This window comes from Bacteroides togonis (assembly GCF_900130135.1).
Lineage (GTDB): Bacteria > Bacteroidota > Bacteroidia > Bacteroidales > Bacteroidaceae > Bacteroides > Bacteroides pullorum.
In genome coordinates, this window is the sequence record NZ_LT670820.1 from 1,099,815 (window position 1) to 1,154,262 (window position 54,448).

Below are 54,448 nucleotides of genomic sequence, written 5' to 3' on the forward strand. Positions count from 1 at the left end.
CCCAAAAGCTGTTGAGCTTCAGCCACTTCATGGCAGCCATCTTCATGGGACTCGCCGGCTACTATGGTATGACAAGCGGACAAGACGTGGAATTCGGACCGCTCTTCGGCCTCTATGCCCTGAGCGTAGCCTTCTATATGCCTACCCTGGCCCTTTCGAACTCCGTGGCCTATACGGCGCTGGACAAAGCGGGACTGGACACCATCAAGCATTTCCCCCCTATCCGTATCTTTGGAACCATCGGATTCATCTGCGCCATGTGGCTGGTAGACATCCTGGGCCTTCAGAACAACTACGGACAGTTCTTCACCTGCGCCATCATCGGCCTGGTGTACGGGTGCTACGCCCTGACCCTACCCGCCTGCCCCACGAGCAAGGGAGGACAGAGCAAATCGCTGGTCGAAGCACTGGGTCTGCGCGCCTTCACCCTGTTCAAGCAAAAGAAAATGGCTATCTTCTTCATCTTCTCCATGCTGCTGGGCGTGTCACTGCAAATCACAAACGGATTTGCTAACCCCTATATCAGCAGCTTCGGCAGCATACCTGAATATGCCGACACCTTCGGCGTACAGCATGCCAACATCCTGATCTCGCTGTCACAGGTATCCGAGACACTCTGTATCCTGCTGATACCGTTCTTCCTGAAGCGTTTCGGCATCAAGCGGGTGATGCTCATCGCCATGTTCGCATGGGTGCTGCGTTTCGGCCTGTTCGGCGCGGGCAATCCAGGCAGCGGTGTCTGGATGTTCCTGCTTTCGATGATTGTCTATGGAGTGGCCTTCGACTTCTTCAACATATCCGGCTCGCTGTTCGTCGACCGTGAGACGGACAAGGAAATCCGCTCGAGCGCACAGGGCCTGTTCATCATCATGACCAACGGACTGGGTGCTACCATCGGAACACTGGGCGCACAAGCGGTGGTGAACCACTTTGTGGACTTCAGCAGCGAATTGCCGCAGACGGGACAGTGGCAAGCAGCGTGGTTCACGTTTGCAGCCTATGCGCTGGTGGTGGCCGTTGTGTTTGCCTTCGTCTTCAAATACAAACACGAGCCGGAAAAGATGTAACGCCTGAAATAACAACCTGCCATGAGCCGAAACAAGATAGAACTGCAAGTACTGAGCCTCACCTACAGCCAGGAACAGGCAGGAGCTTATGCCCTGCTCCTGGGCGAAGTGGACGGTCCGCGCAAACTGCCTGTCATCATCGGCTCGGCAGAGGCGCAAGCCATCCTGCTCGAGATACGCGGCATTACTTCGCCACGTCCACTGACCTACCAGCTGTTTGCCTCTACCCTCGAGGCGTTGGGCGTACGCCTACTGCGCGTACTGATATATCGGGCAGAGAACGGGCTGTTCTATTCGTATCTCTACCTGCAGTCGGACCACTCCATCATCCGCATCGACTCACGCACGAGCGACGCCGTCGTCATGGCCATGCACCTGCACTGTCCGATCCTCATCTACGAAGACGTGCTGGATGCTGAGAAAATGGAACTGGACGCCGAGACACTGGAAACGGAATCAGAGACGACGAACAGCCAAGATGACCGGGCAGAGACAATAAGCCGCATGGAGGAGGCTCTGAAAGAAGCCATCGAAGCAGAAGAATACGAAAAAGCCGCCAACCTGCGCGACATGATAAACCAATTTAAAGAATCAAACCATCAGGACTGATGCACGTATTTTATACCCCCGACATACAGACACGGGCCGAACTGCCCGAAGAAGAAGCTGCACACGCCGTACGTGTGCTCCGCCTCGAAGCAGGCGACGAAGTGACCCTGACCGACGGCAAAGGATGTTTCTACCGCGCTGAAATAAGCGCAGCGTCCAACAAACGCTGCCTGGTGAACGTACTGGAAACCTTGCCCCAGGAACCATTGTGGCAAGGACACCTGCACCTGGCCATGGCGCCAACCAAGAATATGGACCGCACAGAGTGGCTGGCCGAAAAAGCAACGGAGATAGGCTTCGACGAACTGACGTTTCTCAACTGCCGCTTTTCCGAACGAAAGGTCATCAAGACCGAGCGTATCCAGAAGATACTGGTATCGGCCATCAAACAGTCGCTCAAAGCACGCCTGCCAAAGCTGAACGAAATGACGGACTTCAACAGGTTTATCCGACAGCCCTTCAGCGGACAGAAATTCATCGCCCACTGCTACGAAGGAGAAAAACCGCTGCTGAAAGACATCGTGCGCCGCGGCGAGGATGCGCTGGTACTTATCGGCCCTGAAGGGGACTTCAGCGAAGAGGAGGTGAAACTGGCTGTAGAACAAGGGTTCCAACCCATCAGCCTGGGACGTTCGCGCCTGCGCACAGAGACGGCAGCACTCGTGGCCTGCCACATCCTGAACCTCTGCAATCAAATCAATTGAAATAGTTTCAACCCACTAAATTACTTTGCAAATGAAAATTCGCTTGTTCAATCATTTGTGCGCCGGCTTAGTAGCCATTGTACTGGCCGCTTCGTGCTCATCGCCCGTCAAGTACACCAACGCCATTCCGGCAGAGTCTACCGAAATCGTCTCCATCGACCTGCAATCGCTGGCCGTCAAGGCAGGAGTAAATGACCCGCAAAACGCCGAAACCCTGCAGAAACTGAGCCAGACCCTGACGAGCGGTGTGAGCGCCGACGCCCAAAAGGCCTTGGAAACTATCCTCAAGAAGCCGTCGGAGTCGGGCATCGACTTCGCACAGCCTGTCTACATCTTCCATTCGTCGGAAACGAAACAGCAGGGATTCATCGCAGCTGTGGCCAATGCCGACAAGCTGAAAGACATGCTGCAAGCCACACAGAGCGAAACACAGATGGCTGACGTGGCCGAAAAAGACGGCTACAGCTTCAGTTACAACGACCAGGCCTTCGTAGCCTTCAACGCCAGCACACTGCTTGTGCTCCCCTCGGCCGACACGCCCGACATCGCACAGATGCATCAAAACGCCTCCAACCTGCTGAGCCAAAGCTCTGAACAGAGCATCAACAGCCAGGAAGCTTTCCGCCAGATGCAGGAAACAAAAGGCGACATCCGCGTGATGATGACCTCGAGCAGCCTCTTCAAGCTCCACCCAGACCCGATGCTGATGGCAATGGCCGACAGCATGAACCTGCAGAACATCAAGTACGTGGGTGGATTGTCGTTCGAACCCGGTCAGGTAGCCGTCAACGTGGGCTACACCTCGGACGATCCCAAGGCGCTGGAACTCCTTGAAAAGCAGCTGAAGGCCACACGTCCCATCCAGAATACCTTCGCGCCCTACTTTCCCCAGTCTACCCTGCTTTACTTCAGCCTGGGCCTCGACGGCAAGGAGCTGTACACCCACCTGGAAGAAAATCCGCAAGTCAAGAAATCACTTTCTGCCGAGAACATGGAACTGCTGAAGCAGCTGGTGTCTTCGTTTGAAAACGACTTCACGCTGGGCATCACTGGTGTAGACGCCCAGGGCAACCCCACGATACTGGCCTATGCCGAAACCAACAACGCCGACCTGCTGAACCAGCTGTACGAAGCCAGCAAGAAGCAGGGAGGTAACGACCTCACCAAGCTGGACAACGACGACTACATGCTCACCGACAAGGGCCTGAAGGTGTACATGGGCATGCGCGGCAAGCACCTCATCATGACCAACGACGAAGCCCTGTACAACAATGCAGGCAAGGAAAGCAAGCCCTCCCTGCTCGAGTCTTCCTTCGCCAAGGAAGTGCAGGGACAGCGCTTTGCCACCGTCATCAATACCGAAGCGGTCTTCGACCTGCCCATCGTCAAGCTGGCCACAGGCTTCCTCAGCCCTAAATACCGCGCCATGGTTACCGCTGCCGAGAACATCTCCTACCTGAGAATGAGCAGCGAAGGCAAGACGGGCCTCTTCGTGCTGCAACTGAAGGACCGCGAGACCAATGCACTGAAACAGATTGTGGACCAGGTGAAGACACTGGCCAACCTATAAATAAGGAGCCTACGCTCATGGAAACCATTCATCTGCAACACACTCTCCCGCAGGTCTTTGCAAACCGCGATGCCATCGTGTCCGACGTGTGGCATCGCGACCTCGTCTTCGAACGGGGCAAGCGCTACCTCATCGAGGCCGCATCGGGCACAGGCAAGTCGTCGCTGTGCAGCTACCTCTACGGCTACCGCAACGACTACGAGGGCATCATCTGCTTCGACAGGCAGAACATCCGCTCGCTCAAGGAAGCCGACTGGACACGCCTGCACCGCCACTCGCTCAGCATTCTTTTCCAAGAACTGCGCCTCTTCAGCGAGCTGACGGCCCTCGAAAACGTGCAGCTCAAGAACCGCCTGACGCGCTTCAAGAGCCGCAAGGAGATAGACGCCCTCTTCGACGCACTGGGCATCGGCGATAAAAAAGACCAAACGGCAGGTCTGCTCTCCTTCGGCCAGCAACAGCGTGTGGCCTTTATCCGCTGCCTGTGCCAACCCATGGACTTCCTGCTGCTGGACGAACCCGTCAGCCACCTCGACGAGGCCAATGCCGCCACGATGTCGGCCTTGCTCCACGAAGAGGCAGGCAAACAAGGAGCAGGCGTCATCGTGACCTCCATCGGCAAGCACCTCCCTACCGACTATAACTGTGTACTGAAACTATGAACAGACTCGTTTGGAAACTTCTCCGCCGCCACATCAGCGGCGCCCAGCTGGCGGGCTTCTTCCTTGCCAGCCTCTTCGGCATGAGCATCGTGCTGCTTGGTATCCAGTTCTATCGCGACGTGGCGCCCGTCTTTACGCAGGGCAACAGCTTCCTGAAGAAGGACTACCTTATCGCCACCCGCAAGATCAGCACGCTGGGCAACCTGACGGGACGGAGCAACACCTTCAGCCCTGCCGCCATTGACGACCTGCGGAACCAGCCCTTCACACGCAGCGTGGGAGCCTTCACGCCCTCGCTGTTCGACGTATCGGCCGGCTTGGGCATGCAGGAGGCAGGTATCCGCCTGTCTACAGAGATGTTCTTCGAGTCCGTGCCCGACGCCTATATCGACGTCAACCTCGACCGTTGGCACTTCGACCCGCAGAGCCACACCATCCCCATCATCATCCCCCGCAACTACCTCAACCTCTACAACTTCGGCTTCGCGCAGAGCCGAAGCCTGCCCAAGCTGTCCGAGGGGCTGATGAACCTCATCCAGATGGATATCCGCCTGAGCGGCAACGGGCTGACCGAACTGTTCAAGGGGCAGATTGTGGGCTTTTCCAACCGGCTGAACACCATCCTCGTGCCCCAAGCCTTCATGGAGTGGGCCAACAACCGCTATGCCCCCGGCCGTGAAGCGCAGCCCTCGCGCCTCATTGTCGAAGTAGACAACCCCACGGACACCTCCATCAACGATTACTTCAGCCGCAAAGGCTACGAAACAGAGGGCGACTCGCTCGACGCAGGGCGTGCCACCTACTTCCTCCGTCTCGTCACAGGCATTGTATTGGCCATCGGAGGCATCATCAGCCTGCTGGCCTTCTTCATCCTGATGCTCAGCATCTTCCTGCTGCTACAGAAGAACCGCGACAAGTTGCAGAACCTGTTGCTCATCGGCTATGCTCCCGCGCAAGTGGCCCTGCCCTACTGCGTGCTGACGGCCAGCCTCAACCTGGCCGTACTGTTGCTTTCGACGGGGTGTGTGGCATTGTTGCGCCAGGCCTACCTACCCTTCCTCGAAAAGCTTGTGCCCCAGCTCGAAGGCAGCTCCCTGCTGCCCACACTGCTGATAGGAGGCGTACTCTTCCTAGTTGTCTCGGCGCTCAACATGGTGGCTATCCGCCGCCAGCTGCCCAAGCTGCTCTCCAGACAAGCACGACGTTAATCCTCTGTTGACGATAAAAAAGCATTGTTTTCTTTCAAGGAAAGCAATGCTTTTCTACTGATAAAACACCGTTTTCCCCTCAAAAAAAACAATCCCCCACATCCTGCTCTACAACGTTTCTGAAAGGAAAAAACGAATTTATATAAAAAATTTCTCCCTACGAATAGGGGATTTCTACAAAGGTTGCGTTATACGAGTGAAAGTGGCCCGGCCGGACGCTCTCAGAGAAACAAATCAATAAGAGTATTCACACCTAAACGAATTAGAAATTATGAAAATCAAATTTATCGCATTATCTTTGTGTATGGTTGCAAGTGTAAATATCATCAAGGCGCAAGACACAGACAAGTCGTCCTATCAGCCCAACAATCGTCATGAATTCCGCATCGCCGTCAGCGACGGACTGACACTGACAGGGGTCGACATACTGGGCATGGGAATAGCCGATGCTATTACCGGCACCAAGCGGTCGGACGAAAAAAGCAGCATGGTCTACGGCATAGGCTACCGCTACGCCATCAACCGCTTCCGACTGGGAGGTGACTTGGGCTTCGCACATACCAGCAGCCTGCTGACTTTGCATGGAGAATCTACCGCTTCGATCAAGGAAAAGGAACTGAACTTCCTCGTGCTGCCCACTGCTGAATTTGTTTACTTCAAACGCAACCTTGTAGAACTTTACGGATCGGCCGCAGCAGGTGTAGATCTGGTGCGCCACACAGAGAAAGGACTGACCGAAGCCGGAAAGGCAGCCACCCGCAAAGCAGACCTGTCGACCAACTTCGCCTATCAGGTGAACCCCATCGCCATCCGCATCGGTAACGACCGCGTAGGAGGATTCATCGAAACCGGCCTGGGATACAAGGGATTCCTGACGGCAGGTGTCAGCCTGAGATTCTAACATCTTAACACGCATTGCAATGAGAACAGACAGGAAAGAACTTTTCAGAGTCAGATTCGAGCAACATTATCCGAGGCTATGTAGCATAGCCTACGGATATGTCTCGGATTACGACGAATCGGAGGACATCGTTCAAGAACTGTTCATCCACATCTGGGACAAGGGCAAGGACTGCCTGCCCGAACAGGAACTCACCGCCTATCTGACGACTGCCGTAAAGAACCGCTGCATCTCTTTCCTGCGTCGGAAAAAAGAGGACACCGTATCGATCGAGGACTATCCGCTGGCCGATCATCACCTGGCCGACGAAACAGCAGACAGCAGTGAAAACCGACGCTCACCCGAAGAAGTGCTGGAAGAAGCTCTCTCGACCCTGCCGCCCAAGTGTAAGGACGTTTTCCTGATGGCCAAGCTAAAGGGCATGAAGTATCGCGAGATAGCCAACGAACTGGGAATCTCGGAGAAGACCGTCGACAACCAGATGACAAAAGCCGTCAAGCTGCTACGCGCCTATGCGGCTGAAAATCCTTTCCTGATGACTGCCATCGGCGCCATTGTTTTATCCATCCTAGTAAATTGCAAGTGACCATGAAACAGAATGAAGACATTAACGATCTGCTGGCCCGTCACCTGGCCCACGAACATATCAGTGCCGAGCAACAGCAAGAACTGGAAGCATGGATAGCCGCCAACAGCGCTGAATATCGCCGCCTGAGGCGACTGACAGACGCCCTGCATCCACATGCGGACGAATCGAACTTCGACGCCCGCCGGGCCTGGATGAAGATCGCTCCCAAGCTGAAAGACAAGACGACGGAAACCCATCGTACACGACGGTTCATCACCTTCTGCTCCATTGCCGCCTCCTTGCTGCTCCTATTGGGAACGGCTACAGTCTACTTGTTCAGACAACCGGCCGTACGTTACGAGAACAATGGACAGACAGCCCGAAGCCTCCTACTGCCTGACAGCTCGGAAGTAATCCTTTATCCTCAAACTAAATTGAGTTTCCGATATGCACCCCACCACAGTGAACGACTGGCCAAACTGGAGGGAAAAGCATTCTTCCATGTGAAAAGGACCGATGGGAAACCTTTCCGCGTAACTACTGAAGAAGTGGAAGTAGAAGTGCTGGGCACCTCGTTTCTGATAGATGCCACACAGACGAAGCGTACAGGAGTCTTTGTGGAAAGCGGGCGAGTAAAAGTCAGCGCAGAAGACCACGACCTGGTGCTCCACGCCCATGAAAAGGCGGAACTCAGCGACGGAAACCTGCAAAAAGGCACCATCGACGATCCGGCTAGCTTCTTCAACCGAAAAAAAACAAAGATGGTATTCAACCAAACGCCCCTCAAAGACGTTATAAAAGAAGTGGAGAAACAGACCGGCATCCGTATTGAGCTGGGACGGGGCGTCGAAGAGAACACCGTCACTACCCGCATCGACCCCGACAATGCCGAGGGCATCGCGGCAGAACTGGCTTTCCTCTGCGGATGCAAGTGCGACACGCTGAAACGAGGAAAACTTTACCGGCTACGCTATGATTAGAAAAAAACGGGGCCTGCTGGCCCTGCTTATTACATTAGTTACCACCCTAACGTATGGCCAGAAGAGCCCTGACATACGGACGATAGCGGAAGAGCGGATCCGAGTGACCGCCTCTTCCGCTACCGTCTTGCAATGGTTTGACAAAATCGAGAAGGAAACGCAAATCACGTTGGCCTACAATCCTTCGCACATTGACCCTCGACATGCCTGCAGCAGGAGTGACTCTCGAAGGCCCCATCATCAAGGACAAACTATCCTACCTGGTGAGTGCACGACGCAGTTGGCTCGACTTTTTTGACAATCTGTTCTCTGAAGATAACCGTATGAACCATTCCACATATGATTACAATGCCAAGTTATCTTACAACCTGTCTCCCCAAAACACTCTCAGATTAATGGCCTATGGTGCACAAGACGGTTATCATCTGCCTTATGACGAAAGCGGCGACAAACAAACAATTCTACGATGGACCAACCAGGCCTATCAGGCATCATTCCACACTTCGTACGGTAAGCTGAATCAAACGAGTTCCGTGTCCTATACCTCGTATACCAATCGGGCCAATGCTTTCATCCTAGGCTTCGATACGGAAGGTTATGTACGTAGCGGCATCCATTCGCTCAATGCGGCTACCGAATTCTCTTTCAGTCCAGAAAATATATACAGCGCGCGCTGGGGCGCCAAATACACCCGTGAAGTCTATGAACTGGCTTCTCTAGACAACCTGACGCAGGCAAGACACGAACCTATCAACCAATTCTCCCTCTTCTACGACAACCTGATACGGATTACCCCTCAAATCACAACTCAGGTAGGCGTACACTTTGTAGGTTACATTCCCCAAAGCAGCCGTTCGTACTACAGCATACAACCCCGTTTTTCGCTCAAATACCAACCGGCCGAGCAAGAATTGATCTACCTTCACTTCTCACGAATGGAACAATTCTACCATTACCTGCGCTTCGACTACCTGGCTTTTCCAACAGACTTCCGCATGCCAAGTATCGACGGATTCAAGCCTCGCTCTTCGGAACATTACGAAGCAGGATGGAAACATTTTCTGAAGAACGGACAAATAGAGATATCGGCCTACTATAAGACACGAAGAAACGTAGTGGCCTTCAGCCCCCAGAATGCATCCGAAGGTAGCTCTGAGCTACTACTCCGTACACTGGTATCGCAACTGCCTGCCCTATGCTTCGGTGAGCTTCAAGTTCTGAAACAAGTTGCGGATTTGTAATTTGTTTAGTACCTTTGCCCTACATTAGAAACAAAAGCCTGCAGAATGCGTATGAAAACAGCGGATTGCCCTTCAGTATTACTGATATATACCGGCGGTACCATCGGCATGATCGAGAACCCTGAAACCGGAGCCTTGGAAAGCTTTAACTTCGACCAACTGCTGAAACACGTACCCGAACTGAAACGATTCAACTGCCATATCTCTACCTACCAGTTCAATCCACCTATCGATTCATCAGACATGGAACCCGAACTCTGGGCCAAGATCGTAAAAATCATCAGCAGCCATTACAATGATTATGACGGCTTCGTCATCCTGCATGGTACGGATACGATGGCCTATACAGCCTGTGCGCTGAGTTTCATGCTTGAAAATCTGTCGAAACCCGTCATTCTGACTGGCTCGCAACTACCTATCGGTATGCTGCGCACCGACGGCAAGGAGAACCTCATTACGGCTATTGAAATAGCAGCCGCACGCCGTCCTGACGGCACACCCATGGTACCCGAGGTCTGCATATTCTTTGAAAACGAACTGATGTGCGGTAACCGTACGACCAAAATCAATGCGGAAAATTTCAATGCCTTCCGTTCTTTCAACTATCCGCCACTAGCCAAAGTGGGCATCCACATCCGCTACGAAGAACACCTGATACGTCGCCCCGACCCTTCACGACCGATGAAGCCACACTACCTGTTTGATACCAATGTCGTAGTGCTGACTCTTTTCCCCGGTATTCGTGAAAGTATCGTCAGCTCCGTCCTCCACGTACCAGGTATCAAAGCCGTGGTACTCAAGACTTTCGGATCGGGCAATGCACCACAAAAAGAATGGTTGATCCGCCAACTCAAAGAAGCAAACGAACGAGGCATCGTCATCGTCAACATCACTCAATGTCAACGGGGAGTCGTCGAAATGCAACGCTACGGTACCGGTCTTCAACTGCTCCAAACAGGTGTTATCAGCGGTTACGACAGCACACCCGAATGTGCTGTCACCAAACTGATGTTTCTTCTGGGGCACGGCCTGAACCAACAGGAAATACGCCGTCTCATGGACTCAAATCTGGCAGGAGAAATCACAAAAGAATAATAAGCCCAACCTTACTGGAGCTATTGCCATTTACGCGAACGTAAAATAAGGTATGAAACCACTCCAGCAGCAATCATTACTCCCCAGGCCATCAGATATCCGTATTTCCAATCGAGCTCGGGCATAAACTTGAAATTCATGCCCCACACTCCTACCAAAAAAGTGAGCGGAATAAAAATAGTAGATACCACCGTAAGCCGTTTCATGATGTAATTCATGCGCATGTCACTGTTCGAAATATAGAGGTCCATCAGTGATGAAAGCGTTTCGCGACAACCTTCGACAAGCTGTACGGCATTGAGCAAGTGGTCGTTGACATCATTGAAAAAAGGACGGTTGGTCTCATTGATAAGCTCGGAGTCCGGATGCAAAATTTTAGAATATTGATCCTTCAACGGTACGACTGTCCGTTTTATTTCCATGTAGCGTTTCCGCAACATTTGCAATTGCATCCGAATGTTATAACTAGTCGTGGCAGCCAACAATTCGGTTTCAAGATCATCAAGTTGATCGCCTGTTTCAATAGCCAATGAAACATAATTTGAAACCAATTCGTTGAATAACACAGAAAAGAGATAATCGGACGAGCGTGTACGTATCTTCAAAACGTTTTCCTGCAAAGCCTTGACCGCATCATCGAAAAAAGAAGCTTCACCTTCAGTAAAGGTCAGCACCACATTCTCACCTTGTATCAGTCTGACAGACGTCTCGGTATCTTCATGAAAAATACGAGTTACTACAAAATTGAAATCACCGTTCTTCTCGATTTTGCTGGGATGGTCTACATTCAAGATGTCCTGCATCATCAAAAAGTTGATTTTGAAATAAGTACATATATTCCGGATATATTCGGTATCTTTCAATCCATGAACCCTTATCCACAATTTGTTTTCGGTAGGCGTATGTGACATGATTTCCTCAAAATCATTGCAAATGGTTTCACTAAAATGGTCGGATGAATAATTAAGCAAATGAACATGAGTATGTGTACAATTGTCACCATTGTAAGTAAGGCGTTCGGACAATAAATTGTTTTTCATCTTTATCTGGATAGTTTTAAGTTCCTCGGACAAAGTTATAAAAACTATCGGTTTCTTTGCATTGGTTTCAGATTCTTTTCCTAACTTTGCAATAGTTTTGTTCTGCCAGTTTCCAATTGCGAAGCTAGCGGATGAAAAGGGAATCGGGTGAAAGTCCCGAACAGTCCCGCTGCTGTGAGTTTCACATCTTGAGAGCATCAACACGCTCTATGCCACTGTTACTTCTGCCAAAGCGGAAAAAGACGGGAAGGCGATGTTCTCCGAAACGAGTCAGAAGACCTGCAAAACAAAAATCATGCTTGACGCTTGCGAGGATGAGCGTAAAGATCGTGTAGAAAGTAGTATACAACTACAGATTGACAGAAAGGAAATGAAACAAATTTGTCTTTTCCATCGGCGATGGGGAGGTTGGATTGTAGCGTTGTTGCTGTCTGGCGGAGCCATGGCTCAGGAAGCGAGCGACACGATTACGGACAGGATACACCAGATAGACCGTGTAACCGTCACTGCCCGACGTGTACCCAACAAGCTGACCTCGGCAGCACCCGTACAGAGCCTGTCGGGGCAGGACATCGAGCGTCTGGGTATTCAAGACATGGCCGATGCCGTACGCCGCTTTGCCGGAGCACAGGTGCGCGACTACGGCGGTATAGGTGGCCTAAAGACCGTTTCGGTCCGTAACATGGGAGCTGCACATACAGCGGTGAGTTATGATGGCGTGACAGTGAGTAACTGCCAAGCCGGGCAAATAGACATCGGACGGTTTTCACTGGACAACGTGTCGATGGTTACGCTAGCCGTAGGACAGACGGACGATTTATTGCAGACAGCCCGACACTATGCCTCGGCAGGTGTTCTCAGTATCGAAACCGAAAAGCCTCATTTTGATGAAGGCCGCCGCTATGCCTTGCGCGCCCGTGTCAGTGGAGGATCTTTCGGATACATTACACCGTCCCTGCGCTGGTGGCAGCAACTGAGCAGCCGTACACGCCTGGCTGTTGACGGCAGTTTCATGCGGGCCGACGGTAACTATCCTTTTACATTGGTAAACGGGAAATACGTCACACAAGAACGACGTAACAATTCCGACATACTCTCAGGACAAGGCGAAGCCAACCTATATCATACATTCAAAGACAATAGCGAGCTGGATGTAAAGGCTTACTATTACCGTTCCCGCCGTGGACTGCCCGGAGCCGTCACTCTCTACAATCCTTTATCTGACGAACGCTTGTGGGATGAAAACATCTTTGTACAGACCCGTTACAAGAAACAGTTCAATCCACGATGGGCTATGCAGGTACAGGGCAAATACAATCATGGCTGGAACCGCTACGAAGACCAAGGAGCGGAATATACTGACGGCACCTATAGCGAACACCACAAACAGGATGAATACTATCTGTCGGCATCTGTCCTCTACCGTCCGCTGGAAGGATTATCCTTTTCCTTGGCACAGGACGGAATGGCGAATACGCTGCACAACACCTTGCCCGAATGCCCCTTTCCCACACGCTTAACTTCCATCAGCGCATTCAATGCCCGCTATAGCAACGACTGGTTAACAGCTACGGCTTTATTGGTACATACCGCTACTTTTGAACATGTGGAAAAAGGCGAGGCACCCGACAACTTCCGCCGCTTCACACCCTCCTTATCTGTCAGCCTGAAGCCCTGGCAAGAAGAGGAGCTTTTCCTGCGGCTGATGTACAAGAGCACCTTCCGCCTGCCCACCTTCAATGATCTTTATTATTACCGCTTGGGAAACCGTAATCTGCGGCCAGAGAAGGCGAACGAATACACTGCCGGCCTAACTTGGAGTCTGCAGAAAGCTGCCTGGCTGGACTATCTGTCCGTCACACTGGACGGTTACTTCAACAACGTGACGGACAAGATCGTGGCCTTCCCCTCTACCTACACATGGAAGATGGCCAACTACGGACGGGTGCATGCAGCGGGCATAGACGCCACTCTGGCTGCTTCGGCAACACTGGCATCGGGTTATGACCTTACGTTCAGCGGTAACTATATGTGGCAGAAAGCCATCGACCTGACCGATCCCGATGCCAAGAACTATCGTGACCAGTTGCCCTATACACCCGTACACAGTGGAAGCGCCTCGCTTATTGTCGGCACCCCCTGGCTCAGCTTGGGATATTCGCTGGTGGGCGTAGGTGAACGATATTATATGTCACAGAACTTACCCGAAAACAGAATAGACGGCTATGTGGAGCAGAGCTTGAGCCTTTCGCGCGATTTCAACCTGAAACGAGGACGCATAGCCGTAAAGGCCGAGGTGCTGAACCTGGCGAACGAGCAGTATGACGTAATCAAGTATTACCCCATGCCGGGCCGTTCGTGGCGACTGACCGGCAGTTTCTATTTCTGATACAACGGAAAAATCTAATACTTAAATAAAAATAAATATGATTGACTTAAATATAAACAAAGTATGAAAATGAAAGCAAGTAATCTATGGTATGGCCTGCTGTGCATGCTGGCCGTGAGTGTAAGTTTATCTTCTTGTAGCGACGACAACGGTAATAACGACGATGACCGCGACGATACGGGGTCGAAGGTCCAGTTACCGCAAGTGCGCGCCTTCTTCCTGAACGAAGGCTCCTATAATGGCAATAATGCGGGAATCTCATTCTATGCGCCTAACGGCGATGCGGATTTCATCAGCGACATTTACAGCTATCAAAATGATGCCAAGCTGGGAGATACAGGTCAGTGTATGATCGAATATGAAGGAGAAATCTATGTGGCTGTCTATGGATCGAATTATCTGGCTAAACTCAACTCTGCCGGCGTGGAGCAACAACGACTTTCGTTTGTCACAGACCCGGAACTGAGCGCAGGCATTCGTTACCTGGCTGCTGAAGACGGTTACATATATGCTTCCTTCTGGGGTGGCGTAGTAGCCAAAATCAACGCACAGACCTTGAAGGTAGAAAGCAAGCTTACGGAGCTGGGCGACAATCTGGAAGGCGTAGCCATCTGCAAAGATATGCTCTATGTGGCCAACAGCTGCACAGCCGATTATGTTTACCACAACGAGGTGAAGGTGATAGACCTGAACACGTTCAGCTTGAAGGAAACGCTGACGGTGGCTGAAAACCCTTATACTCAGATGCTGGAAGAAAATGACAAGATATTCTTCATCTCCAATGATTATTCTTCCATAGATGGATATGTATTGCAGGTGATTGATCCTGCGGACAACAACAAGGTGACGAGAATAGGTTATGCCACTTACATGGCTGCCGACGATGATGTGTTGTATCTGGTCAATTCAATGACAGACTGGAGTACAAAGCCAGCTACAACGGTCAACACGTTCTTTACTTATAACATCAAGACGGGGCAAACGAACAATGCCTCTTTCCTGAAGAACGCACCGGCAGAACTTGCATCGTCTACTTTACACATGTTGGTTGTAAACGATGATAATGGTGATATCTATATCGGAACTTCGGATTTTACAACCAACGGTAATATCTATCGCTTCAAAAAAGACGGAACCTTCGTCGAGAAGTTCGATGCGGGAGGCGTAAGTCCGAATTCGGCTATTTTTTTTAAATAAATGCCTGTCCAATAGTTGCGAATACTGTCATGGACGCTAATTGTTAATCATGTAAATGATTAATCAAAAAACTGATTTATAGTTGATTTCATAATAAAATTTTACAAATGAAAACAATAGTATGTTATATTTTCTTGTTTATTTCTATAGTGTCATGTACAGACATATCTGACGACATGAATATGGTAGTATTGCCTGAAAATAAAGTAATAGTATTAAAGGAACGAGACCCTAATTATCCATGGATTCCTTCTGATTACAAATCAGTATACACTACAACTAGAAATGTGGCAAGGAATTATGCAGGTATATCTCATAGACATTTTTTAGGGTATTCGTTTAAAGATGATATTTATCCATTAGAAGATACTCGAAATCTTGGGTATGAGGTTATTGATATAGATAAACTTTACAAGGATAATCCTCAATATTTAGATGCTTGGAAGAATAACACAGGAGCTGTTAGTAGCTTTTCATATGCAACTTTTGATAGATATGTTTCTAATTCAACAGTAACAAATAGTGTTTTGGGAGGTTTTAAACTTAATCTTGGATTATTTTCAATAGGTAATAAAAGAAGCCTATCATCTGTATTTTCGAAAAATGTGATTGAAGATAAAAATGCGACTTTAGGAGAATTGAATATTATAGTAAGAGATTCTTGTTATAGATTGCAATATAGCTCAAATATACAATCTAAAATAAAAGAGAAATATCTCTCAGAAATCTTTAAGGAAGAGTTGTATAATACCCATCCTAGTGAATTCTTTTCTAATTATGGAGGTTTTGTCTTGACAAATTTTATTACAGGAGGAAAAGCGACAGCACAATATGTCGGTATCTATAAGAAGTCAGAAACAAATGAAACGAAAGAAAGTAAGATGAGTAATGAAATAGAAGCTTCTTATAATTTCAAATATGATATAAATAAAGATGGAACTTTATCTGGAAATTTAGGATTGGGAAGAGGTGGTAATAGTAATACTTCTGTTACAAATGAATTTAATTCGATAATGATGTCAATTAAAACCATTGGGGGAAATTCAAGTTTTGCTTCTTTTTCAATCCCTAAAGAAGTTAAAAATACTAACGTGGATTTATCTGCATGGGTTTCTTCTTTAAATGACAAAAATACACATAACATTATTGAATTTGGAAATGGAGGGTTAATACCTATTACCGATTTAATAGTAGAGGAAAATCTAAAAAGTCAGATTAACAAATATTATGAAACGGGTGTAAGTCAGATAGAAAAGCTAAGTGAACCTTATATTAGCATAAAAATACTCTTTTGGTCAGGGACATTTCATATATTTTCAACCTGTTTACATACTAGATTTGGGCAGCCTATTGACTTAAGACGTAAGGTAATATATATAACAGATGATAGAACAGCTTATCTTGAGGAGGAAGTAAAAAGAGTTAGTGCTATGTTCGGTTTGAAAATTGTTAATAATACACCATATAAATTTGAAGATGAGGATGATAGACCTGCTGCAGTGGGAAATAATTTTAATGTGTTTGATGAAAAGTATTTAAAGAAATTTGTATATGCTAATACTGTTTATCTTGTAAGCGATTTAGAATTTAAAGAAGAAAAATATGCACTATCTATACATAAAGATCAATATATAGATGAATATGCAATGCGGGATTTAATAAATCGTTTACCTACTATTAGCGATATGACTTATGAGGAACTCATCAGTAACTATAGAATTTATGCTTTATAGTAGCAAAATATCATTAATATCCCATTTTAACAGAGCGTTAATGGATTCTTCTATTAATATTAATAAAAAAATTTGGTTCCCTTACATGTTTGTAGCCTTACTCCTTTCCGCTTGTAGCGGAAGGGGGAAGGCTTTCCCCGTTTCTGAGGGAGGCGACACTCTCTCCCTGCGCTATGCCGAAAACCTGACACTCGTGGATTATCCCGGCTATACGGTAGCGACGCTGCGCAATCCTTGGGATACACTGAAGATTCTCCATACCTACATCCTGGTACCCAAGTCGGCCGCCTTGCCCGATAATCTGCCGGCAGGCACAGTGGTACGCACCCCTCTGTCGAAAGCCGTCGTTTATTCTTCCGTCCATTGCGGATTGCTGCACGAACTGGGAGCAGGAAATGCCATAGGCGGCGTGTGCGACCTGAAGTACATCAAGCTACCGGCCATCCACCGCGACGTGACCGAAGGCCGGATAGCCGACTGTGGCGACGGCATGAATCCGGACATGGAGCATATCATCGACCTCCACCCCGATGCCATTTTGTTGTCACCCTTCGAGAACAGTGGCGGATATGGGCGGGTAGAGAAGCTCGGTGTCCCCATCATCGAGTGTGCCGACTATATGGAAACTTCGGCCCTGGGACGCGCGGAGTGGATGCGCTTCTACGGTCGGCTGTTCGGAGCCGTCCCGCAGGCCGACAGCCTGTTCGCCCGCGTGGACAGCAGTTACAACCGGCTCAAGCACCGGGCAGCTCTGTCATCCGTCCGCCTGTCGGTGGTCTGTGAGTTGAAAAACGGTTCAGCCTGGTATGTACCCGGCGGACGCAGCACAACAGGCCGATTACTGGAAGATGCATACAGCGATTACGCTTTTGCCAAAGACGCTCATAGTGGCTCTGTCCCTCTGCCCTTCGAAACGGTATTCGAGAAAGCAGGCGATGCAGACATATGGCTCATCAAGTACAACCGCCAGCGCGACATGACTTATGCTGACTTGCAAGCCGACTTCGTGGGTTACACAGGCTTCAAGGCGTTCAAAGGACGCCGCGTCTATGGCTGTAATACCGGGAAGGTCGCTTTTTATGAAGAAACCCCTTTCCATCCAGACAGGTTGCTGGCAGATTTGATACAGATCCTACATCCAGAAACGGACATCTCTGACGGACTGCGTTATTATAAAGAATTAAAAGAAAACTGATATGAATAGAGGCTGCAAATACGGTATAGGCTTGACAGGAGTCATCCTGCTGTTGTTCATAGCCAATCTGCTGATTGGTTCAGTGAACATTCCCCCCGCCGAGGTGTGGCATATCCTGACTGGCGGTGAAAGCAGCAAAGCCAGCTGGAGTTTCATCGTATGGGAAGCCCGCCTGCCACAGGCACTAACAGCCTTGCTGTGCGGCGGTGCCCTGGCCGTGTGCGGGCTCATGCTGCAGACGGCTTTCAAGAACCCGCTGGCAGGCCCCTCCATTCTGGGTATTAATTCGGGGGCCAGTCTGGGGGTAGCTTTTGTCATGCTGCTGTTCGGAGGAAGCGTCACGGCAGGTACATTCAGTCTCTCAGGGTTTCTGTCAGTTCTGGCAGGAGCCTTCATCGGAGCGATGGCCATCATGGCCCTCATCCTGTTCTTCTCTACACTGATCAAGAGCAACGTGATGCTGCTCATCACCGGTATCATGATCGGTTACATTGCTTCGTCTGCCATCTCGCTGCTCAATTTCTTTGCCACGGCCGAGGGGGTGCAGTCGTACATCATCTGGGGCATGGGAAACTTCGGCGGTGTCTCGCTGCAACAGATGCCCGCCTTTGCATCGGTCACCTTATTGGGATTGGCAGGCGCCCTGATGCTCATCAAGCCACTCAATGCCTTGTTGCTGGGTGAAAGGTATGCCGAGAACCTGGGAGTGAACATCCGCCGCGTGCGCAACTGGCTGCTGGTAGTAACCGGCCTGCTCACCGCCATCACTACTGCCTTTTGCGGTCCGGTGGCTTTCATCGGCCTGGCCGTCCCCCATGTGGCCCGCATGCTGCTGGGCACGTCCAACCACCACTCGCTGCTGCCCGTCACCATTCTGAGCGGTGGAGCCGTAGCCCTTCTTTGCAACTTGATCTGCATCTTGCCCGGCGATGCCGGCATTATCCCACTGAACGCAGTCACTCCCATCATCGGCGCGCCAGTCATCATCTACGTCATTGTAAGTCAACGTAAGTCACAACATTTTAACTGAGTTTGCGACTTGCACCACGCAAACGGTTGCAGGCCAAAACTGGTAAAATTGACATAAATCAAGCGAATGTACTGTAGAAACCTTTATCTTTGCGCCCGGTATTAGTTTAACATAAAAGATTGTTGCAATGAATTTACCCGAAGAACCGATGATGCTTTATAGCTTCGTCAACATGAAGTTGCGAGATTCCTATCCTACGTTGGATGCTCTTTGCGAGGACATGAACGTAGAGAAGGCTGAGATTCTCAGAAGGTTAAAAATGGTGGGATTTGAATACGACCCCGAACGCAACAGATTTTGGTAAACTATTGAGTTTACAGTTGAATCCTCTAAAAAGAGGGGGCATCAAAAGATGCACCCTCTTTCTTTTTTGTGAAGCAGGCAAAACGCAATTTCCGCATGGAAAAACCCCGTTCCGGTTTCAAAAAATGCAATTTCCACATGGAAATACCATTTTCCGGTTTCAAAAAACGCATTTTCCACCCGGAAATACCATTTTCCCGTTTCAGAAAATGCAATTTCCACATGGAAAATCCATTTTTCCGTTTCAAAAGCCCGATTTCCACACGGAAATCGCATTTTCCCGCTTCAAAAGCTGCATTTTCCATGCGGAAACCGGCTTTTCACCCCGCGAAATCCCCTCACCCTGTTAATAAAGCACAAAATCGGACCGCCAGATTTTACTTTTCCACTCTTCGACGCTCTAACGAAATTGAAGGCCGACGCCGACAAGAATCCCACATTCCGGATACGGGATTCCCGACAGGCAAGGTCGGCGACAAAAACAGTGTTGTATAACCCATCAAAAAAAGAAAGACGTATGAAGACAAGACTTACCTCACTCCTGGTATTGGCGTTATGCGCCGTAGGCAGCCTTTCTGCCCAGCCGCGCCAGAAACAAACAGAAACCAAAGTAGAAAAACCTCGATTGACAGAAGAAGAAAGAATACAGCGACAAGCCAATCGCATGTCGGCCGAGTTGATGCTGGACGACAAGACCTCTGCCAAATTTACCGACGTCTACCAGCAATATCTGAAGGAAATGAACGACTGTCGCAAAGAAAATAGAAAAGCGATGAAGGAAAGTTGTCCCCAAGGGCGTACAAAATGTACCCAAGGTGAAAAGCCAGCCCTGACGGATGCAGAAATAGAAGCACGCATCGAAAAGCGTTTTGCACAGCAACGCCAGATGCTCGACATCCATGAAAAATACTACAAGGAGCTTAAGAAGATTCTGACGCCCAAACAGCTGCAAAGAATCTATGAGAAGCATCCCGCAGGACCACGCCACGACAAGCGCATCGGCCACAAACACGCCCCAGCTTTCGGACACGGACTGCACGCAGCCCCCTGCCGCGAATGCCCGCAGCAACCCAAGTAATCACACGGAAATACTTCTTTGATAAAAAGAAACACGAGAAAATGTGCCTGCCCTGGCACATTCCTCGTGTTTCTTACTTTTAACCAATCTCAAAGATAGACTGGCTGTTATTTATCCAAATTGTTAATCTCATCCAGATTCTTTTGAATATCTTCATCAGTAAGTGAATAGTTCACCAAGTCACCCGCCAGATATTTGTCGTATGAAGCCATATCAATAAGGCCATGACCTGAAAGATTGAACAAGATGACTTTCTCTTCACCGGTCTCTTTACACTTATTGGCTTCGCGAATCGTAGCCGCAATGGCATGACATGACTCAGGAGCCGGAATGATTCCCTCAACACGAGCAAACAGACAACCTGCTTCAAACGACTCCAACTGCTGGATATCCACCGCTTCCATCAAATGATCCTTCAACAGCTGTGACACAATAACGCCTGCACCATGATAACGAAGTCCTCCAGCATGAATATTGGCCGGAGCGAAGTTGTGTCCCAACGTAAACATAGGCAGCAACGGAGTATAACCAGCCTCATCACCAAAATCATATTGGAATTTGCCTCGCGTCAATTTGGGACACGAAGCAGGCTCGGCCGCGATGAAACGGGTAGTCTTCCCTTCCAGAATATTGTGACGCATAAAAGGAAAAGCAATACCACCAAAATTGGAACCTCCACCAAAACAAGCAATAATCATGTCAGGATATTCCCCAGCCATAGCCATCTGTTTCTCAGCTTCCAAGCCAATGACAGTCTGGTGAAGTGTCACATGACTCAACACAGAGCCCAATGTGTATTTACAATTAGGCGTCGTACGCGCCAGCTCAATAGCTTCGGAAATGGCAGTTCCCAGCGAACCCTGATGATTGGGGTGTGCAGTCAGAATATCCTTACCGGCACGAGTCGACATAGAAGGTGACGGTGTAACCTGTGCACCGTAAGTCTGCATGATACTGCGGCGATAAGGTTTCTGTTCATAGCTGATTTTTACCTGATATACGGCGGCCTCCAACCCGAAAAGACGGGCAGCATATGCCAGCGAAGCTCCCCATTGTCCGGCACCAGTCTCAGTTGTCACATTCGTAACCCCTTCTTTCTTGCAATAATATGCCTGCGGAATGGCAGAGTTCAATTTATGTGATCCCATAGGACTGACACTTTCGTTCTTGAAATAGATATGTGCCGGTGTTCCCAAAGCTTCTTCCAGTCCGTATGCACGTACCAGTGGCGTGCTACGATAGTATTTGTACATTTCGCGTACCTCTTCAGGAATCTCAATCCAGGGATCCGTCTGATTCAGTTCCTGATGACACAACTCCTTGGCAAAAATAGGATACATGTCTTCCGGCTTAAGCGGCTCATGAGTAGCAGGATTGAGTGGCGGCATGGGTTTATTCACCATATCAGCCTGTATGTTATACCAATACTGTGGTATTTCGTCTTCAGTCAAGATAAATCTTTTCGTACGTTTGCTCATAGTGGTATTTATTAGAAATTGTTCGTCCAAATGTATGGATAATTTTTAAAATACTGTCATATTTCTGTAGATATTTTGTTTTTCATGTCTATTTTACGTCCCAGCACAACACTTTTCTGCCTCAAAGTTCTTCTATTTCTCTCGGTTTTGCTTGGACGACGGCTTATTTTTTCTTTTCTTTGTCTTGCTCTTTCCAGATTTTTTCCAGTATTACACAATAGTTTTGCTGACATGAAAATATTAGTAGTAGAAGACGAACAGGACTTGCGTGAAACGATCCGCACCTCCCTCTTAAAAGAAAAATTTGTTGTCGAAACTGCTGCAGATTACCATTCCGCATTCGACAAGATCAATGACTATGATTACGACTGCATTCTACTGGACATTATGTTGCCAGGTGGAAGTGGTCTGGACCTGTTACGTGAACTGAAACGCCTGCGACGCAGTGACAGTGTACTTATCATCTCGGCCAAGGATTCGTTGGACGATAAAGTAGACGGGCTTGAACTGGGAGCTGACGATTACCTGACCAAGCCATTCCATCTTGCTGAACTAAACGCGCGTATCAAATCACTGATACGCCGTCGGCAAAATAATGGTGATACCAGCGTGAAGATGGGTAACGTCATCCTCTATCCTGACAAACGCCAAGTTGAAATAGACGGAATCCCCTTGCAACTCAACCGCAAGGAATTCGACCTCCTCTATTATTTTGTAGCCAATCCCAACCGAGTCATCAACCGCATGAGCCTGGCCGAATCAGTTTGGGGAGACAATATCGATCAAGCCGATTCGCTGGATTTCATTTACTCTCAGGTGAAAAACCTGCGCAAGAAACTGAAACAGGCCGGATCCACAATTGAAGTGAAAGCTGTCTACGGATTCGGCTACAAATTATCTGAAGTATGAAACTGCTCCATTATACCTATCGTAAACTTTCCTTATGGCTATTGGTTCTAATGGCCGTATGGGGGGTATTGTTTTACTACACCATCATGTATGAGCTGATGGACGAAACAGACGATACACTGGAAAACTATGCCCAAATTATCATCAACAATGCCCTCTACGACGAGAGTGTCCTCAATACGGAAGGCAACCTGATGTCCTTCTATTATTTCCATCCTCTTTCAGTGAAAGAGGGTGAAAACTGCCGCGACATGTTCTACGATTCATTGGTCTATGTAGAAAGCGAAGACGAACACGAGCCAGTGCGCGTATACCGCACCGCCTTCCGTATGCCCAACGGGCAATTCTATGAGTTGGAACTGATGATTTCGACTCTTGAACGCGATGATATGGTCAATGCCATGTTCTGGTATCTGATAGCATTGTTTGCCCTTTTTCTATGCAGTACAGCCATTGGTACCCGACTTATCTTACAGAAAATATTCCGTCCGATGAACCGCCTCATAGATTGGCTACAACGCCTACACCCGGGAGCCGAAGTTCCACCTTTGGACAATGCAACTAATATACGAGAATTCCGCCTGTTAGGCGAAGTGGCCTGCGACATGGCCAATCGAAGCCATAAAGCATACGAGGAACAGAAACAGTTTATAGAAAACGCTTCACACGAACTCCAAACCCCGTTAGCCATAGCTCGTGGTAAACTCGAACTGTTTGCCGAGAGTGAAAATATGACGGAGGAACAACTAAAAGAGCTTGACGCAATTTATACTACATTGGGACGTGCTGTCAAACTAAACAAAGCTCTGTTATTATTGTCACGCATTGAAAACGGACAATACACCGAAACAGAAAACGTATCCATTGACGAACTATTGGAGGAAGTGCTACCAGACCTTATGGAGATATACGAGCATAAACAAATCAGCTTGGAACAAGCCAAGGGAGATTCTCCTTTCATCATACGTTGCAATGCTTCCTTAGCCCATATTTTAGTGACTAATCTAGTGAAAAATGCTCTGTTACACAGTCCTGAAGGCGGACGGATCGTAATAACGACAACAGCTTCTTCACTTACGATAAAAAACAGCGGAACAGCAGCATTGGATTCCTCACAGCTATTCAAACGATTTGCCCACAGTGTAGACCGCAAAAAAGAATCTACAGGTTTGGGGCTGGCCATAAGTGAAGCCATCGCTTCCAGTTGCTCACTTCATCTGACCTACCATTGGGAAGAAGGTATGCACGTGTTCTCACTAGTTAAATAATGTAAAACAAAAAGTATTGGACCGTTTTTCCCATTTTTTTCCAAAAAGCCCTACTTACTTTGCAGTACGAGAAAAAACAATAGTATTAATCCATAAAAAGAAGAATAACATATGAAAAAGATGATTATATTCCTGATGATGGTGGTAATGACCGTACAATTCAGCTTGGCCCGCGACGTAATCACCATGAATCCTAAGGAACTGCCAGTAGCAGCGCAGACATTTCTGAAACAATATTTCGAAAACCGTCAAATTTCTTATATTAAAGTGGAAAGTGAATTTCTGTCGAAAAAGTATGAAGTAGTGATGACCGATCGTACAAAAATAGAATTTGACGGAAAAGGGAACTGGGAAGAAGTAGATTGCAAACGAAGCGAGCTGCCTAAAACGCTCGTTCCCGACTACATCCAACGATTTGTCAACGAGCAATATCCTGGCGTAACCTACCACAAAATAGAACGCGACCGCGGGGAAATAGAGGTAGAACTGAGCAACCGGCTTTCGCTGAAATTCAATAAAAAGGGACAACTAATAGACATTGACGACTGATGCGTCTGCCGACAATAGGAAACAATGTATAATATAAATAAGGGCTTTGCAGTGTCACCGCAAAGCCCTTATTGCATCAATAAAAAGCCAAATGTATCATTTATCACATAGGTTTATAATCCTTAGCCAATCCGCCTTCACTGGTTTCCTTATAGAGTGAAGGCAGATCGTTGCCTGTCTGCTTCATAACCTCAACCACCTTATCGAACGACACACGATGCATACCATCGGTGAATGAAGAGTAAAGGTTTGCATCCAGTGCACGGGCAGCAGCATAAGCATTGCGTTCGATACAAGGTATCTGTACCAGCCCACACACAGGATCGCACGTCATACCCAGATGATGTTCCAACCCCATTTCGGCAGCATACTCAATCTGTGCCGGACTTCCACCGAACAACTGGTTCGCAGCAGCCGATGCCATAGAACAAGCAGTCCCCACTTCGGCCTGACATCCGGCTTCAGCTCCAGAAATAGAAGCATTTTGTTTCACGATGTTACCAATAAGACCAGCTGTAGCTAGTGCGCGCATGATACGAATGTCGGAAAACTCGCGACTCTGTTGGAGATGGTAAAGCACGGCAGGAACTACACCACACGAACCACAGGTAGGAGCCGTTACAATGGTACCTCCAGCAGCATTTTCCTCACTCACAGCCAAGGCGTAGGCGAAGACCAACCCGCGACTCTGGAGTGAAGCTTTGTAACCTCGCGCACGAATATAGTAAGTCGATGCCTTGCGACGCAAGTTCAGTGGCCCAGGCAGTACTCCTTCATTCTCCAATCCGCGACGGACAGAGGCCTTCATCGTTTCCCACACTTCAGCCAAATAGTCCCAAATATCACTTTCCTCACATTCTTTCACATATTCCCAGTAACTCTTGCCGGTACGTTCACACCAGTGCAGAATTTCAGTCAAATGATTCATCTCATATACATCAGGAGTATTGACCGAAGCTACCCCATCACTTTCTTCCGCTAAAGCTCCTCCACCTACACTGAATACAGTCCACGTATCAGTTTCCTTACCTTCAGCATCCAAAGAAACAAATTTCATACCATTGGGATGGAAAGGAAGAAAAATCTTGGGTTCCCAAATAATCTCCACCGGCGCAGCAGGTTGAAGAGTATCTGTAATAGCCACGTTAGTCATATGCCCCTTACCCGTGGCAGCCAAACTGCCGTAGAGAGTTACTTTGAATGCAGCCGCCTCAGGATGCCGTTGCAGAAAAATTTCGGCAGCTTTACGCGGTCCCATTGTGTGGCTGCTCGAAGGTCCAGTACCAATACGATAAAGTTCTTTAATTGATTTCATCAGAGTAAATGATTTATAGATTAAATGATTATTCTATGATATTTTGATTATGATAAATCTACCACTGTAATGCCTGCCCCGCCAAATTGAACATGTTCGTCCTGAAAATGACGGACCCCGGGTACAGTCTGCAAATACTGGCGAATAAGGGTACGAAGAATACCCGTACCTGTACCATGCAAGATACGCACACGCGACACCCCCACCAAGATAGCATCATCAATAAAATAAGTCACCGCCTGCAAAGCCTCGTCACCACGCATACCACGCACATCAATATCCTGTTTGAAAGCAAGCTTTTTCTCATACATACTGTCCTGCGTCTGACTGCTGACAAAAGTTGCCTTGACATTACCCGATGATGTTTGCGGACGTGCTTGTGTCACCTCCAGACGATCCAAACGAACAGTGGTCTTCAGACTACCAAAGGCCACAACTGCACTTTTTCCACCTATTTCCATTACTTCACCCACCGCAGTCTGCCCCTTGATGCGTACATAGCAACCGGGCACAATAGCTTTCAGTCGTTCGGCCTCCAGACGTGCTTGCCGGGCAGCCTGTTCCTCAGGCGAAAGAGAGGGAGTTTCCGTTTGTCGGTTCTTCTTTTCCTTCTTACGGTTCTGTTTCTCCTTCAACTTCTCCATCTTGCGGGCTATCTTCTCCTCCAATTCGCGGTTTGTCTGTTCCTCAAGATTTTCACGGAAGTCTGTCAGTTCCTGACGCGCCAAACGTGTCTTTTCCTTCTCGGCTTGTGACTCCTTGATCGTTCGTATGGTATTCTCGATACGTGCATTGGCCTCCTGCATCAGGTGCTCGGCTTCTTCACGCGCTTTCTTCAATATTTCCTTCCGCTCTTTCTGCAACGATTCCATTTCAGCCTGATAACGGGCAATGGTTTCTTCCATCTGCTTCTCACGCTGTCGGATGTTCTGACGTTTGGTCTCCCAATAGCGTTTGTCGCGCACGATGTCTTGCAGGTATTTGTCGCTCTGAATGTATTCACTGCCCACTATTTCTGATGCGTCGGCAATGACATCTTCGGGCAAACCTATCTTGCGGGCAATCTCGACGGCAAACGAACTGCCCGGATTGCCTATCTGTAACTGAAAAAGCGCCTGCATCAGATGGCGGTCGTAAAGCATGGCTCCGTTCACGACTCCTTCATGATTCTCGGCAAAGTGTTTCAGATTCTGATAATGAGTCGTGATGACACCGAAGGTTCGCTTCTGATTAAAACGCTTCAACACAGCTTCGGCAATGGCACCACCAATCTGCGGCTCCGTTCCTCCACCGAATTCATCGATAAGAATGAGACTACGGCTGTCACATTGCTTCATCATGATTTTCATGTTCGTCAGATGCGATGAATAGGTACTCAGGTCGTCTTCTATCGACTGTTCATCACCAATATCAATGAAAATGCTACCGAAAATACCCACATGGCTGCGTTCGTGCATCGGTACGGGCAACCCACATTGCAACATATACTGCAACAGCCCCACCGTTTTCAGGCAGACAGACTTTCCTCCAGCATTCGGACCGGAAATAATAAGGATACGCCGCTGTTCGTCCAGTTCGATATCCAACGGCACAACCTTCTTACCATGACGTGCCAGCGACAACTGCAATAATGGATGTACGGCCTGCCTCCAGTCTATTACCTGCCTGTTTTCAACGGCAGGTTTCAAGGCCGAGGTCTGTATGGCAAACAGTGCCTTGGCACGGATAAAGTCTATTTCGGCCAGAAACTCGTATGACAACAATACGCTGGGAACCTGTGGTCGCATCCGATTGGAGAAGTCCGTCAGAATACGGATGATTTCGCGACGTTCGTCGCTTTCCAGTTCGCGGATACGATTATTGGCTTCCACCACTTCGGCCGGTTCGATGAACACCGTCTTTCCACTGGCCGACTCGTCATGGACAATTCCCCTGATTTTCCGCTTCAGGGCAGGCGCAACAGGGATGACCAGACGCCCGTCGCGCATAGTTGGCGTCACGTCTTTGTCTACCACTCCCTCGTTCTGTGCACTGCGCAAGATACTGTTCAGCGACCGCGAAATACTCCCCATCGTAGAAGCCAGTTCGCGCCTGATACGAGCCAGTTCAGGTGAAGCATTATCCTTGATCTTACCATAGGGAGAAAGGATTTCATTGATGCGTGCAATGATTTGCGGAAAAACATCAATATCGCCGGCCAACCTGTTCAAGCAGGGATAAGGTATATTTTCTTCTTCCGTTTCCTGCCTGCTACCGTCTCCAGCCTTCAGGAAGCGTACGATATCACGTATCGTCTCCAACGACCGCCTCAAATCGAACAGCTCCTGTTCGTCCAGATACATGCCTTCCACCCGTATGCGGCGAAGAGCCGGACGTACGTCAAAGAAATATTGGGCAGGGAAGTTATCCTCTTCCTGCAGGATACGTATAAATTCATCGGTTTGTTCCAGTCGTTCGTTCACCTCATTGAATTGGTCAGTGAAAGTCATTTCAGTGACTCTTTCTTCCCCTAAAGTACTGAGGCACTTCTCCTTCAACAGTTGTCTGATCTGGTCGAAACCTATCTTTTGTTCAAAGTTCTGTGGATATATCATGGGGGTTAGCCTGTTATTTCGCGTACAAAAGTACGATTTATTCATGAAAAAACAGCCAGAATGTTTGCAGTTTTAAAAATGATTTGTACCTTTGCACCGCCTTAGAAAAACAGAGGCACTCCCCAATGGAGTTTTGGAGAGGTGGCAGAGTGGTCGATTGCGGCGGTCTTGAAAACCGTTGTACCGCGAGGTACCCGGGGTTCGAATCCCTGTCTCTCCGCTGAAACCTAAGACATTAGGTAGTCAAATTAAGACAAGTCCCGTAAAATCAACGTTTTACGGGACTTTTTCTATTTATCCGGTGGACAACCGAAAGACATTCAAATGCCCACTTCAGACAAAGTTCCGTTACTAAATCGTTACTAAAAAATAGCCTCATTAGTGTCCCGTTAAAATGGGACGAGTTAAACAATTAATCAAAAAGCCCCGGAATCAGGGGATCATTTAGATCTTTGACATCATTGAAATTAGTCTTGTCGAACAGGTCACGCAAGTGGGTTTTGTCAGTCAATGATATACTGAGAATTTGCAAAACTTCATAGGTTGAACGTTTCAACTTCATATCATGTTGGACAATAGCCACAAGACAGTACGTGATAATAGCCACACTGATTTGTATGCGAACAGCGTTCTCTGTTGTGCCCCAGAATTTCTTTATCTTGAGATGCTGCTTGAGCCATTTGAAGAACAGCTCGATTAACCATCTTTTCTTATAAAGATTGGCGACATCCAGTGCAGAAAGTTGTTTTGCATTCGTCAAGAAAGTGAACTCACGGTCATCCTCTTCGTCGTAATATCGGACGAGTCTGAATGACTCCGGATATTTCTTCCCGGAGAGATAACCGGTCAGTTTCACTTCTGCATCTGTCATTATGTTCTTTGGCATTCTCCGCTTCCATTTGACTGTCTTATACTTTAAGTTCGTCTTGGCCCTGACAACAAAGAAAGAGTCTGTAAGATGTATCCTATAGAGCTCTTTAAAAGAATCATAAGCCCTGTCGAATATATAATAAGCATTTGGTTCATAATGGATTGAAGACATCGCTGTAGAATCATGCTTTGAGGCAGTGGTTACAGTATAGAAGGCAGGAACTTGTGCTTCAATGTCGTATAAGACATGAGCTTTCACTCCTCCTTTCTTGCTTCGGAACTTTGCCCACGGGAATGTTGCAAGACATAACGGAATCGTTGTTGAATCAAACGCATATTTCTTTCCGGAAATGTCAAGGATGTTGGTCGTCCGCTTCTCGCAGGCTTCCTTCATCATATAGAAAGCAAAGTCTTCGAAGATTCTGTAATCGCGGTTCTGGTTGGCTGTGGCAAGAGTTGTCTTGGCTATCGGTTCACGACCTAACCCAAGATGATATTGCTTGCCCCTATGCGCCTCGAAAGCAACGATTAAGTCTCGCAGGCTCTCACGGTTACTCAGTTGCCCAAACATCATTGCAAGCATCTGATTCCAGCAAGTGAAATGTTTCACATACCGGTTGCCATCATACTTGCGAACATAGTTGTTGAACTGAGTCCTGTTCAGAAAAGCGGTTAATTGAGAGAATACGTATTTGTCTTGGAACATAGCAGCCATTTGTATTAGACTGCAAAGTTGCAAAATCAAGTCCGTTTCATCTCAAGAAACCACGTAATTGACTATATTTCAATAATTTCAAAGAACTATTTATCCACTTTTACGGGACAGTAGTGAAATAGCCTATAAAAATAGTAACTATTTTCGATGTAAGTCTTTGATTTGTCGCTCATTGACGTTCAAATGTCTGCTTGTAACCCAATTATTAATTATTCCTTTGCAGAGGGAAGTCATTACACCCACTGTAACGGAGATAAATTAAAAAAGGATATGAGTAAGAGTACATTTAAGATTTTGTTCTATCTAAGAAAAAATCAGGTAAACAAGGACGGAACAGTTTGTATTATGATTCGTCTGTCACTTAATGGTGAAATCTCACAGTTCAGTTCTAAACTGAGCGTGAAGCCGGATGCCTGGGATACAGTTTTGGGCAAGGCGAAAGGAAATACACAGAAAGCCCGCCAGTTGAATGAAACATTGGAGGACATCCGTGCTTCGCTGAAAAACCACTACCGGGATATTGAAGTGCATGAGTCATTCGTAACGGTAGAAAAAATACGCAATGCGTTTTTGGGAATAACGGCGAAACAAAGAACACTGCTGGAACTTTTCAAGAAACACAATGAGGATGCAAGAAAACTGGTCGGCATCAGCAAGACGCCTGCCACCCTCGCGAAGTATGACCGCTGCTACCGGAGGCTGGAGGAATTTATGAAAGTGAAATACAATATTTCGGATATATCACTGAAGGAAATCGGCCACATGTTCATTACGGACTTCGAGAACTATCTGAGAACGGAAAGCAAATGCAATGAGAATACTACGGCAAAATTCATGCAGACGTTCAAGATGATTGTAATCATCGCCAAAAACAACGGTTGGATTTATACTGACCCGTTTTCAAATTATAAAATCAGACTGAAACGTGTGGACAGAGGCTATCTGACGGATGCGGAACTGCAAAAGATAATGAAGAAGAAGTTTCCGACTAAAAGACTGGAACAGGTACGGGACGTGTTCCTGTTCTCCTGTTACACGGGATTATCATATGTGGACGTGAAAGAACTGAAGGCAAGCGACATCAGAATCTCGTTTGATGGGAAGCCGTGGATCATGACGCACCGTCATAAGACAGATACTCCGGTAAACGTACCGCTGCTGAAGATACCGCAGGCGATACTCCAGAAATATGAAGGTCAGCTCCCCAAAGGCCAGTTGCTGCCTGTGCTGAGCAATCAAAAACTTAATTCTTACTTAAAAGAGATTGCGGATTTGTGCGGTATAAATAAAAATATTACCTTCCACTCCTATAGGCATAACAATTTCTATTCCTCTCTGAAAACAAGCAATTTATGAAATTGAGAATCTTGACAGGTAACGATTTAGAAACGAGCAAAGTTCCCTTATCTGTCTTATTCTGCATTATTGAACAAGAACGCTTTATCTTAAATACAAAGATAATATTTTTTCTAATTATATACTATCTTGAGTGGAACTTTTGTCTTTCTTGTAATTACATACAGCCATATCGGCTAAAATAATCGTTAAAATGAGTTTCTAATAACTCATAAAAATAGGTTAAACAATTATATTTTCCGAATAATATTGTCATATCATTGAGCCCTCCTCCTCTGAAACAAGAAAATTTTTGACCATTGAATATTACAGGTTCTTTCCTAAACAGATCCCGTGCAGAAGATAAATTATTTTCTTTCAACATTTTCGAATCACTTATATCTTCAATTATAACAACCTTTTCATTAGATGGTATTATGCGTCTAAAATAATGAATGTGAAATATAAATTTATGTCCTGGATCAGAATAGTCTACCAAGACAGAAATAAGATTTCCACCATAAAAAGCATCAAGGTCATTTGCTAATGAAGGGAACTCTGACTGTATAAAATTCTGATATGCCCGTATTGTATTTATAATTACTATTCGAGATTTCTCCAACGCTGTTGTTGGAGAATAAAAATCATATACCATTCCAGTATTTCCATAAGAACCTTTAGCAGGATATGGATATGGTATGGTCGTGTACTCCATCTTGGATAAAAGCTTAATAGCATCATATACAGTATTTACATATAAAGATTTCCCTCCAGACACTATGTGTACTGGCATTTTGTCAATGTATGGGTATTTTGATTGAAAGTGTTGAATCAACGAGCACACATTTAATTCAGAATACTTTTTTAAATGTAGATGTCTCCAATTTGCTTCAATAAACTCATGAATATATTCTACCAAAAAACTCTCATATAGTGGAATAATTTTCCGCTTTTTGATAAAGTCCTCTACATGCTTCTTAATGATAGAAATAGAATATAAATTAGGATTTTCTTTAAGTTTATTTTCGGTACAGGAGAATGAGGCATAGTCATGCTCGTGTTTAATCTCAAAAATTGAACACTTAGGCATTTGAACTATTGGCGCGACAAGTTCTCCTACATTTACATTGTATAGAGAATATTCTAATGAACTATCTGAATATGTATATACTGCAATTCCACGTTTCCATACATTAGGGAAAAGAACGCTTTTAATGTATTTGAAATCAGATTCCAATAATTTGTTATATGTATCTATAAAGTTTTGGATCTCCTGAATATCATGGGGTCTTAAATCTGTTGCCATTTTAGGCATATCTAGGAGATATGATTTTAGTTCGCCATTCTCCTCTAAAATGGCTTCACCATGAGTTAAACAATATACACGGCTACTGCATACACTTAACCAATCTTTTAATACAGTCTCAATATTATCTTTACGCAGTTCCTCGTTTGGGCTGAAATGCAACGTAATAGTCTCTTGTTGTTCTTTGTCACGATTTTCTTTCAAAAGTTTTGGCGAAATATGTTTATATAAGACTTTATCCTGAGAATGGTCTACTGCTAAAAGGAATACATTATCAGTTGTTGTTTCAGCATATGCAAATAAAGAAGTAGGACAAGGGTACTTATTAAGTCCTTCATCTCTTTTAGATACAGTTTTTACTTGAACGGTCATTTTACCACTGATTCTATTTGATGAATCAAGCAACTCAATATATCCGTCAATATTAGATTGAGTGGTCCCTATATCAATATTATTTTTAGTTCGGCCAAGTAGAAGAGTCAGTATAAATAGTACGGAACGTTCTTCTTTCACACCATTTGCATCTATAGAAACTTTAGCCTTGAATGACATAATCTACTTATAAATTAAATATTGGAGGACTAATATTATGGTTACAAAGTTAATTATAAATTCTCTGACCTTTCATTATCTGTAGGTAAATCTCTATCTTTGAGTACTCAAATAATAAACACTGATTAAATACAGAGAGCTTAAAAGCAATTTTCTACCGTAAGTTAGTAGCCTACAAGAAGCGGAATAGATTGCATAGTTTAGATTCTTTGGGCCATAAAGCAGTATCGGCAATAATCAGTGATAGGAATATTTTATACTTAACATTTTATTACAGATAAGATAATTATGGTGATTTTGCTTTAATATTTTTAATACAATTATATGGAAACTAAAATATATATAGATTATGAAATGATTTTTGCCGATAAGCCACTCGCAATATTTGATTATTTGAAAAATATTGATCGGCATAATCTTATTTGTGTTGCAATTCGACTGATATATTCAGATGATCTGTTCAGCGATTTTAAAGACTATTGTGCTGAGTTTTTTTGTGCAGAAAACTTCAACTTTGCAAATGAATGTTATCATCTTCTAAATGAACGTATACAAGAAGACAATAAGGATACTACAAGTATAATTCCTAGAAAATATATAATTACATCGCAAACTGCAGCATTAGAATTACTAAGACAGACCTTTGCAATTAATATAGGTGATTTTGTGTCAAATACCCCGCAGGTATTACAAGAGCAATATTTGTTCAAAGCAATTTTATTGATTAACAAATTAATTGGTCATTGGGAAGCTCCGTTAGAGTATGACTCAAAAGGAGCGATAACAAACTTATGTTTAGCTAAATCCATTTTATGCACTACATTAAATGACTTTGATAGTTCCAACTTAAAAGCCGAATATATAGCAATGCTACAGATTATTAAAGGTTATCACTTCTTTAGATACTGTGAACATTCAAAACTTAGAGAACACCTTTCTATATTTTTAGAAAATAATGGAGCAAAAAGTTGGCAACACTATCTATATGATGCCATACAACTCATATTATTCCCTTTACAAAACAAGCATGGGAATTTTCCTCGTATCATATTAAATAATCAACGAGATGGCGAAAAATTTTTGCGAGTACATTCTTTTCAAGAAGACACTATTGTTTCTTTAGAGAACAATATGGATTATACTTATTTCAAATCGCATCCTCTTATTGAATTGAATGATGGAACTTATTTGCCAATAAGCCCTTTATTTTGCATAAATCATATATACAAAAGTATTTATTTTGAGTTTAAGGCTATTAACGAATCTTTTGTTGGAACTTCTACTTATTTAAAAGGGCAAGGCCTACTTAGTATTTTTACAACAGAATTTTCAGAGCAAACACTGTTTGAATATTATACCAGAAATGCTCTTTACAGACATAATGGTTTGAAATTATCCGATAAAGATTGTAAACTAATAATAGATGTAGGTCATGAACCAGATTTCTATTGTCGTGATGGTAATAATATCATGTTATTCGAAAATAAAGATATTAAAATACCCGATAAAGTTATTAGTAGTAAACAATATGATTTACTAGAAAGCGAATTACATAAAAAGCTGATAACCAACAAAGGGGTTAGTCAGCTGATATACAACATCAAACAAATTGAAAGAAATACATTTAAATGGGATTCTAGTATACCAAATAATCCTAGAATATATCCAATACTAGTGATCGATGATAGTTCATTATGCGCTCCAGGATTGAATTATATATTAAATGAGGAATTTCAACAACAATTAAAAAACAACAATATCAAAATCAAAGTATATCCTTTAATACTAATAGAGTTAGATACTTTAATAGCATTCGCAAATTATTTTCAGTTGCGGGATGTCAGATTAAAAAAAATACTTGAACAATATTACAAATATATTTCACGAAATAAAAGGCCTCAAAAAATAGAACAAATAATAAAAGAAGTTTTACATAAATATTTTCCATTTTATATCTTTATGTCTAAGGAAATAGTGAAAACTCCTTTTGACAATACTATGTTTAAGAAGGTATGCGATGAGCTACGAAAAGCTATAGAAACTCAACAATAATTTTATATGAGAGAATTTATTGTAGCCTGCGGATTTGCAGGCTACTAAAGTTAGATACTTTGTTCAATGATTTTTATCTCTGTAGACGACAAGTTATAGTTTGAATATATTATTTTGTTTAATTGTTTATTCAAATCTATAGAATACCCTAAATCCAATATTTTATCAACAATTGAAACTACCTCATCTTTAAAGTCTGGATTTGAAGATAATGGAAAATTGTTTATCATATCTTTAGAAAAGGTTATACCACCACAATAGCTACTTGAAGCATATTTTGATTTTATGTAGAAAATTGCCAAGTTAGAATTTAAGACTCCACACAAAAATTTTAAATTATCTGTATTGTCTGAACAAATTACTAAAGTAGATTTACCGGGGATATATTCACCTTCTAAATCAATAAAACCATCAAGAAGATTAAGTCCTTTGAAAATCAACTTCTTTGATAGAGCCTTTCGTACATATGAATTCCCAAAATTACGGCAAAACTCATTTTTATTAACTACTGGATTCATATATTTTGCCCCCAAATAGGTAATATCCTTTATACCCCATCTATTAGAAAATTTATCAATAGTACCAGTATTAACAAGTTTCGATTGTGCTGCAGAGTTATATTTTAATGTGAGATTATAGATATATGGAGATAATTCATACGCATCGTGTGTTGCACAAGCATTCTCACATTCTGCTATGGTGCTAAGCATAATACTTTTATCCTCCATTTTTCTGATTAAATAATTATTCTCACTAAATAAAGAATCAATATAATATGGTTTTGGAATTGAATTAGATGGAACGGAATTCATAAGTGTTATATTTTTATTCCCATCAAATTTATATGCACTTATTTTGTCTGAATTACGAACAAAAAGAGTTATTATGGCATCCACCATTGCACTTTCAAATGTTTTATTCCCTGTATGTAGAATTGTTTTCATACGGGGGATCATACATTGTTCTCTGAACTTACTTCCAAATGGTTTAGATAGCCATTTATCAGGAGTGATATAGCACAAGCATCCATTAGATAGAGTTAATCCCCATTCAAGAAAAGCCATGTATATATCCCAATTCCCTTTTATGAATTTATAATGTTTGGCAATATATTCACGTAGGTCTGTTTGACCTAATAAAGTCATGGTCTCAGAATCGATATACGGAGGATTGCCAATTACAATATCAAAACCATTTTTATCATCATCACGATTGAAAACATCGCTAAACCAAGTGTGCCAAAGAAAGAATTTGTTATTCTCGGCAAGATTGATATCTTTGAGTCTGGCAAGAATAGTTGGGTCGTATGCCTGTGCCTCCAACTGTTTGTTGATAGTATCGGAAATTTCTTGTTGTAACTTCACCTTTCTATCGTGGTCGCTACAAGAGTAGTACGAAGATAGTAGATGCGATACCGTCTTTTGCAAGCGATTTTTTTCATCATCGAAGAGAGAAATCTCTCCTTTGTCTTTCTTGTATTCTTTTTCGTAAGTGAGTTTACTTAAATCCACACCCATAAAACTCTCAATTAGTGAGTTGCCTTGCATAATCTTATAGTCGAGATTGGGCAATGGTGATGGAGTCTCCTCATCTACCACGATGGAGAGCCAAAAACGTAAGCGGGCAATATCAACTGCACCTTTCTCTATATCTACACCATAGATATTATTTTGAATAATGTTTTTCTTAATTTCGGCACGGTCGTAATGCTCTCCGCTCAATACTTCACGGCAATGCAGCAGTTCATTGAGCAAACCCATTGGAAATGCTCCTGAACCAATGGCGGGGTCACAAATCTTCACCTCTTCGAGTGCTGCGAGAAGTTTCGGCTTTTTATTCTCTGAAATATCCGCAATACCTTCTTCGGGTGAAAGAACAAATTGGCGTATCTTATCTTTTGCTACACTTGTATTTGTTTCGAGGTAGGCTATAAGCGATTCTTGGCACATATAGCGTACAATCTCTTTGGGAGTGTAGAATGCACCTTTATCCTTGTTATCTTCGAGTAGGTTCTCAAATATTTTACCCAACATTTCTGGATCTACTCCCACTTCGGCATCGTTGGGGTCATTCTCGTCAATGGTAAAGTTGTATTCACTGAAGAATTGGAACAAGCGTTTGAAGTAATCGGCTGGGAAACGGCTTTCGGGCTCATCTTCTTCATCACGTTCAAACAATCCGCCATTGAGATATGGAATATCTTTCCATTCTGTAAGTAAAGATTTATCCCAATCGTAATTAGCAAACAATAACTCACGCTCAGACGGTTTGGTATTCAAAATACCAAAAAACAGTGGTTCGAGAACTGAATCGAGATAATCGTCCTTATATGCAGAATTCTCAAATAGATTCTGCATATAGTTGAGGTCGCCACACATCCAACCTTTGCGCTGCAAGAAATGAAGGAAGGTGATTCGTCCCATCATTTTTTTACATAATCACGGATTTTCTTTTCGTTGTAGTCAAATGCTTCCATCAATGCAGCATTGGGTTCACTAAGTCTTTTCTCTTCCCACTTATTACCCACCTTAACAAAACGCTTGCCTGTAATATATTGGATAAAGTCGGCGTATTGCTCACGATATCTGTCGAAGAACTCATCAGAAAGAGCTTCAACAGAGAATGCAGTTTTCAAATTTTCAAATGAAATACCTTTTTTCTTTAAGAAGTTGAAACGCTCAATAGGCGTTCTGTATAGTAAATCATCACTACCAAAAACGTATGTATACCGTTTAGGCGATGTCGCTTCTCCCTTGATATCACAAATAAATGACAAACGCCAATGGTCGCCACTATCAAATACCACCAATGCGGCATCAAACTCACCCCAAGTCGGATTGATGAATGACTTTACAAGATTGCGTAGCCCTACACGCCTGTTTGCGACAGAGCCTTTTGTAATATTGTAATGAAATAAACCGATACGATAACTGTCTGTAGTATCTATATTTCCCAAATAGTAACCATTATCAGAGGTGCTTCCTATGATCCTTTCTGGTTCTTCTTTCAATTCGGTTGCATTGAAAAAATATTGTAGGAAAGTGTACCACTGAGTCAGATTGAAAGATGATTGGAATAGTTTTCTCAAAATATCCGGTGTATATGTAGCTGTCATAAAAATATTTACTTAAATGATTCTGATATAATGATTTGAGGATTAGAAATATCTTGGGCATCATGGTGTTGTTCTTTGTCCATTGTCTGATATTCTCCAAGTAATTCCGATATTTTGTTTTGCAAGCTATATTCGTCCTGCTTCATTTTAGAGCGGTCGTTTTTGTACTCTCGTGATAAAGCCTTCAGATAGCGGGGAAGTTGGGCATATATACCCTCATTAATGTATCCCATCAGTACATCGCATTTCGATTTCAGCTCACAGTCGGTTGTTATTTGCTTAATGGTCCGCAGGAATTTATTAGCTTCAAGTGAAGTCTTGTCAAGGTCTGTGCGATTGATAGATGATGTATCTGCAGCCTCTACATAATCGGTTGTATATTGAGCCAATGCGCTATTGACATGTTTGTAGTGTTGTTTCTCATTAGTAAATTGTGATGATTGTTCTTCGGGCCTTGCTTTGAGATACTTTACTGCTTCTAGGAAGTCAATAATTTCAATACCAGTTTGAGTAGCCAGATAAAACTCGGTCTTGACATTGGAAGAAACAAAGATGACTGACTTTCCACAATGCTTTCCCGTATCACGCATTACTCTGCTCTTCATTGGCAAAGACTTGATCTTGTGATATAGTTTACGGTCTCTGTTGTAGAGCTCACGCACTTCACGCAATAGGGAAATTTTCTTATCGATACTATCCTTTACATTGTTGTCAAACATTTGGAACTCCTTTACAATCTCTTCCTTTGAGTAGATTTGAGCATCTTCGCCAAATGCAGAGTGAAAACCCTGTAATTTAACAAGAGCGTTTTTATAGAGTTGAATTTCCCTGTCGCCCTGTTGCGATGGGTAGAACATATAGTTATAAATATTCGCAGCAACAGAACCGATACGGTTTACACGACCTATACGCTGCATTAAACGTGTGGCATTCCAAGGCGAATCGTAATTGACAATTACATTGGAACGATGCAAGTTCACACCTTCTGCCAATACATCAGAAGTAATAATGATGTTGTACTTCATTGACTTACTGTCAAAATTGGCATCAAAATTCTCTTTGATAGTCTGTCCCAAGCGGTTGCGGTTGCTTGCTGTTACCATCAAAACATCTGTGCGACCTATCTCTTTTGTCAATCTATCGTATAAGTAATTCAATGTATCGACACTTTCAGAGAACAACACCAATTTGCCAGATGGATTGATGGTCGTATCAAAAAAGACATTAGTAAGGTTTTCTCGGAACTTGTCAAACTTCGGATCATCATTCTCTTTCGCCCAATCTGCATTGAGTTGCTCCAATATCTCACGATCATGATGGAGCATTTCAAGAAAATCAGAACTAAAAGCATTGGCTGGGAAGAGAATATCTTCAGTTGCATATCCTTTTGCAATGGCATACTCGATAATTTCATCAAGTTCCATATTCTTTGCTTGCAGGTCTTTCACCTTCAAATCGGGGGCGATGATCACCTTGTCCTCATCGAACATCTTAATCATATCAGTTGTAATACGAAGAAGTGTTCGAAGCGACTTTTTGAAAGCATAGAAACTACTCTCCAATCTCTTTACCATATGAACACGGTAAATGGCAGCCAATGTCTGACCAATATGTACAGCATTCTTATACTTGCTACGATATTCAGGTTTCAAAAACTCAACAGCACGATAGCGGGCATAGGTCAGTCCCTTGCCTTCTGGATTTTCATCCGTTTTTCCATCAGTCAATTGCTTAAGCGTCTCATAGAAGCGGTTGCTTGTATCTGAGCCCATTACATACTCCAATTCATTCGGTGGCAGAATATTGGGGAATATGATACCCTGTGATTTAATATCTGCCTTCATTAGTGTCCCGTTAAAATGGGACGAGTTAAACAATTAATCAAAAAGCCCCGGAATCAGGGGATCATTTAGATCTTTGACATCATTGAAATTAGTCTTGTCGAACAGGTCACGCAAGTGGGTTTTGTCAGTCAATGATATACTGAGAATTTGCAAAACTTCATAGGTTGAACGTTTCAACTTCATATCATGTTGGACAATAGCCACAAGACAGTACGTGATAATAGCCACACTGATTTGTATGCGAACAGCGTTCTCTGTTGTGCCCCAGAATTTCTTTATCTTGAGATGCTGCTTGAGCCATTTGAAGAACAGCTCGATTAACCATCTTTTCTTATAAAGATTGGCGACATCCAGTGCAGAAAGTTGTTTTGCATTCGTCAAGAAAGTGAACTCACGGTCATCCTCTTCGTCGTAATATCGGACGAGTCTGAATGACTCCGGATATTTCTTCCCGGAGAGATAACCGGTCAGTTTCACTTCTGCATCTGTCATTATGTTCTTTGGCATTCTCCGCTTCCATTTGACTGTCTTATACTTTAAGTTCGTCTTGGCCCTGACAACAAAGAAAGAGTCTGTAAGATGTATCCTATAGAGCTCTTTAAAAGAATCATAAGCCCTGTCGAATATATAATAAGCATTTGGTTCATAATGGATTGAAGACATCGCTGTAGAATCATGCTTTGAGGCAGTGGTTACAGTATAGAAGGCAGGAACTTGTGCTTCAATGTCGTATAAGACATGAGCTTTCACTCCTCCTTTCTTGCTTCGGAACTTTGCCCACGGGAATGTTGCAAGACATAACGGAATCGTTGTTGAATCAAACGCATATTTCTTTCCGGAAATGTCAAGGATGTTGGTCGTCCGCTTCTCGCAGGCTTCCTTCATCATATAGAAAGCAAAGTCTTCGAAGATTCTGTAATCGCGGTTCTGGTTGGCTGTGGCAAGAGTTGTCTTGGCTATCGGTTCACGACCTAACCCAAGATGATATTGCTTGCCCCTATGCGCCTCGAAAGCAACGATTAAGTCTCGCAGGCTCTCACGGTTACTCAGTTGCCCAAACATCATTGCAAGCATCTGATTCCAGCAAGTGAAATGTTTCACATACCGGTTGCCATCATACTTGCGAACATAGTTGTTGAACTGAGTCCTGTTCAGAAAAGCGGTTAATTGAGAGAATACGTATTTGTCTTGGAACATAGCAGCCATTTGTATTAGACTGCAAAGTTGCAAAATCAAGTCCGTTTCATCTCAAGAAACCACGTAATTGACTATATTTCAATAATTTCAAAGAACTATTTATCCACTTTTACGGGACAGTAGTGATCTGCCTTATAATCGGGATCGTTGAGAATATTATTGCGTGTACGGCGTACTGTTACCTTATCAATAACCTTACTACGTATCTGCTCATAGATTTTATCAACCTCAGCAGTAACATCACGCTGGTCACGCTCTCGCATCAATCTCTTATATTCATAGATAAGCGGAGCAAAGAAACCTTTGAGGTTGGGAACTCCGTCAATGGTACAGTTTTGGCTATTTTGGAACAATAGTAACTGATTCTGTAAATCATCAGGGCGGTTGTTGAGCGGTGTAGCAGAAAGAAGCATTACCTTCTTTTGAGTGCTTTTCAGCAAGCCCATATTCAGGCAGGGGGATTTGCATATCTTTTGCAACTCATCATATTTGCCAGAACTGTCGCTGCGGAAACCATGGGCTTCATCGACAATGATTAAATCAAATTCCTCTTTGTCCTTGTAATTGTCTTTACTTTCAAGAACCTTTGACAGACTGCCATTAGTAATGAATTGAGTTTTCTTGTATATTCCGAAAAGTTTGAATGTATTTCGCCAGTTATCTTCCAATGCCGGGGGATATACAACGAGGATATTGGTATTTTTACCGTTAGCCTCTACAAAACGTTTGGCTATCATCGTTGCAATCATAGTCTTTCCTAACCCCACGACATCAGCAAGGAACAAACCATTATGCTGCATCAGCATCTGATACCCCTGAATAACGGCATCTTTCTGATATTTCAAATCCTTGACACCATCGGGCAACTGAATGGAGAAGTCATCTTCCACTTGGTCGCCAAATGTATCAATAAGTACTTTGATGTATAGTTCGTATGGAGTAGGCTGATAGCCCAAGTATGTATTCTTTTTGTACTCTTCAATATCTTTTGAAAGTGTGTCAAAAAGCACACCTTCTTTGTTTAGCACAAAGCCCCGACTTTCACAAGCTGGGGCTTTGTTATTACCTAAAGATTTTGTATCTTTAAGCCTAAAGATTTATACATATGGCAAAGATACATTTTCGTCCCTACACTCCCAACCAAACGGTACTATTTCCGCAAAGAATCGATGAAGATATTGCAGAAAACGATCCTATACGCATGGTTGACGCTTTGGTTGAAAGCCTGAATCTTGAAGGTTTCAGGAAGTTATACAAAGAATGCGGCCGTAGTCCTTACCATCCCAAGATGATGCTAAAGGTTATCTTGTATGCCTATATGAACAATATATACTCCTGCCGGAAAATAGAAAAGCTCCTTCGTCGTGATATCCATTACATTTGGTTAGCCGGTTATGAGAAACCGGACTTTATTACTATCAACCGTTTCCGTAATCGGGTGAAGAAGGAGATCAACGAAGTGTTTACCCAAACCGTACTTCTGCTTTCATCCAAAGGTTTCATCAGTCTGAATGTGGAATATATTGACGGAACAAAGATTGAGTCCAAGGCCAACAAATATACTTTTGTATGGCGGAAGAGCGTTGAGCGAAACCGTGAACGACTGATGAAGAAAATCAGTGTTTTGTTAAGCCAAATAGATGACGTCATCGCTCAGGAAAAAGCTTCGGAAAACAACGAGGAAATTGAGTTTACTCCTTCCATGCTGACAGAAATGGCGGGAGAATTACGCACTGCTCTTGAACAGACTTCAGAACCATCCACGAAAGAGCAGAAATCTGCGCTGGGAAAGAAACGCAAGCAGCTGAAAGAACTGGAAGCACATAGAGATAAGCTTCAGGAATACAATAACCATCTGGACAATCTTCAGGACCGCAACTCTTATTCCAAGACAGACAAAGAGGCCACTTTTATGAGAATGAAGGAGGATGCCATGCACAACGGTCAGACAAAACCAGGATATAATCTTCAGATTGCTACGGAAAATCAATTCATTATCGATTATTCTCTTTTTCCGAATCCGACTGACACCTTGACGATGATTCCCTTTCTGAAGTCCTTTGACGACAGATACGGCCGTTTGGCTCATACGGTGGTTGCTGATTCCGGTTACGGATCAGAAGAGAATTACCACTTTATGTCGGAAAACGGGATGGAAGCATACGTCAAATACAATTGTTTCCACATGGAGCAGCGGCCAAGATTTAAACCGAATCCTTTTAAAGCCGAAAACTTTTTCTACAATGAAGAACAGGACTACTGCGTCTGTCCAATGGGACAAAAGATGCAGAGGGCAGGTACCAGGCATACGAAAACCGAATCCGGATATGTAGTCGAATATGCCAGGTATAGGGCTGTCAGATGCGAAGGGTGTCCGTTAAGATGTCTGTGTTTTAAAGCTAAAGGAAACAGGACGATAGAACTGAATCACCGACTCAGGATATACAAACAGAAAGCCCGGGAACTTCTCTGTTCCGAAGAAGGACTGAAACACAGAGGGCAAAGGTGTATAGAACCGGAAGCTGTATTTGGACAGATAAAATTCAACATGAACTACAAGCGCTTCCGTCATTTTGGAAAGGACAAGGTCCTTATGGACTTTTCCTTCCTGGCCATCGCCTTCAATATAAAAAAGATGTGTACCAAGATGAATAAAGAGGGGATAAATTGGCCAATTAAACACCTTTACGGCCTTATTACCACTCATTTAAGCTATTGGGAACAAAATATCGAGATTATCTTCAGAATATCGCTGCTTGAAAAAGTTAACAACGCTCTTATCGTTGATAAAGAAAAGAGGGTGAATCGCGTATTACGACACACCCTCTTCGTTCCATAAAGTCCAAAATTCATCTGAGCAATACTTTACATCATCAAAGTCCTTCATTGCCACATTGAGTTCATACTGTGGCGGCTGTTTGATTCCCAAACCCGAATCAGAGATATTGGAAGAGCCCATTATTACCCAACCGTCGCTATTCTCGCTATGGTTTTGTGGCAGGCATAAGTAGAATTTAGCGTGCAGATTTTTGGTTGCATGAATACGCATTTGCAAACGTCCGGAAACAAGGTCTTCACACATCTGCAATATGCCTTCCTCTACTTCGGGTGAGTATTGAGCGTTTACAATATCCTCCTTGAAACCGTTGTGATAGATTTCTTTTGCTTTATCTTCATCAGCAAGCATCAAAAGAGCCTTGTTATGCTTTCGGAAAATATCATCAATATTGATACCTACCAATATCTTGATTTCTGATATATCACCTAATTCTTTACGCAACTTGAAATATCCAGATGAACGAAAGAAGCCCACAACAGCTAAAAAGCGTTCAAATGTTACCATCTCCGCCGCAATACCTTTCAACTTATCAAAAAGAGTATTACCCGGTATATTATTGAAAAACTTTGTACTCATAATTTTATATTTAATACAAAGCCCCTCCAAACAAAATACAATACATGAATTTATTCTCTCTTAGACAGAGGGAGATTTTAGACTATAAGGCTGACTTGCTGATGAATTATATATAGAATTGCTAAACAATAGTTGAAATTCAATGACTTCCAAAAGAAAAACCAACGGCCGGAATTGCAGGATTTTCAATAAAATGTATAACTTTGCACAAGAGTGAGTCCCTCTGTCTAAGAAATGAATGCTTTTGCTAAACGTTCTCCAATCCTACAGACTTTTCAGAATTTGTGCGTTGGCTTTGTCCACTACGGAATTGTCCAATGAAGCCAGATAAATTTGCGTGGTCGCCTCGGAATCATGTCCCATTCCTTCACTGATAACCGAAATCGGAATGTTCTTGCCTTTGGCTGCGCTTGCCCATGAATGACGGGCACAGTACATGCTAAGAGGAACGGATATATCGGCCAGTCTGGCTATTTCTTTCAGATTCCTGTTTATTCCGGACATGACATTCCTGTAATGCCTGTGCGTATCCTTAAAAGGGTATTTCAATACCGGCAAAAGATAAGGACAGAGGCTGTCTTCCGGGTATTTGCCGACAATCTCCTGCATACATTTTTTCCACCTGATAACCAGCCGTTGCCCGGTCTTTCGTCTGCGATACGATAAGAAGCCGTTCTGAAGATCTTTCTTTTTCAGGTGAGCCATATCTATGAACGACATGCCACGGGTATAGAAGCTGAACAGGAACATGTCCCTTGCAAATTCCAGATTAGGCTGTAAGGACAGATCCAGATTCTTCATACGCTTGATGGCGGATAATGGAACGGCACGCTTGACGGTCTTGTCCACTCCCGTATAGACATGCCTAAAAGGATTACGCTGTTCCACCAGTTCCTTTTCCAGAGCGCGATTATATACAGCCCGAAGGATACGCATATAGAATGAACTGGTATTCCGCACGGCTCCTTTTCCATGAAGGTAGGCTTCATAAAGCTGCATCAAGTTCGAATCAATTTCGGACAGCAGAATGTCCCGATCCTGTCTGAACTGCATGAAACTTTTCAGGGTACAGGAATAGTTTTCAGCCGTACGTATCTTGCCCATCTGTTTGAGACGGGCTATGATACCCTGAATAAAGTTGAAAAGCGACTGTCCCTCTGTATTGCTTTGAAAAGAAGCGACAATATCATCTGCCGTATATCCGGCTTTCCGGTTATCCAGCTGGCGGATAATCATGTCCATCCGTTTCAGGTCCCACTCCATGCGTTCCTGCAAGGAAAGGAGCAGATTGCTTCGCTCCGAACTACCGACAATGATACAGCTTCCAGCTTCGTTCCATTCGTTAGTAAATATCCGGTAATCCGTCTTTAACTGACGGATTACACGGTTCTGGATAATCTGGTAATAGACGGTACCTTCCTTTCCCTCTATGGTGGAAGGTCTGAATTTCACTTTGACACTGGCCATCGGCTTACTTTTTAGGTTCGTCCGTAATAGACTTGTCCTTGATGGACTTCGCCTTGCTGTCCAGTTCTCTCGCGGCCTGTTCTTTCAGCCGTGCCTGCTCGGTCAATGCCGCTTGTCTTTGTACCGCTTTCTCGTAGGCTTCCACATCCTCACGCATCTGCTCGATCAGTCCGTTATCCCGGTTCGGTCCAAAGAGATTTTCAAGTTCTACAAGTTGCTCAGGGGTAGCCTCTCCTTTCATCTTGACATAACGGTACTTCAGATCATTATCGGCCTGCACGTTATCTGTCCTCACCGAAAAATAGAGAGTCACGGACAGAATCACGATTGTCACGAACATCACGAAAAAACTCCCAAGAGTGTACGGGGATTCTACACTCAGGCTGAAATGATGGTTGATGTTGCTTGTCTTAACTGAATTCTTTCTAACTGTGTCATTAGTCTCACAAAACAAGGCTTCCACTTTCTCCTGGTGCTGACGCTGTTCATTACGCATTTCAGACAAGACCTGTCCAAGTCTTTCCTGTGACGAGTTTTTCCTGCCCATGGAAACCATATCGTTCTTAATGGCGGCAAGTCCCTCGTACAAGCGAGCCAACAAGTCGCGAAATGTCTCATGACCTTTCCGGACTTCATTCAGCACGGACTCATCCTTTTCCTTTTCATTGTTAACTGTCGGGCTGTTACCTTCCGGCAAGGGAACGGACAGCCCGTTGATTTTGTTTTCGATTCTTTCCAGGCATCCGAAGATGCTCTCGATATATTCTTCCAATTTCATATTCCTGCAATTTTAATGTTCATGAATAATTTGAATGGGAAAGGACGGACTACAATCCGAATCCTTTCCTCTTTTGTTTCTTCTTCCTGCGTCTGCGCAAGAGTTCTTCCTGTGATAACGGCTCTTCGGGAACGGTACCGTTTGTCGGACAGAACAGTCCCGGTCCAGTACTTTCGAGAAGATGGCCTACGTCCGGTATCCTTTGTTGCACCTTATGTTCGGATTCCTGTTGGGATTCCGAAGTCTTCCAGCTCAACCGGGCATTCAGCCTGGCAAAGCTGAACTCCCGGCTGATTTGTGAAGCCTTGAAGGTCTGCCCGTCTTTGGTGAACCGGATTCCCTGTATGTCCTCCGGCTTTTTTACCTCCCTGGTATGCTTTACAAATTCCAGCCTGATGCCCCGGCGAAGCATGTAATCGTTGAACTCTTTCCATGTTTTGGAATGCTTCAAAGCTGCCTTGACGGCATTGAAGATTTCGTATTTCACACGCTCCGAAGCATGGAGTTTCTCCACATTAGTCTTGCCCTTGCCCTCGGCGTATGTCAGCCCGTACCTGTTCTTAAGCAGTTTCGTGACGATTTCATTACGCTTGTAATCGCTTTGGGAAGAGATTACCTTGCCGTCATATCCGATGCGGTTATAGACCAGGTGGCAGTGCGGATTGTCCGTGTTATGGTGTCTTACCAGAATAAACTGAGTGTTTTTTATCCCCATCAGCTCCATGTATTCCCGGGCTATTTTAGCCATAAACTCATCCGTCAACAATGCCTTATCCTCAGGTTTGAAGCTCAATGCAATGTGTCCGACAGGCTGTTTGATCTTCGGATTAAGCTCACGCTGGTAGTTGAAACTGTCCGTTATTTCCCGGATATTTCCCAGCAATACACCGTCTGAGTCGATGATTTCCGCATTGTCCTTGCCCATCACGTAGCGGATACAGCCACCGAAGGATTTCCCTTTCTTGATCTTGCCAATCATGATTGCCTCCTTTCTCCTTGCCTGTACCAGACGATAATCTCCTTGAGTTTCTGCAGGAGTTCCGTCACCGTCCTTTGGGTACGGTGGAATCCGGCCTGATGGGACAGACGGGTCAGCTGGTTCAGGTTGTTTGCCATACCTGTAAGACTGCGTATGACGGCAGTTTCCTCGGCAGAGTGTCTGGCTGTTATCGTCGTCTCAAATGCTGATACGCGAAGAAATTCCGCCAGCGTGAGGTTGGCCTGTCTGCTGCGCCGGCATAGTCGCTCATAGTCTATCTTGGAGAATTTCACTGTAACGGCTTTGCTGAGTTTGCACACTCCGCTTACTCTGGGGCGTCCCCTCGGTCTGTTTTTCTTTCTGTCATTCATATTTTCTCTGTTTGATTTTTGATTATTCTTTTTCCCACAATCTGCGACCACCGGGAGCGGATTGCCTCCACTCTTCGGGAGTGGAGCGAGGTTTTTCGGGATGCCCGAAAGATAACCTCGCTAACTCCCAAAACTGAAGTTTTGTCCGTTACTCCGCCAGGGCGGCTGCAGACTATCTGAATACTATGATACTTGAAGTCAGTAAGTCTGTCATTCAGGAAAATATCACAGTTTTCTCCACTGTTCAAAGTCTTCCGAGTAGATTTCAAGATGCTGTCGGGCGATGTTCTCAAGCAGTCCGGAAACGCTCATTTTGCGTCCTCCCAACCTGCGGACAAACTCGTCCAGCCTGTCACGTACCTCGCCGCTAACAAACACGGGCTTGCGGTCTTCGATTCTCGGGACCTGAAGAAAGGCTTTCCTATATTCCTCCAGAGAAAGTTTTCTCTGCCTGCTGCTTATACGACGTTGAGATACGGGAACGGCTTCCTCTTTTACGGTTGACAGTTCCTGATTCTCGGATGTGAAGTCGGTCTGTTCTACCGTTCCTTCTGACTTCTCTTTCCCGGTATCATTCAAGGATGATTCCCTGGCAGTTTCAATGCTGCCATCTGACGGGAGTATAAGTGACATGTCCGTACCTGTCATGGCCTCCCATTCTTCTTTGGTCAATTTCTTTTTTGTTACCATACATTTTTGATTTTAATCGGTTTACTCACTGGTCTCGGTGCGCACCTTGACTCATTGTCGTGAGCAAAGGAAATGTGTATAGTGAACAGAATCAAGCAAATGGAGATACCGTGGCAATTATGTAACCTCGTGCACTATACCGATTGGGCGGTCGGTGCTGCCTGCCGTGATTTGCCGGGGTGATTTCTACATACCGGATTATTCAAGCAAATTCTGTTTATGAAGAAGGCTCATTGTATGCAGTTGATATGTAACATGATGTCATTCCGGGTAACACATCGCCACCGATCTGAAAATCCATTGCAGTGTGATTACTACTGCTTTTATTTGCAGTGGAAACAGGATAAAACGGTCACATTTCCATCCGAAAATGGACGATGAGACATGATGGTATATCGGCTGTAAAAGACCTGTTCTGTTCCGGAGTTTTGAATATATGTTTAACTGAAAATAATGAAGACAATGGAAATCATCAGCTTTGAAAAAAGAACTTTCGAGGAGATTGCCGCCAAGCTGGATCGCTTTGTGCAGCGGGTGGAAAGTCTGTGCCGTGAACATGGCGGAAAGGAAACAAGTGAATGGATGGACAACCACGAGGTCTGCCGCAGGTTACGTATCAGTCCGAGAACCCTGCAGACCTTGAGGGATAATGGGACGCTTGCCTTTACTAAAATCGGAAACAGGACTTACTACCGTCCTGACGATGTAGAGCGAGTGGTCGGGAATGTGGAGGAAAAGCGTAAGGAAGCCCGCTGGAAAGGCAAGACCATTTGAACGAGTTTCAAGAATAATGTATAACCCTATATCAAACGCGTATGAGTAATGAAATCAGGGAAAAGGACCACGAGTGGGTAAAGACGTTCCACTCGAATTTCGACAGGCTGCTGGCCCTGCTCGAAAAGTTGTTGGAGAAACGGCAACCGTCCGCCTATGGCGATGAACTGCTGACGGACAAGGAAGTGGCATACATGCTGAAAGTGAGCCGGAGAACCTTGCAGGACTACCGCAACAACGGCATTCTGCCTTACACACAGGTAGGCGGCAAGATTCTCTACCGGGCTTCCGACATAGAAAAAACATTGATGAAAGGGTACAAGGAGGCATACAGATACAAAAGGAGCTAATAACCCAAGCGTTTCCACAAAGGACACATAAGGATTTAGATTTTTCTGGAGGGAGCGCAGTTGACCGCCTGCCCATTTTATTTGTGTTTCTAAAAAATAGCCTTTCCAAATGATAAAATAACAGCATATAGAATTAGGCTCTATTTGAACCAATCTATATGCTGTTTTGTCTTTTTTTTCTGACTTTTCCGTCAGTCGCTTGTTTCCGCTGCCGTCGGCGTCCATTGTACAGACGTGAAAGGGAAAAGGTTTTCGGGCTGAATACGCTCTGAAAGAGGAAGATTCTGCCCGAAACGGCATGGCCGCTAGACATTTTCGCTTTCAATAGAGTCTGTACTAACTTCTATGGACGGCGAGGAAATGGGCGACTGAAAGGATTGTCATATCTTTAATGCCAATAAAATATAATCATAATTGCTCTAATCCTTTAGAATATGTATCTTTGTAAAGCGTTTGTATATTCAAATAAATTCCTATGAGTATTAATGATGATAAATGTTTTCAATGGATACAACAAAGATCTTTTTTTATAAGAGCAATATTGAATCCAATATATATATGTAAATTTCATAAAGTTAAAACCTTTTTATGGTTCATGTTTGTTATAGTTGCCGGACAACTAGGAACTATAATCAATATAATCCAAAGAACTGTATTTGATAATTGGCCAATAGGAAAAGCACTTATCCCTGATAGTTTATCTGGGAACTTCTACACTTTCTCATTGGTCTTATTAGCTTCATTACTTGGACCTTTGTTTATAGATTTCATAAAAGATGAAAAGCCACATTATAGAAAAATAGGAATGGTATTTGTAACTATTCTTATTTTTACGATAATTTTATGTGCGGTTTTTTACTCTTTTGCAACGCATAATATTTCTAATTCTAATATTGACTATAATAATTTAAGGAATTCTGATATATGTGTTGATATACCGCAACTAATCTTTTATATCTGTGCATTAGTATTTGCAAGGTATTATTTCGGATATTCGTTATTAGAGCATCATGAAAAAGATATTCATTTATCTGATGAAGAATATCGAGACCGAGAAGAATTAGAAAAAGAGAATTTATCAGAACAAGCTTTAACTGTAACAGATGACGGGAAAGGGGTAAAAATATGATGACAATAAACTATATAGAGGTTCAACAGCCTATCGGGACATTTTATCTATGTTGTATTCCTGCTTCAACATTAATAAAAATAGTACGTGTTAATGCACGATCGCAAGACGCTGATGGCATACAACGAGATTTGTCAAGATCTAGAATAAAATCTATTGGAGATTATTGTTCTGATCCTGATGCCGTATTTCCGACCCCGATAGTTATTAGTGTTGACAAATCTGCTGGTATATCACTAGATGAGTCTAATCATCGAATTAACTTTTCTGAAGATTCATGCATTGGAGAAGTCATTGACGGACAACACAGGCTATGGGGAATTGAAAAATCAGAATATATTAGTAGCTTTAATCTTCCCGTCGTTTTAATGTTTGATTTAACAATAGAAGAAAAAGCATATGTTTTTTCTACAATTAATAGTAATCAAACAAAAGTCCCTCCTAGCTTAATTTTTGATCTATTTGATGTTTCAAATTTAAGAAGTCCTAACAAAACTGTACATCATATAGCTAGAGTTATGAATTGTTCTGTAGAATCCCCATTCTATAATAGGCTAAAAATGCTAGGAAAAAAGGAACAATCTCAAAAAAATGCAACTTTATCTCAAGGAACCTTTGCTAAAACGATCTTGATGTTGATTTCAAAGGATCCTAATGAGGATGCTCGTTTGATAAAACGAGGATTGAAACTAAATCCAAATGACAAATTGATCTTTAGACAATATTTTATTGAAGAAAAAGATGAAATAATAATCAAAATACTATTGAATTGCTTCAATGCATTAAAAAATATATTTCATGACGAATGGAGTGAACCTCAAAATAATATTCTGTGGAAGACAACAGGATTCCGAGCTATAATATATGCTCTGCCAAGTTTATACAAAAAAGGCATACGGGATAAAGATCTCACTCAAGAATTCTTTACATCTTGTTTTTATTTATTTAAAACAAAACTTACGATTCAAAAATTGTCTTTAACTAGTGAATATTTTCCTGGTGGAAGCGAACAAATCCAGAGAAGATTAGCACGGCTTATCGTTGATAGTATAGCAAATGACAATATTAAACAAAACAATAACAACTTGTTAGAAGTTAAAGATATTCAAGATTTTATAGATAATATAGTTGATATAAATAAGTATGAATTATATGATATTGCTGAAGCTTTAGACAAGCAAAAAACTTCATACGAGACATTAAAAGTGATTCCTATTAATGAGAAGAATGTTTTTAAGCTTATAAATCCATACGCTGATGTATTCATAGAAATAAAAACTGATCAAGCGCATGCCCTTCTAAAAGATATACAAAATAAATATATGTTGGGGATGGATTATGAATCATGGTTAGCATACAAAGAATCATTAGAAAAAGATGATTGATAAGGAGGCTCAAAATAAAAACATAGATAGGCTTACTTGTGATCTATAAGTTGTAACATAAAAATCTCCTGCCTTTAGTCTTATTATTGAGGTAAATAAAGACTAATGCAGGAGATTTCTTATTTCCAAGTTTCAATCTAAAAGCTATCTACTTTTGTATTTCTATTTTAAGACAGACTCATTTATTCTTAAATGACTATTTATTCTCATTCTTCTCTCCATTAGCTTATCCATATCCTCTGAAATCTTGTCATCTGTAACTTTTGCGTATCCTTGTGTCGTTCTGATATTTGTATGGCCCATCATCTTTGAGATGCTTTCCATGGGAACTCCGGCAGAAACCATCATGGTACCAAAAGTGTGACGACTTTGATGGTATGACAAGTTATGCTTGAACTGAAGGGAAAATCCCAATTCATGTATCTCAAACCAAATCATACTCCGTATGGGTAACGGGAAAATGGGCTGACTATCATCTGTCGTATTATACAAGGAAATTATCTGCTCCGCTACCGGGTGTAATGGTATAAATGACTCAACGCTTGTTTTCTTGCGGTATGTTCTGATATATTTTCGTCCTTCTGCAGTTGTACCTATATGATGCGGATAGAGATTGCGTACATCAACGTAAGCCAAACCACAAAAACATGAAAATATAAAGGTTCTTCTTGCAAGTTCCTGTAGTGGATCCGGTTTTGGATGGCTCATTATCTCCTGAAGCTGGTTCTTGCTTATATACATGAGCTTTGTAGGTGCCTTCTTTTCATATTTTATATCATCCAAAGGATTATATCTCAAAATTCCTTTATCCACGGCAAGATAAACCAGACGTTTCAGCCAGCAAAGACAATGGTTACGGTATGACGGCTTATGAGGGTAATTTGTTTTCAGATACAAAATGAAATTGGTGCCAAACTCTTCGGTAATATCTCTAAAAAGCATGTCCTCCTTGCCCAGAGAATGGATGTATTCACCCAAATAGTAATGATACATTTTTGACTGCCTGTAACTAGAGGTTGAATCTATTTGAATGGAACGGATTTTCAGATTTTCCCGTTCCACTTCCCCTGCCTGTAATATGTATTTCGGGATGTTGACTGCTCCGGTCATAGCTGTTTTCAGCAGCTCTGCGCTGATGACACCATTTACTTTCAATAATTCAGCATAAGTTTCATCTATACGTTTTTTATACTCGCAAAGCATCCCGTTCAGTCTGTTGTTCTTGACTTCCCCTTTCTTGCTGTTCCACTCTTCCGGCTGGCAATACAACCCGGTCGATAATACAACAGCCTTTCCGTCTATTGTAATACGACACCCTTAATTCCGCAACACTATAGTTTAACATTATTTATAAGTGCCTGAGCAACAAAAAGTTGCCCAGGATTTTGCCATGTCAGAATTTTCACTTACCTTAGTGTTGCGAAAAGAAGACAAGCAAAAC

At 43.9% G+C, this 54,448-nt stretch carries 48 protein-coding genes, 1 tRNA gene and 1 riboswitch (1 of these 50 running past the window's edge); of the genes, 29 read left to right on the forward strand and 20 right to left on the reverse strand.

Annotated features, from left to right (window positions below):
• From BQ8005_RS04750 to BQ8005_RS04800, 11 genes are all read left to right on the forward strand, one after another.
• Positions 1-1,067 carry the 3' portion of an MFS transporter gene (locus BQ8005_RS04750; RefSeq protein WP_075317239.1) on the forward strand. It extends 196 nt beyond the left edge of the window, so the window shows 1,067 of its 1,263 coding nt (coding positions 197-1,263); the start codon falls outside the window, past its left edge; the stop codon is at positions 1,065-1,067.
• Positions 1,068-1,088: 21 nt separating this feature from the next.
• Positions 1,089-1,676: a bifunctional nuclease family protein gene (locus tag BQ8005_RS04755; RefSeq protein ID WP_075317240.1), complete on the forward strand. Its 588-nt coding sequence runs from the start codon at positions 1,089-1,091 to the stop codon at positions 1,674-1,676.
• Positions 1,676-2,380 carry a 16S rRNA (uracil(1498)-N(3))-methyltransferase gene (locus BQ8005_RS04760; protein ID WP_075317241.1) on the forward strand — a complete coding sequence of 235 codons (705 nt, stop codon included), beginning with the start codon at positions 1,676-1,678 and terminating at the stop codon, positions 2,378-2,380. Before BQ8005_RS04755 ends, BQ8005_RS04760 begins: the two co-directional genes overlap by 1 nt.
• 31 nt (positions 2,381-2,411) lie before the next feature.
• Positions 2,412-3,950 (forward strand): DUF4836 family protein, encoded by a 1,539-nt coding sequence (locus BQ8005_RS04765; RefSeq protein ID WP_075317242.1) that lies wholly within the window; start codon positions 2,412-2,414, stop codon positions 3,948-3,950.
• A gap of 17 nt (positions 3,951-3,967) precedes the next feature.
• Positions 3,968-4,612 (forward strand): ATP-binding cassette domain-containing protein, encoded by a 645-nt coding sequence (locus BQ8005_RS04770; RefSeq protein ID WP_075317243.1) that lies wholly within the window; start codon positions 3,968-3,970, stop codon positions 4,610-4,612.
• The gene (locus BQ8005_RS04775; RefSeq protein ID WP_075317244.1) at positions 4,609-5,820 is read left to right on the forward strand and encodes a cell division FtsX domain-containing protein; all 1,212 of its coding nucleotides are present in this window, start codon (positions 4,609-4,611) and stop codon (positions 5,818-5,820) included. The genes BQ8005_RS04770 and BQ8005_RS04775 overlap by 4 nt, the downstream gene beginning before the upstream one ends.
• 271 nt (positions 5,821-6,091) lie before the next feature.
• Positions 6,092-6,721 carry a hypothetical protein gene (locus BQ8005_RS04780; protein WP_075317245.1) on the forward strand — a complete coding sequence of 210 codons (630 nt, stop codon included), beginning with the start codon at positions 6,092-6,094 and terminating at the stop codon, positions 6,719-6,721.
• Positions 6,722-6,740: 19 nt separating this feature from the next.
• Positions 6,741-7,307: an RNA polymerase sigma-70 factor gene (locus tag BQ8005_RS04785; protein ID WP_075317246.1), complete on the forward strand. Its 567-nt coding sequence runs from the start codon at positions 6,741-6,743 to the stop codon at positions 7,305-7,307.
• A gap of 2 nt (positions 7,308-7,309) precedes the next feature.
• Positions 7,310-8,269, forward strand: a complete 960-nt coding sequence (locus tag BQ8005_RS04790; protein WP_075317247.1) for a FecR domain-containing protein — start codon at positions 7,310-7,312, stop codon at positions 8,267-8,269.
• 137 nt (positions 8,270-8,406) lie between these two features.
• Positions 8,407-9,510, forward strand: a complete 1,104-nt coding sequence (locus BQ8005_RS04795) for a TonB-dependent receptor plug domain-containing protein (protein WP_234983998.1) — start codon at positions 8,407-8,409, stop codon at positions 9,508-9,510.
• Between the two features lie 51 nt (positions 9,511-9,561).
• Positions 9,562-10,605, forward strand: coding sequence for an asparaginase (locus tag BQ8005_RS04800; RefSeq protein WP_075318942.1), 1,044 nt, complete (start codon positions 9,562-9,564; stop codon positions 10,603-10,605).
• 20 nt (positions 10,606-10,625) lie between these two features.
• On the opposite strand, the gene corA is transcribed toward BQ8005_RS04800, so the two are convergent.
• Complete coding sequence (corA, locus tag BQ8005_RS04805) at positions 10,626-11,645, reverse strand: magnesium/cobalt transporter CorA (protein ID WP_075317249.1); 1,020 nt, start codon at positions 11,643-11,645, stop codon at positions 10,626-10,628.
• Positions 11,646-11,725: 80 nt separating this feature from the next.
• Positions 11,726-11,946, forward strand: a riboswitch (cobalamin riboswitch).
• Between the two features lie 69 nt (positions 11,947-12,015).
• On the opposite strand from corA, the gene BQ8005_RS04810 reads away from it, so the two are divergent.
• From BQ8005_RS04810 to BQ8005_RS04835, 6 genes are all read left to right on the forward strand, one after another.
• Entirely contained in the window at positions 12,016-14,034 is a 2,019-nt protein-coding gene (locus tag BQ8005_RS04810) for a TonB-dependent receptor plug domain-containing protein (RefSeq protein WP_075318944.1), read from the forward strand.
• A 69-nt stretch (positions 14,035-14,103) separates the two neighbouring features.
• Complete coding sequence (locus tag BQ8005_RS04815; RefSeq protein ID WP_075318945.1) at positions 14,104-15,231, forward strand: NHL repeat-containing protein; 1,128 nt, start codon at positions 14,104-14,106, stop codon at positions 15,229-15,231.
• 107 nt (positions 15,232-15,338) lie between these two features.
• Positions 15,339-16,964: a BSAP5a family pore-forming toxin gene (locus BQ8005_RS04820; RefSeq protein WP_075317250.1), complete on the forward strand. Its 1,626-nt coding sequence runs from the start codon at positions 15,339-15,341 to the stop codon at positions 16,962-16,964.
• Between the two features lie 85 nt (positions 16,965-17,049).
• A complete protein-coding gene (locus BQ8005_RS04825) occupies positions 17,050-18,159 on the forward strand; it encodes an ABC transporter substrate-binding protein (protein ID WP_075317251.1) in 1,110 nt (369 codons plus the stop codon).
• Between the two features lies 1 nt (position 18,160).
• Positions 18,161-19,189 carry an iron ABC transporter permease gene (locus tag BQ8005_RS04830; RefSeq protein ID WP_021846161.1) on the forward strand — a complete coding sequence of 343 codons (1,029 nt, stop codon included), beginning with the start codon at positions 18,161-18,163 and terminating at the stop codon, positions 19,187-19,189.
• 127 nt (positions 19,190-19,316) lie between these two features.
• On the forward strand, positions 19,317-19,493 hold the full coding sequence (locus BQ8005_RS04835) for a DUF4250 domain-containing protein (RefSeq protein WP_021846160.1): 177 nt from the start codon (positions 19,317-19,319) through the stop codon (positions 19,491-19,493).
• A gap of 25 nt (positions 19,494-19,518) precedes the next feature.
• On the opposite strand, the gene BQ8005_RS04840 is transcribed toward BQ8005_RS04835, so the two are convergent.
• Positions 19,519-19,797 carry a hypothetical protein gene (locus BQ8005_RS04840; RefSeq protein ID WP_075317252.1) on the reverse strand — a complete coding sequence of 93 codons (279 nt, stop codon included), beginning with the start codon at positions 19,795-19,797 and terminating at the stop codon, positions 19,519-19,521.
• 212 nt (positions 19,798-20,009) lie between these two features.
• Here BQ8005_RS04840 and BQ8005_RS04845 point away from each other — a divergent pair, with 212 nt between their 5' ends.
• Entirely contained in the window at positions 20,010-20,570 is a 561-nt protein-coding gene (locus BQ8005_RS04845) for a Spy/CpxP family protein refolding chaperone (protein WP_075318947.1), read from the forward strand.
• Between the two features lie 107 nt (positions 20,571-20,677).
• On the opposite strand, the gene BQ8005_RS04850 is transcribed toward BQ8005_RS04845, so the two are convergent.
• A complete protein-coding gene (locus tag BQ8005_RS04850; protein WP_075317253.1) occupies positions 20,678-22,048 on the reverse strand; it encodes a TrpB-like pyridoxal phosphate-dependent enzyme in 1,371 nt (456 codons plus the stop codon).
• A 56-nt stretch (positions 22,049-22,104) separates the two neighbouring features.
• Positions 22,105-22,281 (reverse strand): hypothetical protein, encoded by a 177-nt coding sequence (locus tag BQ8005_RS17360; protein WP_159436213.1) that lies wholly within the window; start codon positions 22,279-22,281, stop codon positions 22,105-22,107.
• Between BQ8005_RS17360 and BQ8005_RS04855 the strand changes: the two genes are divergently transcribed.
• From BQ8005_RS04855 to BQ8005_RS04865, 3 genes are all read left to right on the forward strand, one after another.
• Complete coding sequence (locus tag BQ8005_RS04855) at positions 22,280-22,957, forward strand: response regulator transcription factor (RefSeq protein ID WP_075317254.1); 678 nt, start codon at positions 22,280-22,282, stop codon at positions 22,955-22,957. The genes BQ8005_RS17360 and BQ8005_RS04855 overlap by 2 nt on opposite strands.
• Positions 22,954-24,225: a sensor histidine kinase gene (locus BQ8005_RS04860; RefSeq protein WP_075317255.1), complete on the forward strand. Its 1,272-nt coding sequence runs from the start codon at positions 22,954-22,956 to the stop codon at positions 24,223-24,225. Before BQ8005_RS04855 ends, BQ8005_RS04860 begins: the two co-directional genes overlap by 4 nt.
• A gap of 111 nt (positions 24,226-24,336) precedes the next feature.
• Positions 24,337-24,774, forward strand: coding sequence for a PepSY-like domain-containing protein (locus tag BQ8005_RS04865; protein WP_075317256.1), 438 nt, complete (start codon positions 24,337-24,339; stop codon positions 24,772-24,774).
• Positions 24,775-24,877: 103 nt separating this feature from the next.
• Here the strand turns inward: BQ8005_RS04865 and BQ8005_RS04870 are convergent, their stop codons facing one another.
• Complete coding sequence (locus BQ8005_RS04870; protein ID WP_021846153.1) at positions 24,878-26,089, reverse strand: L-serine ammonia-lyase; 1,212 nt, start codon at positions 26,087-26,089, stop codon at positions 24,878-24,880.
• A 47-nt stretch (positions 26,090-26,136) separates the two neighbouring features.
• On the reverse strand, positions 26,137-28,683 hold the full coding sequence (locus BQ8005_RS04875) for an endonuclease MutS2 (RefSeq protein ID WP_075317257.1): 2,547 nt from the start codon (positions 28,681-28,683) through the stop codon (positions 26,137-26,139).
• Between the two features lie 135 nt (positions 28,684-28,818).
• Here BQ8005_RS04875 and BQ8005_RS04880 point away from each other — a divergent pair.
• Positions 28,819-28,903: transfer RNA gene (locus BQ8005_RS04880), tRNA-Ser, on the forward strand.
• Between the two features lie 192 nt (positions 28,904-29,095).
• Here BQ8005_RS04880 and BQ8005_RS04885 read toward each other — a convergent pair.
• Positions 29,096-30,259 (reverse strand): IS4 family transposase, encoded by a 1,164-nt coding sequence (locus BQ8005_RS04885; protein ID WP_075318825.1) that lies wholly within the window; start codon positions 30,257-30,259, stop codon positions 29,096-29,098.
• Positions 30,260-30,538: 279 nt separating this feature from the next.
• Between BQ8005_RS04885 and BQ8005_RS04890 the strand changes: the two genes are divergently transcribed.
• Complete coding sequence (locus BQ8005_RS04890) at positions 30,539-31,624, forward strand: site-specific integrase (RefSeq protein ID WP_075317258.1); 1,086 nt, start codon at positions 30,539-30,541, stop codon at positions 31,622-31,624.
• 157 nt (positions 31,625-31,781) lie between these two features.
• Here the strand turns inward: BQ8005_RS04890 and BQ8005_RS04895 are convergent, their stop codons facing one another.
• The gene (locus BQ8005_RS04895) at positions 31,782-33,461 is read right to left on the reverse strand and encodes a DUF4365 domain-containing protein (RefSeq protein ID WP_075317259.1); all 1,680 of its coding nucleotides are present in this window, start codon (positions 33,459-33,461) and stop codon (positions 31,782-31,784) included.
• Between the two features lie 324 nt (positions 33,462-33,785).
• On the opposite strand from BQ8005_RS04895, the gene BQ8005_RS04900 reads away from it, so the two are divergent.
• A complete protein-coding gene (locus tag BQ8005_RS04900; RefSeq protein ID WP_075317260.1) occupies positions 33,786-35,513 on the forward strand; it encodes a hypothetical protein in 1,728 nt (575 codons plus the stop codon).
• Positions 35,514-35,563: 50 nt separating this feature from the next.
• Here the strand turns inward: BQ8005_RS04900 and BQ8005_RS04905 are convergent, their stop codons facing one another.
• The 5 genes from BQ8005_RS04905 to BQ8005_RS04925 all read right to left on the reverse strand — a co-directional run bounded on the left by BQ8005_RS04905 (position 35,564) and on the right by BQ8005_RS04925 (position 42,697).
• On the reverse strand, positions 35,564-37,939 hold the full coding sequence (locus BQ8005_RS04905; protein WP_075317261.1) for an Eco57I restriction-modification methylase domain-containing protein: 2,376 nt from the start codon (positions 37,937-37,939) through the stop codon (positions 35,564-35,566).
• Positions 37,936-38,628, reverse strand: a complete 693-nt coding sequence (locus BQ8005_RS04910; RefSeq protein WP_234983999.1) for a hypothetical protein — start codon at positions 38,626-38,628, stop codon at positions 37,936-37,938. The genes BQ8005_RS04905 and BQ8005_RS04910 overlap by 4 nt, the downstream gene beginning before the upstream one ends.
• A gap of 8 nt (positions 38,629-38,636) precedes the next feature.
• The gene (locus BQ8005_RS04915) at positions 38,637-40,472 is read right to left on the reverse strand and encodes a C-terminal helicase domain-containing protein (protein WP_234984000.1); all 1,836 of its coding nucleotides are present in this window, start codon (positions 40,470-40,472) and stop codon (positions 38,637-38,639) included.
• 33 nt (positions 40,473-40,505) lie between these two features.
• The gene (locus tag BQ8005_RS04920) at positions 40,506-41,669 is read right to left on the reverse strand and encodes an IS4 family transposase (protein WP_075318825.1); all 1,164 of its coding nucleotides are present in this window, start codon (positions 41,667-41,669) and stop codon (positions 40,506-40,508) included.
• 95 nt (positions 41,670-41,764) lie between these two features.
• Positions 41,765-42,697 (reverse strand): DEAD/DEAH box helicase family protein, encoded by a 933-nt coding sequence (locus tag BQ8005_RS04925; RefSeq protein ID WP_234984001.1) that lies wholly within the window; start codon positions 42,695-42,697, stop codon positions 41,765-41,767.
• Positions 42,698-42,774: 77 nt separating this feature from the next.
• On the opposite strand from BQ8005_RS04925, the gene BQ8005_RS04930 reads away from it, so the two are divergent.
• Positions 42,775-44,508, forward strand: coding sequence for an IS1182 family transposase (locus tag BQ8005_RS04930; protein WP_075317263.1), 1,734 nt, complete (start codon positions 42,775-42,777; stop codon positions 44,506-44,508).
• Here BQ8005_RS04930 and BQ8005_RS04935 read toward each other — a convergent pair.
• From BQ8005_RS04935 to BQ8005_RS04960, 6 genes are all read right to left on the reverse strand, one after another.
• The gene (locus BQ8005_RS04935; RefSeq protein ID WP_075317264.1) at positions 44,482-45,084 is read right to left on the reverse strand and encodes a phospholipase D-like domain-containing protein; all 603 of its coding nucleotides are present in this window, start codon (positions 45,082-45,084) and stop codon (positions 44,482-44,484) included. The genes BQ8005_RS04930 and BQ8005_RS04935 overlap by 27 nt on opposite strands.
• A gap of 264 nt (positions 45,085-45,348) precedes the next feature.
• On the reverse strand, positions 45,349-46,551 hold the full coding sequence (locus tag BQ8005_RS04940) for a site-specific integrase (protein WP_075317265.1): 1,203 nt from the start codon (positions 46,549-46,551) through the stop codon (positions 45,349-45,351).
• Between the two features lie 4 nt (positions 46,552-46,555).
• Entirely contained in the window at positions 46,556-47,329 is a 774-nt protein-coding gene (locus tag BQ8005_RS04945) for a hypothetical protein (protein WP_075317266.1), read from the reverse strand.
• Positions 47,330-47,378: 49 nt separating this feature from the next.
• Positions 47,379-48,308, reverse strand: a complete 930-nt coding sequence (locus BQ8005_RS04950; RefSeq protein WP_075317267.1) for a relaxase/mobilization nuclease domain-containing protein — start codon at positions 48,306-48,308, stop codon at positions 47,379-47,381.
• Positions 48,305-48,679 (reverse strand): plasmid mobilization protein, encoded by a 375-nt coding sequence (locus BQ8005_RS04955; protein WP_075318948.1) that lies wholly within the window; start codon positions 48,677-48,679, stop codon positions 48,305-48,307. Before BQ8005_RS04955 ends, BQ8005_RS04950 begins: the two co-directional genes overlap by 4 nt.
• A gap of 225 nt (positions 48,680-48,904) precedes the next feature.
• Positions 48,905-49,369: a DUF3408 domain-containing protein gene (locus tag BQ8005_RS04960; RefSeq protein ID WP_075317268.1), complete on the reverse strand. Its 465-nt coding sequence runs from the start codon at positions 49,367-49,369 to the stop codon at positions 48,905-48,907.
• A 453-nt stretch (positions 49,370-49,822) separates the two neighbouring features.
• Here BQ8005_RS04960 and BQ8005_RS04965 point away from each other — a divergent pair, with 453 nt between their 5' ends.
• The 4 genes from BQ8005_RS04965 (at position 49,823) to BQ8005_RS04980 (ending at position 53,007) form a co-directional block, all read left to right on the forward strand.
• The gene (locus BQ8005_RS04965; protein WP_004329616.1) at positions 49,823-50,143 is read left to right on the forward strand and encodes a helix-turn-helix domain-containing protein; all 321 of its coding nucleotides are present in this window, start codon (positions 49,823-49,825) and stop codon (positions 50,141-50,143) included.
• Positions 50,144-50,184: 41 nt separating this feature from the next.
• On the forward strand, positions 50,185-50,493 hold the full coding sequence (locus tag BQ8005_RS04970) for a helix-turn-helix domain-containing protein (protein WP_075317269.1): 309 nt from the start codon (positions 50,185-50,187) through the stop codon (positions 50,491-50,493).
• 475 nt (positions 50,494-50,968) lie between these two features.
• Positions 50,969-51,622 carry a hypothetical protein gene (locus BQ8005_RS04975; RefSeq protein WP_075317270.1) on the forward strand — a complete coding sequence of 218 codons (654 nt, stop codon included), beginning with the start codon at positions 50,969-50,971 and terminating at the stop codon, positions 51,620-51,622.
• The gene (locus tag BQ8005_RS04980) at positions 51,619-53,007 is read left to right on the forward strand and encodes a DGQHR domain-containing protein (RefSeq protein WP_075317271.1); all 1,389 of its coding nucleotides are present in this window, start codon (positions 51,619-51,621) and stop codon (positions 53,005-53,007) included. The genes BQ8005_RS04975 and BQ8005_RS04980 overlap by 4 nt, the downstream gene beginning before the upstream one ends.
• Positions 53,008-53,169: 162 nt before the next feature.
• Here BQ8005_RS04980 and BQ8005_RS04985 read toward each other — a convergent pair whose 3' ends face one another.
• Positions 53,170-54,315 (reverse strand): site-specific integrase, encoded by a 1,146-nt coding sequence (locus tag BQ8005_RS04985; protein WP_111936057.1) that lies wholly within the window; start codon positions 54,313-54,315, stop codon positions 53,170-53,172.
• Positions 54,316-54,448 lie beyond the last annotated feature (133 nt).

Excerpts from the sequence above, each read along its gene's own strand:
- BQ8005_RS04755 (WP_075317240.1), top strand. The coding sequence starts at position 1,089 with ATGAGCCGAAACAAGATAGAACTGCAAGTACTGAGCCTCACCTACAGC.
- BQ8005_RS04760 (WP_075317241.1), top strand. The coding sequence starts at position 1,676 with ATGCACGTATTTTATACCCCCGACATACAGACACGGGCCGAACTGCCC.
- BQ8005_RS04765 (WP_075317242.1), top strand. The coding sequence starts at position 2,412 with ATGAAAATTCGCTTGTTCAATCATTTGTGCGCCGGCTTAGTAGCCATT.
- BQ8005_RS04770 (WP_075317243.1), top strand. The coding sequence starts at position 3,968 with ATGGAAACCATTCATCTGCAACACACTCTCCCGCAGGTCTTTGCAAAC.
- BQ8005_RS04775 (WP_075317244.1), top strand. The coding sequence starts at position 4,609 with ATGAACAGACTCGTTTGGAAACTTCTCCGCCGCCACATCAGCGGCGCC.
- BQ8005_RS04780 (WP_075317245.1), top strand. The coding sequence starts at position 6,092 with ATGAAAATCAAATTTATCGCATTATCTTTGTGTATGGTTGCAAGTGTA.
- BQ8005_RS04785 (WP_075317246.1), top strand. The coding sequence starts at position 6,741 with ATGAGAACAGACAGGAAAGAACTTTTCAGAGTCAGATTCGAGCAACAT.
- BQ8005_RS04790 (WP_075317247.1), top strand. The coding sequence starts at position 7,310 with ATGAAACAGAATGAAGACATTAACGATCTGCTGGCCCGTCACCTGGCC.
- BQ8005_RS04800 (WP_075318942.1), top strand. The coding sequence starts at position 9,562 with ATGAAAACAGCGGATTGCCCTTCAGTATTACTGATATATACCGGCGGT.
- corA (WP_075317249.1), bottom strand. The coding sequence starts at position 11,645 with ATGAAAAACAATTTATTGTCCGAACGCCTTACTTACAATGGTGACAAT.
- BQ8005_RS04810 (WP_075318944.1), top strand. The coding sequence starts at position 12,016 with ATGAAACAAATTTGTCTTTTCCATCGGCGATGGGGAGGTTGGATTGTA.
- BQ8005_RS04815 (WP_075318945.1), top strand. The coding sequence starts at position 14,104 with ATGAAAGCAAGTAATCTATGGTATGGCCTGCTGTGCATGCTGGCCGTG.
- BQ8005_RS04820 (WP_075317250.1), top strand. The coding sequence starts at position 15,339 with ATGAAAACAATAGTATGTTATATTTTCTTGTTTATTTCTATAGTGTCA.
- BQ8005_RS04825 (WP_075317251.1), top strand. The coding sequence starts at position 17,050 with ATGTTTGTAGCCTTACTCCTTTCCGCTTGTAGCGGAAGGGGGAAGGCT.
- BQ8005_RS04830 (WP_021846161.1), top strand. The coding sequence starts at position 18,161 with ATGAATAGAGGCTGCAAATACGGTATAGGCTTGACAGGAGTCATCCTG.
- BQ8005_RS04835 (WP_021846160.1), top strand. The coding sequence starts at position 19,317 with ATGAATTTACCCGAAGAACCGATGATGCTTTATAGCTTCGTCAACATG.
- BQ8005_RS04840 (WP_075317252.1), bottom strand. The coding sequence starts at position 19,797 with ATGGAAAATGCAGCTTTTGAAGCGGGAAAATGCGATTTCCGTGTGGAA.
- BQ8005_RS04845 (WP_075318947.1), top strand. The coding sequence starts at position 20,010 with ATGAAGACAAGACTTACCTCACTCCTGGTATTGGCGTTATGCGCCGTA.
- BQ8005_RS04850 (WP_075317253.1), bottom strand. The coding sequence starts at position 22,048 with ATGAGCAAACGTACGAAAAGATTTATCTTGACTGAAGACGAAATACCA.
- BQ8005_RS04855 (WP_075317254.1), top strand. The coding sequence starts at position 22,280 with ATGAAAATATTAGTAGTAGAAGACGAACAGGACTTGCGTGAAACGATC.
- BQ8005_RS17360 (WP_159436213.1), bottom strand. The coding sequence starts at position 22,281 with ATGTCAGCAAAACTATTGTGTAATACTGGAAAAAATCTGGAAAGAGCA.
- BQ8005_RS04860 (WP_075317255.1), top strand. The coding sequence starts at position 22,954 with ATGAAACTGCTCCATTATACCTATCGTAAACTTTCCTTATGGCTATTG.
- BQ8005_RS04865 (WP_075317256.1), top strand. The coding sequence starts at position 24,337 with ATGAAAAAGATGATTATATTCCTGATGATGGTGGTAATGACCGTACAA.
- BQ8005_RS04870 (WP_021846153.1), bottom strand. The coding sequence starts at position 26,089 with ATGAAATCAATTAAAGAACTTTATCGTATTGGTACTGGACCTTCGAGC.
- BQ8005_RS04875 (WP_075317257.1), bottom strand. The coding sequence starts at position 28,683 with ATGATATATCCACAGAACTTTGAACAAAAGATAGGTTTCGACCAGATC.
- BQ8005_RS04885 (WP_075318825.1), bottom strand. The coding sequence starts at position 30,259 with ATGTTCCAAGACAAATACGTATTCTCTCAATTAACCGCTTTTCTGAAC.
- BQ8005_RS04890 (WP_075317258.1), top strand. The coding sequence starts at position 30,539 with ATGAGTAAGAGTACATTTAAGATTTTGTTCTATCTAAGAAAAAATCAG.
- BQ8005_RS04895 (WP_075317259.1), bottom strand. The coding sequence starts at position 33,461 with ATGTCATTCAAGGCTAAAGTTTCTATAGATGCAAATGGTGTGAAAGAA.
- BQ8005_RS04900 (WP_075317260.1), top strand. The coding sequence starts at position 33,786 with ATGGAAACTAAAATATATATAGATTATGAAATGATTTTTGCCGATAAG.
- BQ8005_RS04905 (WP_075317261.1), bottom strand. The coding sequence starts at position 37,939 with ATGATGGGACGAATCACCTTCCTTCATTTCTTGCAGCGCAAAGGTTGG.
- BQ8005_RS04910 (WP_234983999.1), bottom strand. The coding sequence starts at position 38,628 with ATGACAGCTACATATACACCGGATATTTTGAGAAAACTATTCCAATCA.
- BQ8005_RS04915 (WP_234984000.1), bottom strand. The coding sequence starts at position 40,472 with ATGAAGGCAGATATTAAATCACAGGGTATCATATTCCCCAATATTCTG.
- BQ8005_RS04920 (WP_075318825.1), bottom strand. The coding sequence starts at position 41,669 with ATGTTCCAAGACAAATACGTATTCTCTCAATTAACCGCTTTTCTGAAC.
- BQ8005_RS04930 (WP_075317263.1), top strand. The coding sequence starts at position 42,775 with ATGGCAAAGATACATTTTCGTCCCTACACTCCCAACCAAACGGTACTA.
- BQ8005_RS04935 (WP_075317264.1), bottom strand. The coding sequence starts at position 45,084 with ATGAGTACAAAGTTTTTCAATAATATACCGGGTAATACTCTTTTTGAT.
- BQ8005_RS04940 (WP_075317265.1), bottom strand. The coding sequence starts at position 46,551 with ATGGCCAGTGTCAAAGTGAAATTCAGACCTTCCACCATAGAGGGAAAG.
- BQ8005_RS04945 (WP_075317266.1), bottom strand. The coding sequence starts at position 47,329 with ATGAAATTGGAAGAATATATCGAGAGCATCTTCGGATGCCTGGAAAGA.
- BQ8005_RS04950 (WP_075317267.1), bottom strand. The coding sequence starts at position 48,308 with ATGATTGGCAAGATCAAGAAAGGGAAATCCTTCGGTGGCTGTATCCGC.
- BQ8005_RS04955 (WP_075318948.1), bottom strand. The coding sequence starts at position 48,679 with ATGAATGACAGAAAGAAAAACAGACCGAGGGGACGCCCCAGAGTAAGC.
- BQ8005_RS04960 (WP_075317268.1), bottom strand. The coding sequence starts at position 49,369 with ATGGTAACAAAAAAGAAATTGACCAAAGAAGAATGGGAGGCCATGACA.
- BQ8005_RS04965 (WP_004329616.1), top strand. The coding sequence starts at position 49,823 with ATGAAGACAATGGAAATCATCAGCTTTGAAAAAAGAACTTTCGAGGAG.
- BQ8005_RS04970 (WP_075317269.1), top strand. The coding sequence starts at position 50,185 with ATGAGTAATGAAATCAGGGAAAAGGACCACGAGTGGGTAAAGACGTTC.
- BQ8005_RS04975 (WP_075317270.1), top strand. The coding sequence starts at position 50,969 with ATGAGTATTAATGATGATAAATGTTTTCAATGGATACAACAAAGATCT.
- BQ8005_RS04980 (WP_075317271.1), top strand. The coding sequence starts at position 51,619 with ATGATGACAATAAACTATATAGAGGTTCAACAGCCTATCGGGACATTT.